Annotated in this window: 50 protein-coding genes and 1 pseudogene (1 of these 51 running past the window's edge); 26 read left to right on the forward strand and 25 right to left on the reverse strand. The window is 56.8% G+C overall.

Features of this window, described 5'->3' with window-relative positions; all coding sequences use genetic code 11:
* Positions 1–244 precede the first annotated feature (244 nt).
* Together ACR0EK_RS09090 and ACR0EK_RS09095 are read right to left on the reverse strand one after the other, a co-directional pair.
* Complete coding sequence (locus tag ACR0EK_RS09090; protein ID WP_480607946.1) at positions 245–1,393, reverse strand: hypothetical protein; 1,149 nt, start codon at positions 1,391–1,393, stop codon at positions 245–247.
* Between the two features lie 74 nt (positions 1,394–1,467).
* Positions 1,468–2,664, reverse strand: coding sequence for an adenylate/guanylate cyclase domain-containing protein (locus tag ACR0EK_RS09095; protein WP_480607943.1), 1,197 nt, complete (start codon positions 2,662–2,664; stop codon positions 1,468–1,470).
* A gap of 378 nt (positions 2,665–3,042) precedes the next feature.
* Between ACR0EK_RS09095 and ACR0EK_RS09100 the strand changes: the two genes are divergently transcribed.
* Together ACR0EK_RS09100 and ACR0EK_RS09105 are read left to right on the forward strand one after the other, a co-directional pair.
* The gene (locus tag ACR0EK_RS09100) at positions 3,043–3,288 is read left to right on the forward strand and encodes a type II toxin-antitoxin system ParD family antitoxin (protein ID WP_209504385.1); all 246 of its coding nucleotides are present in this window, start codon (positions 3,043–3,045) and stop codon (positions 3,286–3,288) included.
* A 56-nt stretch (positions 3,289–3,344) separates the two neighbouring features.
* Positions 3,345–3,578 carry a type II toxin-antitoxin system RelE/ParE family toxin gene (locus ACR0EK_RS09105; protein WP_480773609.1) on the forward strand — a complete coding sequence of 78 codons (234 nt, stop codon included), beginning with the start codon at positions 3,345–3,347 and terminating at the stop codon, positions 3,576–3,578.
* A gap of 257 nt (positions 3,579–3,835) precedes the next feature.
* Here the strand turns inward: ACR0EK_RS09105 and ACR0EK_RS09110 are convergent, their stop codons facing one another.
* Positions 3,836–4,678 carry an SDR family NAD(P)-dependent oxidoreductase gene (locus ACR0EK_RS09110; RefSeq protein WP_480899523.1) on the reverse strand — a complete coding sequence of 281 codons (843 nt, stop codon included), beginning with the start codon at positions 4,676–4,678 and terminating at the stop codon, positions 3,836–3,838.
* Positions 4,679–4,714: 36 nt separating this feature from the next.
* Entirely contained in the window at positions 4,715–5,527 is an 813-nt protein-coding gene (locus tag ACR0EK_RS09115) for an SDR family oxidoreductase (protein ID WP_480505776.1), read from the reverse strand.
* A 200-nt stretch (positions 5,528–5,727) separates the two neighbouring features.
* Here ACR0EK_RS09115 and ACR0EK_RS09120 point away from each other — a divergent pair.
* From ACR0EK_RS09120 to ACR0EK_RS09150, 7 genes and pseudogenes are all read left to right on the forward strand, one after another.
* Positions 5,728–6,435, forward strand: a pseudogene (locus tag ACR0EK_RS09120) (IS6 family transposase).
* 296 nt (positions 6,436–6,731) lie between these two features.
* Positions 6,732–7,202, forward strand: a complete 471-nt coding sequence (locus ACR0EK_RS09125; RefSeq protein ID WP_480476276.1) for an Rrf2 family transcriptional regulator — start codon at positions 6,732–6,734, stop codon at positions 7,200–7,202.
* A complete protein-coding gene (locus ACR0EK_RS09130; protein ID WP_480899525.1) occupies positions 7,199–7,864 on the forward strand; it encodes a Crp/Fnr family transcriptional regulator in 666 nt (221 codons plus the stop codon). Before ACR0EK_RS09125 ends, ACR0EK_RS09130 begins: the two co-directional genes overlap by 4 nt.
* Before the next feature lie 150 nt (positions 7,865–8,014).
* The gene (locus tag ACR0EK_RS09135; protein WP_480899527.1) at positions 8,015–8,635 is read left to right on the forward strand and encodes a hypothetical protein; all 621 of its coding nucleotides are present in this window, start codon (positions 8,015–8,017) and stop codon (positions 8,633–8,635) included.
* A gap of 92 nt (positions 8,636–8,727) precedes the next feature.
* Complete coding sequence (locus tag ACR0EK_RS09140; RefSeq protein WP_209504912.1) at positions 8,728–9,612, forward strand: MBL fold metallo-hydrolase; 885 nt, start codon at positions 8,728–8,730, stop codon at positions 9,610–9,612.
* Positions 9,613–9,627: 15 nt separating this feature from the next.
* Entirely contained in the window at positions 9,628–11,310 is a 1,683-nt protein-coding gene (locus tag ACR0EK_RS09145) for a bifunctional protein tyrosine phosphatase family protein/NAD(P)/FAD-dependent oxidoreductase (RefSeq protein WP_480537511.1), read from the forward strand.
* A gap of 135 nt (positions 11,311–11,445) precedes the next feature.
* On the forward strand, positions 11,446–13,182 hold the full coding sequence (locus tag ACR0EK_RS09150; RefSeq protein ID WP_480899529.1) for a SulP family inorganic anion transporter: 1,737 nt from the start codon (positions 11,446–11,448) through the stop codon (positions 13,180–13,182).
* 61 nt (positions 13,183–13,243) lie between these two features.
* Here ACR0EK_RS09150 and ACR0EK_RS09155 read toward each other — a convergent pair whose 3' ends face one another.
* From ACR0EK_RS09155 to ACR0EK_RS09175, 5 genes are read right to left on the reverse strand one after another with little or no spacing between them, the layout of a single operon-like run.
* Positions 13,244–14,722 (reverse strand): aldehyde dehydrogenase, encoded by a 1,479-nt coding sequence (locus tag ACR0EK_RS09155; protein WP_480967762.1) that lies wholly within the window; start codon positions 14,720–14,722, stop codon positions 13,244–13,246.
* A gap of 9 nt (positions 14,723–14,731) precedes the next feature.
* The gene (locus ACR0EK_RS09160; RefSeq protein WP_480967763.1) at positions 14,732–15,766 is read right to left on the reverse strand and encodes an LLM class flavin-dependent oxidoreductase; all 1,035 of its coding nucleotides are present in this window, start codon (positions 15,764–15,766) and stop codon (positions 14,732–14,734) included.
* Between the two features lie 3 nt (positions 15,767–15,769).
* Complete coding sequence (locus ACR0EK_RS09165; protein ID WP_480773524.1) at positions 15,770–16,687, reverse strand: flavin reductase family protein; 918 nt, start codon at positions 16,685–16,687, stop codon at positions 15,770–15,772.
* Positions 16,684–17,472: an alpha/beta fold hydrolase gene (locus tag ACR0EK_RS09170; protein WP_480773525.1), complete on the reverse strand. Its 789-nt coding sequence runs from the start codon at positions 17,470–17,472 to the stop codon at positions 16,684–16,686. Before ACR0EK_RS09170 ends, ACR0EK_RS09165 begins: the two co-directional genes overlap by 4 nt.
* Positions 17,444–18,043, reverse strand: a complete 600-nt coding sequence (locus ACR0EK_RS09175; protein ID WP_480967764.1) for an amino acid synthesis family protein — start codon at positions 18,041–18,043, stop codon at positions 17,444–17,446. Before ACR0EK_RS09175 ends, ACR0EK_RS09170 begins: the two co-directional genes overlap by 29 nt.
* Positions 18,044–18,150: 107 nt before the next feature.
* Here ACR0EK_RS09175 and ACR0EK_RS09180 point away from each other — a divergent pair, with 107 nt between their 5' ends.
* The 9 genes from ACR0EK_RS09180 (at position 18,151) to ACR0EK_RS09220 (ending at position 28,362) form a co-directional block, all read left to right on the forward strand.
* On the forward strand, positions 18,151–19,023 hold the full coding sequence (locus tag ACR0EK_RS09180) for a LysR family transcriptional regulator (protein ID WP_480913857.1): 873 nt from the start codon (positions 18,151–18,153) through the stop codon (positions 19,021–19,023).
* A 69-nt stretch (positions 19,024–19,092) separates the two neighbouring features.
* Positions 19,093–20,136, forward strand: a complete 1,044-nt coding sequence (locus ACR0EK_RS09185) for a pyridoxal-phosphate dependent enzyme (protein ID WP_480557413.1) — start codon at positions 19,093–19,095, stop codon at positions 20,134–20,136.
* Complete coding sequence (locus ACR0EK_RS09190; protein WP_480870367.1) at positions 20,133–21,278, forward strand: M24 family metallopeptidase; 1,146 nt, start codon at positions 20,133–20,135, stop codon at positions 21,276–21,278. The genes ACR0EK_RS09185 and ACR0EK_RS09190 overlap by 4 nt, the downstream gene beginning before the upstream one ends.
* Positions 21,275–21,985: a maleate cis-trans isomerase family protein gene (locus ACR0EK_RS09195; protein WP_480545704.1), complete on the forward strand. Its 711-nt coding sequence runs from the start codon at positions 21,275–21,277 to the stop codon at positions 21,983–21,985. Before ACR0EK_RS09190 ends, ACR0EK_RS09195 begins: the two co-directional genes overlap by 4 nt.
* Before the next feature lie 136 nt (positions 21,986–22,121).
* Entirely contained in the window at positions 22,122–23,222 is a 1,101-nt protein-coding gene (locus tag ACR0EK_RS09200; protein WP_480486135.1) for an ABC transporter ATP-binding protein, read from the forward strand.
* A 103-nt stretch (positions 23,223–23,325) separates the two neighbouring features.
* On the forward strand, positions 23,326–24,417 hold the full coding sequence (locus ACR0EK_RS09205) for an extracellular solute-binding protein (protein ID WP_480481704.1): 1,092 nt from the start codon (positions 23,326–23,328) through the stop codon (positions 24,415–24,417).
* 70 nt (positions 24,418–24,487) lie between these two features.
* Entirely contained in the window at positions 24,488–25,762 is a 1,275-nt protein-coding gene (locus ACR0EK_RS09210) for an ABC transporter permease (RefSeq protein WP_209504364.1), read from the forward strand.
* A gap of 5 nt (positions 25,763–25,767) precedes the next feature.
* On the forward strand, positions 25,768–26,979 hold the full coding sequence (locus ACR0EK_RS09215; protein WP_267365892.1) for an ABC transporter permease: 1,212 nt from the start codon (positions 25,768–25,770) through the stop codon (positions 26,977–26,979).
* A gap of 162 nt (positions 26,980–27,141) precedes the next feature.
* Positions 27,142–28,362 (forward strand): aminopeptidase P family protein, encoded by a 1,221-nt coding sequence (locus tag ACR0EK_RS09220; protein WP_267365893.1) that lies wholly within the window; start codon positions 27,142–27,144, stop codon positions 28,360–28,362.
* Positions 28,363–28,392: 30 nt separating this feature from the next.
* On the opposite strand, the gene speB is transcribed toward ACR0EK_RS09220, so the two are convergent.
* The 12 genes from speB to ACR0EK_RS09280 form a co-directional block, all read right to left on the reverse strand.
* Positions 28,393–29,370, reverse strand: coding sequence for an agmatinase (gene speB, locus ACR0EK_RS09225; RefSeq protein ID WP_480831672.1), 978 nt, complete (start codon positions 29,368–29,370; stop codon positions 28,393–28,395).
* 289 nt (positions 29,371–29,659) lie between these two features.
* A complete protein-coding gene (locus ACR0EK_RS09230) occupies positions 29,660–30,949 on the reverse strand; it encodes a flavin-dependent oxidoreductase (protein ID WP_480899535.1) in 1,290 nt (429 codons plus the stop codon).
* 69 nt (positions 30,950–31,018) lie between these two features.
* A complete protein-coding gene (locus tag ACR0EK_RS09235; RefSeq protein WP_480899537.1) occupies positions 31,019–32,548 on the reverse strand; it encodes an acyl-CoA dehydrogenase family protein in 1,530 nt (509 codons plus the stop codon).
* A 118-nt stretch (positions 32,549–32,666) separates the two neighbouring features.
* Complete coding sequence (locus ACR0EK_RS09240; RefSeq protein WP_480899538.1) at positions 32,667–33,542, reverse strand: amidohydrolase family protein; 876 nt, start codon at positions 33,540–33,542, stop codon at positions 32,667–32,669.
* Between the two features lie 15 nt (positions 33,543–33,557).
* Positions 33,558–35,375, reverse strand: coding sequence for a feruloyl-CoA synthase (locus tag ACR0EK_RS09245; protein ID WP_480967765.1), 1,818 nt, complete (start codon positions 35,373–35,375; stop codon positions 33,558–33,560).
* Between the two features lie 2 nt (positions 35,376–35,377).
* Positions 35,378–35,860, reverse strand: a complete 483-nt coding sequence (locus ACR0EK_RS09250; protein WP_480831681.1) for a MarR family winged helix-turn-helix transcriptional regulator — start codon at positions 35,858–35,860, stop codon at positions 35,378–35,380.
* A 4-nt stretch (positions 35,861–35,864) separates the two neighbouring features.
* Positions 35,865–36,632, reverse strand: coding sequence for a crotonase/enoyl-CoA hydratase family protein (locus ACR0EK_RS09255; protein ID WP_480967766.1), 768 nt, complete (start codon positions 36,630–36,632; stop codon positions 35,865–35,867).
* Positions 36,633–36,642: 10 nt separating this feature from the next.
* Entirely contained in the window at positions 36,643–37,407 is a 765-nt protein-coding gene (locus ACR0EK_RS09260; protein ID WP_480899542.1) for an SDR family NAD(P)-dependent oxidoreductase, read from the reverse strand.
* 91 nt (positions 37,408–37,498) lie between these two features.
* On the reverse strand, positions 37,499–38,812 hold the full coding sequence (locus ACR0EK_RS09265; RefSeq protein WP_480899543.1) for a TRAP transporter large permease: 1,314 nt from the start codon (positions 38,810–38,812) through the stop codon (positions 37,499–37,501).
* Positions 38,809–39,393 (reverse strand): TRAP transporter small permease, encoded by a 585-nt coding sequence (locus tag ACR0EK_RS09270; RefSeq protein WP_480481631.1) that lies wholly within the window; start codon positions 39,391–39,393, stop codon positions 38,809–38,811. Before ACR0EK_RS09270 ends, ACR0EK_RS09265 begins: the two co-directional genes overlap by 4 nt.
* Before the next feature lie 58 nt (positions 39,394–39,451).
* Positions 39,452–40,492 (reverse strand): TRAP transporter substrate-binding protein, encoded by a 1,041-nt coding sequence (locus ACR0EK_RS09275; RefSeq protein WP_480773536.1) that lies wholly within the window; start codon positions 40,490–40,492, stop codon positions 39,452–39,454.
* A 338-nt stretch (positions 40,493–40,830) separates the two neighbouring features.
* Positions 40,831–41,274 carry a MarR family winged helix-turn-helix transcriptional regulator gene (locus ACR0EK_RS09280; RefSeq protein ID WP_480831687.1) on the reverse strand — a complete coding sequence of 148 codons (444 nt, stop codon included), beginning with the start codon at positions 41,272–41,274 and terminating at the stop codon, positions 40,831–40,833.
* Between the two features lie 135 nt (positions 41,275–41,409).
* Between ACR0EK_RS09280 and ACR0EK_RS09285 the strand changes: the two genes are divergently transcribed.
* Positions 41,410–43,338 carry an FAD-dependent monooxygenase gene (locus ACR0EK_RS09285; RefSeq protein WP_480899545.1) on the forward strand — a complete coding sequence of 643 codons (1,929 nt, stop codon included), beginning with the start codon at positions 41,410–41,412 and terminating at the stop codon, positions 43,336–43,338.
* Between the two features lie 164 nt (positions 43,339–43,502).
* Here the strand turns inward: ACR0EK_RS09285 and ACR0EK_RS09290 are convergent, their stop codons facing one another.
* On the reverse strand, positions 43,503–44,516 hold the full coding sequence (locus ACR0EK_RS09290) for an Ldh family oxidoreductase (RefSeq protein ID WP_480967767.1): 1,014 nt from the start codon (positions 44,514–44,516) through the stop codon (positions 43,503–43,505).
* Between the two features lie 28 nt (positions 44,517–44,544).
* Positions 44,545–46,974: a GcvT family protein gene (locus ACR0EK_RS09295; protein WP_480899549.1), complete on the reverse strand. Its 2,430-nt coding sequence runs from the start codon at positions 46,972–46,974 to the stop codon at positions 44,545–44,547.
* 343 nt (positions 46,975–47,317) lie between these two features.
* On the opposite strand from ACR0EK_RS09295, the gene xylB reads away from it, so the two are divergent.
* Genes xylB through ACR0EK_RS09310 form a run of 3 tightly spaced genes read left to right on the forward strand, consistent with a single transcriptional unit; the run spans position 47,318 to position 51,017 of the window.
* Positions 47,318–48,775 carry a xylulokinase gene (gene xylB / locus ACR0EK_RS09300; RefSeq protein ID WP_480899655.1) on the forward strand — a complete coding sequence of 486 codons (1,458 nt, stop codon included), beginning with the start codon at positions 47,318–47,320 and terminating at the stop codon, positions 48,773–48,775.
* The gene (locus ACR0EK_RS09305) at positions 48,772–49,722 is read left to right on the forward strand and encodes an aldose epimerase family protein (protein ID WP_480486103.1); all 951 of its coding nucleotides are present in this window, start codon (positions 48,772–48,774) and stop codon (positions 49,720–49,722) included. The genes xylB and ACR0EK_RS09305 overlap by 4 nt, the downstream gene beginning before the upstream one ends.
* Positions 49,719–51,017 (forward strand): cytochrome-c peroxidase, encoded by a 1,299-nt coding sequence (locus tag ACR0EK_RS09310; protein ID WP_480899551.1) that lies wholly within the window; start codon positions 49,719–49,721, stop codon positions 51,015–51,017. Before ACR0EK_RS09305 ends, ACR0EK_RS09310 begins: the two co-directional genes overlap by 4 nt.
* Here the strand turns inward: ACR0EK_RS09310 and ACR0EK_RS09315 are convergent, their stop codons facing one another.
* Together ACR0EK_RS09315 and ACR0EK_RS09320 are read right to left on the reverse strand one after the other, a co-directional pair.
* Positions 51,018–52,529 (reverse strand): CRTAC1 family protein, encoded by a 1,512-nt coding sequence (locus ACR0EK_RS09315; RefSeq protein WP_480899553.1) that lies wholly within the window; start codon positions 52,527–52,529, stop codon positions 51,018–51,020.
* A complete protein-coding gene (locus ACR0EK_RS09320; protein WP_480537525.1) occupies positions 52,519–53,736 on the reverse strand; it encodes an ROK family transcriptional regulator in 1,218 nt (405 codons plus the stop codon). The genes ACR0EK_RS09315 and ACR0EK_RS09320 overlap by 11 nt, the downstream gene beginning before the upstream one ends.
* A 152-nt stretch (positions 53,737–53,888) precedes the next feature.
* Here ACR0EK_RS09320 and xylF point away from each other — a divergent pair, with 152 nt between their 5' ends.
* The 4 genes from xylF to xylA all read left to right on the forward strand — a co-directional run.
* Positions 53,889–54,908 carry a D-xylose ABC transporter substrate-binding protein gene (xylF, locus tag ACR0EK_RS09325; RefSeq protein WP_267364640.1) on the forward strand — a complete coding sequence of 340 codons (1,020 nt, stop codon included), beginning with the start codon at positions 53,889–53,891 and terminating at the stop codon, positions 54,906–54,908.
* Positions 54,909–54,984: 76 nt separating this feature from the next.
* Positions 54,985–56,283, forward strand: coding sequence for a sugar ABC transporter permease (locus ACR0EK_RS09330; RefSeq protein ID WP_267364641.1), 1,299 nt, complete (start codon positions 54,985–54,987; stop codon positions 56,281–56,283).
* On the forward strand, positions 56,283–57,080 hold the full coding sequence (locus ACR0EK_RS09335; RefSeq protein WP_209504341.1) for an ATP-binding cassette domain-containing protein: 798 nt from the start codon (positions 56,283–56,285) through the stop codon (positions 57,078–57,080). Before ACR0EK_RS09330 ends, ACR0EK_RS09335 begins: the two co-directional genes overlap by 1 nt.
* 10 nt (positions 57,081–57,090) lie before the next feature.
* Positions 57,091–57,671, forward strand: partial view of a xylose isomerase gene (xylA, locus tag ACR0EK_RS09340; protein WP_480870350.1) — the 5' portion only. Its footprint extends 727 nt past the window's final position; only the first 581 of its 1,308 coding nucleotides appear in the window; it begins with the start codon at positions 57,091–57,093; its stop codon lies beyond the right edge, outside the window.

A 57,671-nucleotide genomic window follows, 5' to 3' on the forward strand; every position in this document is an offset into this window, starting at 1 on the left:
CACAACCTAGACTGACGGGATGAAGGGAAGGCGGAAGCCTATTGAGGCCGCATCCTGAACGCGCCCAAACGGCGACTTCTTCAACACTATCTCCGCTCACCGCCAATTCACGCGCGACCAGGTGAACGGCCCCTATCTCGAAGGGCGGCCATTCAAGCCTGGCGCAGCGAAGGTTCCGAGAGAGCCCTAAGCAGAACGTTAGATTTTCTCAGTGTGCCACGCTGCAACAGATACGCTGCCGAATTCAGCGTAAACTGGAGTAGTAACAATCAGCGTTGAAACCTGTTATTTTGCTGATCGTTTCGAGACGGCCCTTTGATCTGTAAGCTGACGTTGTTGTTATCCCGTAGCCATATTCCCGTTTTAAGATGATCGGTAAGCCAACGGCGAACTGATGCATGTGGGGGATTTCTGCGTTTGGGTCCTTGATTGCATTTTTCGGAGATTTTTGCAGGGCGCGCTCGCGAAAATCAGAGTAACTCTGCCCACCAATCACCGTTTGATTGGCAAGGTTCTGAAGCCTTGGACCAAGTTTGGCGTCCTTGAAAAAGTCGGTACCGAAACTTCTGGCAACTAGCGCGTAACCAAAGGCGCTTTCTGCTCCCAGAGTGTGATACCAATAGCCGCGGTAGCCGCGAAATGAGTTTTCTTTCAGCATGCCTTGGGCATCTATCTTTTTGATGAAAGAGGAGCGGCGCTTGCGTATTTCGCTTTTGGCGAGCCATGCATCACGTTTCCACCTAGCGTAGGCAAGCACGCCCAAACCATAGTCTCCAAATTCATACAATCCGTCACTTTGCGCGCCGTTTGACGCCAGTGGGGAAAGGAATTTCTTGTAGATCTTGTCAAAGTACGTATCCAGTATTCGTTTCTGGTCTGGTGTCGCGTATTCCTCAAGCACAATGGCCGAATACAACATTGCAACGCCAGTATAGCCAGTGTGTTGCACAACATGCAGTGGACATGGTTGGTCGCTTCGGCCACCTTTCCAGCACTCCACTTTCTTTGCGCTATTATATGATGGGGCATTCAGCAGGGCGTTCGCTTTCCCAAGATGGACCAGAGTGCCCAAGATTTTTTTGCTGGCCGCGGCGTCACCTTTTGCCGCCGCGCCATATGAAACTTCTAAGAGCTTTGTCCACCTTTTGGAGAAGGCATCGTGGTTGACGTTCAGAGAATTGGTGCTCGTCATGCTCGCTGAACTTAGTGCTGAAATCATCTTAAGGTCACTGTTCAGGCGAGATGAAGAAAAAAACTTCGAGCATGCAGAGCCTTGCAGGCGTTCAGCAAAGAAGTCCGTTGGGAACGTCACGTTTTGCGCACTTGCCGACGTCGCAATGATCGACGACACTAAAAAAACGGATAAGATCCAATGTCTAAAGAATATTTGCATTTTGCTTCTTCAGGTTCCCCGTATTCAGAGAATTGGAATGTACTGATATTTACAACGTCAAAGGCCCGCTTTTATCAGTTAGTACTATCCACGCGCTCAACTTCTAGAATATACCCTCGTGATGATCCGGTGCCGTTTGCATCGTCCCAATACGGTGAAGGCTGATGAACGTAATTGTGGAACCGAACGACGTCCGAGTTCCCGCCATGATTGTTTGGCTGGCCTTCTGACCAGTTCGAAAACGTAACCGGTTCGCCGCTGACCAGCGCCCACCCACCGTCTGGCTCAATAGCACCTTCCTCCTGATATGTGCCGATCCAAGGTCCGAAAGCTTGCCCATCCTGATGCATATCCCACAAGCGCTCATCGTTCTTAATGAGTTCGAAAACAAAACTGTTCTCAGCTTCGGATGTAATGGAAGCTAAATAGCCACCCCTCTCTTTGGCATCTGCAACAGCTGACTGCCAGGAACTGCCCCATGTCAAAATTGCATAATAGGAATGTTCATTCCATTCGCCTGATGCAACTACGTCAGACATCTTAGGCAGTGGAGGTGCATCCAGGTTGCTTTCAGACGTCCACGGCGGCGATCCACCAGAAAGCGTTGTAGTGCTGTCACGAGCAGTAAGAACATACACAAGACCCAAGCAGGCGGCAGCGAAAAAGGCACCTCCCGCGGCCAGAATGCGCAGCTTATTTTCTTTACGCACACTGACATCTTGGACGCCTTCAACGTTGTAAGCGCGCACCGGACGATCAATGTTCCTTAATCGCTTGGTTCCCATGGCACGGAATCCAAGGGATAGCTTGCCTTGTATCTGGTCGTGTACCTCGCCAGACAAGCAGATTCCACCAGGTTCAGCGAGGCTTTCTAGTCGAGCGGCCACATTTACGCTGTCACCTAAAAGATCACCATCTTGAAGGATCACGTCTCCGACATTTATCCCGATGCGAAACTGAACTTGAGAAGACGACGGAACCGAGAGGTTGCGTGTCCGTATTGCTTCCTGAATTTCAACGGCACATCGCACCGCTTCGACAGAGCTCGCAAATTCAGCAATAATGCTGTCACCTGCGGTGTTGGCAATCCGACCACCAAAATTCTCAATAAGCGCATCAGTCACTGATCGATGCTCTAAGAGCATTTTAGCAGTGCCTTCTTCATCGATGCTGGTAAGACGACTATATCCGGCAACGTCGGCAGCCAGTATCGCTGCAAGACGTCTTGCAATCTTGTTAGAACTCGCTTGCGTTTCGTTATCTTGCGGCAAAATTCATCATCTTCTGATGCAATGGTAAGAGTGTTACGTTCGCGACTAACGCTTACCAAAAAATACCGAGACCAAATCGAAAATCTAGCGCTTTCTCATTTCCAACTCCCGCGGTTTTCCAATGATCAGGCGTTCGTGTAGCTTATTTGCTTCGAGGTGAGTGCCAGCTACATCCGCAGACCACCAGCTCGCCGTACGCTCAATTTTGCCACCGCAGCGAAAGTCTGGTCTGGTGAAGCTATGCCGCAGCGCTTGACCGATCCTCCGATCCGCCGCATGCCACCCCATCGTCAGTTCGATGACGTGCCACTGTACCACGTATCCGGGGATATTAAAAAAATACCGAATATTGGTATATGTGATATCTAGGAGGCAAACATGGCAAAGAACACTTCGATGTCCCTTGGGGACCATTTTGCCGGTTTCATCGACACTCAGGTCAGCAACGGACGCTACGGCTCGGCAAGCGATGTCGTACGGGCAGGCCTAAGGCTTCTCGAGGAGCATGAAGCCAGAATCCAGGCGCTGAAGGACGCATTGATCGTTGGTGAAAACTCGGGTGAACCACGTGCCTTTGACCGCGAGGCGTTTCAGGAACGCATGCGCCAGAAGAACAGCACCTGATATCTCAAAAATATGTGCTTTCACCGATGGCGGAAGCTGATCTCGAAGGGATTTGAATTTACACGGCGCAAGAATGGTCACGCGAACGAGCCGAGGTGTATTCCAACGACATCATCGACGCGTTTGAAGATATCGCGGCGGGGAAGAAGGCGGGCAGACCATCTTTAGTCCGCGAGGGATATCTCAAGACATTGATCGGTAGGCATGCGATTTACTATCAAATTCGAGGCGAGTTGATCGCGATCATCAGAATACTGCATCAAAGTATGGATATGGAACAGCACTTGTAGTCTCGGCGAATGGCAGAAATGCGGGCTGCACACACAGCATTTGATCGCATTGTCCAAGGTATCCTTCGAGCCGGAGCGAAGGCCGGATTTGACTATGGCCAATTTAATGCTGCGAAGCCGAGAACGACGACATTGAGCCCAAAGTCTCAGATGCCGCGCTTCGTACGAATGTTTGCTAGGTATTTCGACGAGGTGTAAGCCCTGTGATTTGGATAGCAGTTTCGTTGGCTCCATTTACGGCCGCACTTTTGGAGCGGCTATTCCGAGACCTCGTGGGTGGCAAAGGCATCCGCATAGTCAGGATGCCAGCGCGACAGCGCGGGCCGGTTATGGACAATATCACCTAGGGCCCATTCGACGCGTTTCCTGTCGCGGGCTTCTGAGACATCGTTGTCGGGGCAGAGAATATAGAAATCTCCGTTCGACATGCGCTTCAGCAGATAGTCGATGGCCTCGACGCTTGACCATGCCGCCGCGGGCTTTTCGGGCATGAACTTCTGGATGATGCCCGTATAGGTAAAGCCGGGCACAAACAAATGGACGCTGATTTCGGCACCCGCCTCGCGCAGCTCGTGGGCCAGCATCTCGGTCATGACCTTCACAGCGGCCTTGCTGGTGTTATAGGCGGCGTTACCGGGTGGCGTGGTGATCCCCTGTTTCGAGCCTGTGTTGATAACCACGGCAGGGCGTGCTGCGGCGATCATCCGCGGCAGGAAGGCGTGCACTCCGCTCATGACGCCAAACAGATTGACCTCTATCAGTTTCCGCCAGTTCTCACTGTTTTCCCAACTGCCGGTCGGCAGCGCAATCCCGGCATTGTTCATCAAAACAGCCACCTCTCCGAGTTCAAAGACCTGATCGGCGAGATCCGTCATGGCTGCGGCGTTGGTCACGTCCGCGGGGATCGCCCGAACCGTCTGGGACGTATCCGCCAGTTCGATCAAATCCGCCTCGGCCTTGTCCAGCGCCTCTCCCGGAAGATCGACCAGCACAACACCCAGACCCGCCTGCAGGAACCGTTTGGCCGCAGCGAGACCCACGCCGCTTGCCGCCCCGGTGACAACGGCCAGGCCGCCTTTTTCGACTGCTTTTTGGTACATGTTTTTTCCTCTCATGATGACGGGTCACGTCGTGTTTCAGGGCGCCATCTTTTGTTTAATGCCCCCGATGAACGCCGCATCGTCCTGTTGTTTGCGGGCATCCAGCAAAGCCTCGGCATCAGGTCCTGCGCGATACCGTAAACGGTCGCTGCTATCGTTGGCCGCGTCCCAAATCACCTCAGCAACCGTCTCTGGCGCAGAAGGGTTCGATGCGAGTCTGCCGAACAGGCGCCCCATGGCTTCGGCCATCGGCGTGTAGCCTGACAGATTTTCATCCATCGCAAAATCGAACGAGCTGCCGCCGAAATTCGTCTGGATCATGCCAGGCTGAACAATACGCACCCGTATGCCCAACGGTTCCAACTCGTAGTGCAGGGCTTCGGACAGACCTTCCACCGCAAACTTGGTGCCGTGATAAAGCGCACCCAGTGGGAAGGTGATCTGCCCACCGATGGACGAGATATTGATCACCGTGCCGGAACGGTTTTGACGAAAGTGCGGAAGCACCGCTTTGGTCACCTCTATCAAGCCGATAACGTTGGTGTCGAACTGGCGTCGGATGCGGTCCATCGTAAAGGCTTCGAGCGCGCCATAGGCCCCATAGCCTGCATTGTTCAGCAAAACGTCGATCTGTCCAAAGCGATCGATGCCCTCTGCCACGGCCGTCGCGATTGATTTGGCATCCGTCACGTCCAGCCGCGCCAGGTGGACGTTCTCCAAATTGGCAAGATCCAAGCCGCTGGCAGGGGTCCGCATCGTGGCAACGACGTTCCATCCCCTGGCCTGAAAATACCCGGCCGTTGCCGCGCCGATACCAGACGACGCGCCGGTAATTAGAATGGTCTTCATATCATCGATCCCCTGGTGCCTATAAGCACAATACTCAAGAAATCTGCGTGACTCTTTTTCTATACTCCAAAATTTTTGCACAATTCTCTGGAAACGGAATTTTTTTAAGAAGTAAGTCTGCGTCCATGCAAAAGGAGGGCAAAGGCCTTATCAGAAGAACTTTGCTTGAGCGGGGCAGGGCGGTTGCGCAGCTTTTGCCCATGACCAATCCTGCCTCTTTCAAGTATTTCAAATCCAGTCCCGAGATCATCCGCCTCGCAGTGATGCTGTACATCCGTTTCCCGCTCTCGCTTCGGAATGTCGAAGACATGTTGCACGAGCGAGGCATCGACGTGAGCCACGAAACTGTCCGGTATTGGTGGAACAGGTTTGGCCCAGTGTTTGCTGCTGAAATTCGAAGAATGCGTGTTAAGCAATTGAGAGCATACTGCAAATGGAAGTGGCGCGTAGACGAAGTTTTCGTGAAGGTGAATGGCAAGCGGCATTACCTTTGGCGGGCTGTGGATCATGACGGCGAGGTGCCGGAGGCCGTTGTTGCCAAACGCAGAAACAAAGCTGCAGCGCTGAAATTCCTCAAGAAATTGATGAAGCGACATGGTAAGGCGGAAACCGTCGCCACGGGTCGCTTCGCATCGTACCGGGCCGCTCTCAGAAAGCTTGGCTCTACCGAAAAACAAAGGACGGGTAGGTGGCTCAACAACCGCGTCGAGAACTCGCACCTGCCTTTCCGACGAAGAGAACGCGCGATGCAGCGTTTCAGGCACATGCAAAGTTTGCAGAAGTTCGCCGCCGTCCACGCGTCCGTCTACAACCACTTCAACTAGGAAAGATCGCTAGCCAGCCGAGACAACTTCAAGTTGACACGCACCGCCGCTCTCGCCGAGTGGCGTCAGCTTTGTTCTGGATAGGTTCGTGGTTTCTGCGGCAAACTGAGACTGGTTCGAATTCGTCTGACAGCACCGCCACCCATACCGTCTTTGTTCAGCGTTTTTTGCAGAGAATTGAACTGCCGTTCCGGTCGGGTGTCGACAGCTTCCTTATCAGAAAAGTCGTGATGTCCGTTGCGGCCCAGTCAGCGACCCAGTCGCTGCGCAGGTCAGGTAAGTTGGCCTGACTTCACCCTCAGCAAAACACATGGTCAGTGAAAACACACAGAAATTGCAAATAAGTTATATTGCGCCTAGAGCTTTTGCCGGAGGCACGCATGAAACTGACATCCTATTCCAACTATGCGCTGCGATCTTTGCAACTGGCTGCGCTCAAGGCCCCAGATCGCATTCGCGTTGACGATGTCGTGCGGGTGCACGGCCTTGCCCGGCCGCATATTGTAAAAATCGTGCACGAGTTGGGTCGGGCCGGGTATCTGGAAACAGCACGCGGCAGAGGCGGTGGTTTCCGGTTGGCTAAACCCGCGGAACAGATAAAGATCGGCGATGTAATTCGCCTGACCGAAGGGCCCCTGGATGTGGTCGAATGCTTTAACCCTGAAAAAAACACCTGCCCTCTGATCGGTATATGTAAATTGTCCCAAGCGATCCAAAAAGCGACCGGGGCATTCATGGCTGTGCTTGATGATCTGACGCTGGCTGACATTGCCTCAAACAGAAACGAGTTGTTAAACCGTATCGCGCCGATTGAGGAGGGCATCGTGGCACCTATGCGCAACGCAAGATGACAATCCTAGATTGGACTGAGCGATTTCACGGGACTAGTCGCCTTCCGAAAGCTGTGCGTGAAAGGTTGCGTACAGCGGCCCGTATCGTGCGGTGCCCAAAAGGCGCTCAGGTATTCGGCCCTGACAACGTTCCCGACAGCCTATTGTTCTTGTGCGACGGACGGATTCGCGTTTCTCAAAGTTCGGATTCGGGCCGCGAGATCGTGCTCTATCGGGTCGAGGCGGGGGAAAGCTGTGTACTGACGACGGCCTGTATGCTGGCAGAAGAAGCATATAACGCTGAAGGTATTGCCGAAACCGACGTAACGGCGGTGACGTTGCCGAAACATGCCTTTGACCGTTTGATCTCGGAAGAAGACGCATTTCGCGAGTTTGTATTCGAGGCCTACTCGCGCCGACTGATTGATCTGTTGCGGGTGGTCGATGACGTGGCATTCGGGCACCTGGATATTCGCCTGGCTGAACGTCTTCTGGTTCTGGCCGGGGGGCGGGAAGACATTCAGGCAACGCATCAGCAACTTGCCAGCGAACTGGGCACCGCGCGTGAAGTTGTCTCGCGGATTTTGCAGGACTTTCAAAAGCGCGAGATGATTACCCAATCGCGGGGGCGCATTACGATAACCGACAAGGCGGCATTGGAACGCTTGGCGCAAAGCACTTGACCATTTCGGGAAATTTTCCGGTTTCGTGACTTTGTCACTGAAGTCAGGATTTCAAAGTTATATTTACTCCTCAACTTTTCAAGCCGCCAAGGTGATTGCAGGTCTGACGTGAAGGCCGGATATGGGCTGGCAGAAACGGAGGAGACGAAGATGAATGAGCGCAAACCCGCCCGGACGTTCGGCGGCATCGCCATTGCGTTGCTTGTTGCTGCTTTGGTCGGCGCGGCTGGCAGTTACATCTTTCTGACGTTCGGGCACGGGCATCGCCAGGGCATGGCCGGTGATCGGGCAGAGCATCGTCATGGTGCAGACGGGCAAGGCCACGACGAGGTCAACATGCCGGGGCTGCGGGGCGAGAACGCAACGCCCGAGGAAAGCGCCGAGCTGGCTGTGATGTTCCGCAATTTCGATACGATCACGCGCGAGGTTGAAAACCTTCCCAATGGTATTCGCACTGTCACGAGATCTTCCGACCCGGATGTCATGGATGCTCTGATCTCCCATGTTGCCGGGATGATCGATCGGGTGGGCCGCAAGGATGATCCGATGATCATCATTCAGAGCCCGACCCTCGACATATTTTTTGAACATGGCGACAAGATCACCTCGGATATCGAAGTGACCTCTGAAGGGATCGTAGTGGTGCAAACATCCGACGATCCGGAAATAGCCAAAGCCATGCATATCCATGCGGCCGAAGTGAGCGCGATGGCGGATCGCGGCATGGACGCCGTCCACGAAATGATGATGACACGCGGCGGAAACGGGTAACGGATCCGCGCCAGTTAGGAGGCAAGATCATGAATGATCAGAAGTCTATCGAGATACACAACCAAAAGATGGCCGACGCGATAGCGACGCCGATTGGAAGCTACCCAGTGGATCTGAGCGTGAAACCCGATGTTCAGGGTTTTTACGACGAGGCAACGGCGACAATCAGTTATATCGTTGCGGACCCGACCTCGAATTCCTGTGCGATTATCGACAGTGTCATGGACATCGATTATGCCGCTGGCCGCATTACGTTTGGCCATGCCGACATGCTGATTGCCGAGGTTGAGAAGAGGGGCCTCAAGCTGGAATGGATCATTGAGACCCACGCCCATGCCGACCACCTGTCAGCCGCGCCTTACATCCAGCAAAAGCTGGGCGGCAAGATCGGCATCGGTGAAAACATCAAGATCGTGCAAGACGTGTTTGGCAAGATCTTCAATGAAGGCACCGAATTTCAGCGGGACGGCAGCCAGTTTGACGCCCTGTTCGTCGATGGCATGACCTACAAGATCGGCAACATGACCGCCTTTACCATGCATACACCGGGCCACACACCTGCCTGCATGGTGCATGTTGTCGGGGATGCAGCCTTTGTGGGCGACACGTTGTTCATGCCTGACGGTGGCTCGGCGCGGGCCGATTTCCCCGGTGGTGACGCGGGGACATTATTTGACTCGATCCACAAAGTGCTCAGCCTGCCGGACGAAACCCGGCTGTTCATGTGTCACGATTATGGTCCCAACGGGCGTGACATCCAGTGGGAAACCACGGTAGCCGAGGAGAAGGCCCACAACATTCACGTGGGCGGTGGCAAGACTAGGGACGAGTTCATCAAAATGCGGTCCGAGCGCGACGCGACGCTGGCAATGCCGACACTGATCGTACCCTCGATTCAGGTCAACATCCGGGCGGGTGGCATTCCAACGGACCAGGATGGGAACCAGATGCTCAAAGTTCCAGTCAACAAGCTCTGAACGCAAGAGGCACCCATGGACATCAGGAAGATATCAGGCGCAGTTTCGGTTTCACCGCAGATTACGCCAGGTGACATAGAGGCCATAAAAGGCGCGGGCTTTCGTGCCATCATTTGCAACCGCCCCGATGGCGAAGGTGCCGATCAGCCGACGTTCGAGGAAATCGAGGCAGCAGCGAAAAAACTGGGTCTCGAGGTGCGCTATGTTCCAGTGCAAACCGGTATCGTCAGGGATGCCGACGCCGAGGCCTTTGGCAATGCACTGACCGAGTTGCCGGGTCCGGTTCTGGCATATTGCCGGACCGGCACGCGCTCGGCCACTTTGTGGTCGCTGAACGAGGCGGCGCACAAGCGTCCGGTATCCGAGATTCTGTCAGCCACAAAGGTAGCCGGTTATGACATGAGCGGCGTTGCCCGCCGCATTGCCAATGGTGGGAAAACGCCGACCGACACGGGCGACGCATCCTTCGACGTGGTTATCGTGGGCGGTGGGGCAGGCGGTATCGCCACTGCGGCCAGCCTGCACGCGCGCAAATCCGACCTGTCCATTGCCATAATTGATCCGTCTGACGTACATTATTATCAGCCCGGCTGGACTTTGGTGGGCGGGGGTGTCTTCTCAGCAGAACAGACCGCCAAGACGATGGGGTCGCTGATCCCGCGCGGGGTGAAGTGGATCAAGGCGGCAGTTGCGGCCTTCGAGCCGCAGAACAATGCCGTAATTCTGGATGGCTGTCGCGTGGTGAAATACGACCGTCTTGTCGTATCTCCGGGGCTCAAGCTGGACTGGGGCGCGGTCGAAGGGCTGGAAGAAACCTTGGGCCGCAACGGGGTGACTTCGAACTACCGTTATGATCTGGCGCCCTACACATGGCAGCTTGTCGAAGGGCTTAAGGAAGGCCGGGCGCTGTTCACACAGCCGCCAATGCCGATCAAATGCGCGGGTGCGCCACAAAAAGCGTTGTACCTGTCGGGCGATGCGTGGTTCCGGCGAGGCGTTCTGAAGGATATCGACATCCAGTTCATGAACGCGGGCGGCGTGCTGTTCGGGGTCAAGGACTATGTCCCGGCGCTAATGGAATATGTCACAAAATACGACGCCTCGTTGAATTTCTTTCACAATCTGGTGTCGGTAGATGGGACGGCAAAAAAAGCGACCTTTAAGGTCGCAGTGCCCGACACCGAGCCCGAGTTGGTCACAGTCGAGTTTGACATGATGCATGTCTGCCCACCACAGGTCGCGCCGGACTTTATTCGCGTGTCGCCGCTGGCGGATGCTGCGGGCTGGGTCGATGTTGATCAGGCGACACTGCGCCACAAGAGTTTCGACAATATCTGGTCGCTGGGTGACGTGATGAACGCGCCCAACGCCAAAACCGCTGCGGCGGCGCGTAAACAGGCACCGACCGTGGCCGATAATATCGTGGCAGACATTCAGGGCCGCGGCCCAGTTGCCGCCTATGACGGCTACGGTTCGTGCCCGTTGACGGTCGAGCGCGGCAAGATCGTTCTGGCCGAGTTTGCCTATGGTGGGGTGATGACACCCAGCTTCCCGAAACTCCTGATCGACGGAACCCAACCCAGCCGGTTGGCGTGGCTGTTGAAAGAGAAGCTGCTGCCACCGATTTACTGGTCCGCGATGCTGAAGGGCAAAGAGTGGTTGGCCAAGCCCGAACCACTGAAGGTGGCGACCGATTAATTCCTTTCGAAACTGACACCGGAAGAACCGGTGTCAGTTCTGGCCTGTCCCGCCTTCACCAAAAGTGCGACCGGCCAAGGTATGGCGGTCAGAGCCTCCCACGCTCTGGCCGCCGCTTTCTCAGGACGTGAACCCATGCAGAGCCTTTTACGTTTCCTTCCTATTCTTGACTGGGGTCGCCGGTATAGCCGTGCGTCGCTGTCGAATGATCTGATCGCGGCTGTAATCGTCACGATCATGCTGATCCCACAGTCCTTGGCCTATGCCTTGCTGGCAGGGCTGCCGCCCGAGGCCGGGATCTATGCTTCGATATTGCCGATCGTCCTTTATGCGGTTTTTGGCACCAGTCGGGCGTTGGCGGTGGGGCCTGTCGCGGTAGTGTCACTGCTGACAGCCAGCGCTGTGGGGCAGGTGGCCGAGCAGGGCACGGACGGATACATGGTGGCGGCACTGACGCTGGCTTTCCTGTCGGGTGGGTTTCTGGTGCTGTTGGGCGTTTTCCGACTGGGCTTTCTGGCCAATTTCCTTAGCCATCCTGTCATCGCAGGTTTCATTACCGCATCGGGCATCCTGATCGCGACCAGCCAGTTAAAGCACATTCTGGGTGTCAGCGCCCATGGGCATACTCTGCCAGGGATGCTGAGCTCAATCTTCGAAAACCTCGGGCAAATCAGTTGGCTGACGATAATCATCGGCGTACTGGCCACTGCGTTCCTGTTCTGGGTGCGCAAGAACCTCAAGCCCGCGTTGCGGCGCATGGGGGTGCCGCCCCTGTTGGCTGACGTGCTGACCAAGGCCGGACCAGTTGCCGCCGTGGTGGTGACCACGGTTGTCGTCTGGGGCTTCGGGCTGGATGCGCAGGGCATCAAGATCGTCGGCGAAGTGCCTCAGAACCTGCCGCCGCTGACTTTGCCGGGGCTGTCCCCGGACCTCATCGGTGCATTGCTGGTGCCAGCGATCCTGATCTCAATCATCGGTTTCGTCGAAAGCATCTCGGTTGCGCAGACGCTGGCTGCCAAGAAACGCCAGCGCGTGGACCCCGATCAGGAGTTGATCGGTCTGGGCGCAGCCAACCTGGGCGCGGCATTTACCGGCGGCTTTCCAGTCACCGGTGGGTTCTCACGCTCGGTCGTGAACTTCGATGCGGGGGCGGAAACCCCGGCGGCAGGCATCTATACCGCTGGTGGTCTGGCGATTGCCGCACTGTTCCTGACACCGCTGGTGTACTTTTTGCCCAAGGCCACGCTGGCCGCGACGATCATTGTTGCGGTGCTGAGCCTTGTGGACCTGTCGATCCTGAAAAAGACCTGGGGATATTCGCGCGCCGATTTTACAGCCGTGGCCGCCACCATCGTCCTGACTTTGTTGGCCGGGGTCGAAACCGGCGTGGCCAGCGGCGTGGCAATTTCGATCCTTTTGCATCTCTACAAAACCTCGCGCCCACATGTGGCCGAGGTCGGGCTTGTGCCGGGTACGCAACACTTCCGCAACATCAATCGCCACAAGGTCGACACCGAGCCGTCACTGGTGACGCTGCGGGTGGATGAAAGCCTGTATTTCGTGAACGCCCGTTTCCTCGAAGACCTGATTCAGGCGCGTGTGACCGAGGGCTGCGAAATCCGCAACGTGGTTTTGATGTTCTCGGCGGTGAACGAGGTCGACTTTTCGGCCCTCGAAAGCCTTGAGGCCATCAACCACCGCCTGCGTGACATGGGCGTTGGTCTGCACCTGTCCGAGGTCAAAGGCCCCGTCATGGACCGCTTGAAACAATCGCATTTCCTCGACGACCTCAACGGGCAAATCTTTCTGGCCCAGTACGACGCTTGGCAGCGGTTGACCGCGCCGGAGAGGGTGAGAACGGCGGCAGAGTAACAGGAGCCGCCGCATTCAGATAAGCGCCCCTTGGGTTATGCTGATCGTGTTGCAGATCACCTCAGCGCATAACAAAGGGGTTCGACATCGGTTTGTCCGATGTATTCAGCCAAACGGTCTTGGTCCGCGTGTAGTCGTGAATGGCCTCTAATCCCGCTTCCCTGCCATAACCGGATTGGTTGAAGCCGCCAAAGGGCGCGATGGGTGAGACGGCGCGGTAGGTGTTGATCCAGCAGATGCCCGATTTCAGGCGGGATGAAACACGGTGAGCACGGGCGACATTTTCGGTGAAGATACCCGAGCCAAGCCCGAATGGCGTGTCATTGGCCAGGTTGATTGCCTCTTCTTCAGTGTCGAAGGGCAGCAAGGACATGACGGGACCGAACATTTCGACCTTCAGGGTCTCTGTCTCGGCACTGGTGCATTCCACCAGTGTTGGGGCCATGAAATGACCAGACCGATCCAGTGGCGCGCCCCCGAAACGAATACGGGCACCCTGTTCCCTGGCCTTGGCCAGTGTCGCCTGAATTCTGACAATCTGGGAATTGGTGCACAGCGGGCCAATATGGGTTTCAGGTTCCAATGGATCGCCGATGACTATGCCCGACATCTTTTCTTCGATCTTGGCGATAAGAGATTCCATAAGGGGACGATGGATCAACCCGCGCGATCCTGCGACGCAGCTTTGACCCGAAGCGCCGAAATTGCCCGCGATCAGTCCGTTGGCCGCACCATCCAGATTGGCATCATCGAATACTATGATTGGGGATTTTCCACCCAATTCCAACGTGGTTACGGCAAAGTTCTCAGCCGAGTTGCGCACCACTTGACGCGCCGTTTCCGGGCCGCCAGTGAATGCGATCCGGTCTACGTCAGGATGTCGGGTGAGAGGGATCGCACAGTTTTCTGCGTCCCCGGTAATGACGGAAACGACGCCGGGTGGGAATCCCGCTTTGTCGATCAAGCGGGCGAACTCCAGCATTGGGGCGGGCGCAATCTCTGATGCCTTCAGCACAACCGAGCACCCCGCGGCCAGAGCTGGCCCAAGCTTGGTAGCCGTGAGAAACATCTGCGCGTTCCAGGGGACAATTGCGACCACCACGCCAATGGGCTCGCGCCGCGTAAAGACATGCATGTCCGGTTTGTCGATCGGCAGGACCGCGCCTTCGATTTTGTCCGCCAACCCCGCATAGTAGCGGTAGTAATCGCCGACATATGCCGTTTGGGTCGCGGTTTCCGCTAGCAGCTTGCCGCTGTCCTTCGTCTCGATCTCGCCAAGGCGTCCTGCGTTCTGTTCGATCAGTTCTGCAAGCCGGAACAACAGTTTGCCACGTGCAGTTTGTGTCATGTCCCGCCACGCCGGATCATCAAGTGACCGGCGCGCCGCGGAAACGGCGCGCTCTACGTCTTCGGCTGCGGCACAGGCGAAACTGGCCCATTCCTCGCCCGTTGCCGGGTTCAACGAGGCCATCACTTGCCCACGTGCGCCTTCGGTCCAAGTGCCGTCGATAAATAGCTGGTAATGTGGCTTCTGGTGCATTGCGGCCCCTCACTGAAACTTTGGCATTACATCGTCGATGAAACGGGCAAGCGATGCGCGTTTGCGTTCGAAGCTCATGCCGCTGTCAATCCAAAACGAGTATTCATCATATCCAAGGTCTTCATAGCGTTTCAGACGTTCTGTTACCCCGTCCGCCGTGCCGATTGTCAGATCGCGCGCCAGATTTTCGGGTGCCATCATTGCGTTGGCTGCCATTTCTTCTTCGGTTAGCGCCTGAATCAATCCCTGTCGGACTGGTCGCTTGTTTTGGAACCACGCGCCGAAATAGTTGTAAAACCGGGACAAATCCCGCGCAGCCTGATCCAGTTCAGTGTCATCGCGCCCGACATAGGTGTGGTGAAGCAGCATGATCTTGGGGCGCGCTCCGCCGTGATTGGCGCAGGCGGTCTCAAAACGGGTCATCAGTGTCTCAATTTCTTCGATACCTTGCCACAGCGGGGTGACCTGAATGTTGAACCCGTTCTGAACGCCGAACTCGTGGCTGTTCGGATCCCGCGCGGCAATCCAGATGGGCGGGCCGCCGGGTTGCACCGGCTTTGGGGCCGAACTGGTGGCGGGAAACTGAAAGAACTCTCCGTCATGCGCGCAGTCGCCTTCCCACAATTTGGGCAGCAGAGGAGCTATCTCTCGCATTCGCTGACCGGCGGTCCATGCGTCCAGACCGGGCATAAGCCGCTCGTATTCGTAAGAGTAGGCACCGCGCGCTATGCCCAGCTCGATCCGGCCACCGGTCATGATATCTGCTGCGGCTGCTTCGCCCGCCAGTTTGATCGGATGCCAGAACGGCGCGATCACAGTGCCGGTGCCAAGGCGCACGTTTTTGGTATGATGCGCGATATCCACCAGCGACATCAGCGGGTTGGGTGCGATGGTGAAATCCATCCCGTGATGTTCGCCAGTCCAGACCGCACGCATCCCTGCCTGATCAGCCATCTTGCACAGCTCGATGAACTCTTCATGCAGTTTCTCATGCGACTGTTCGGGGCCCAGCCGTTCCATATGGGCAAAAAGGGAAAACTCCATTCTTCAGGTCCTTTCCGACAGGCTGTGCACATCGCCCCGCTGGGCGTCACCCAGATAAAGCGAGAAATTGCGGGTTCGGCTTTCCAGCGCAAAACGAGCCATCATGGTCGCGATGGGTGCTGACGCGTATGGCAGGGTCGCCAGGTCTTTGATTGCGATTGCCTGAAAAGTGCCATGCCGGGGCAGGGACGGCGCAGACGCAAGAATGTAAACATGATGCGTGTTGGCATCGTCATAGACGGAATACGCAACCCCAAGGCGTGCATCGACACCTTTAGCCGTCAGGTCTTGCACAAGGCTGTTTCGCAAATCTTGCCGATCTGACAGCGTGACTTGCGGCGGACGGAAACCGGCTTCTGTTTTCTCCAGCAAGACGTGCCCGTCCTGTTCGATGATTGCGCCGCAGACCACGTTTCGCCCGGATGGTTCCAGCGCGCCACGTTCCAGCCCGAGGCTGAAATACTGCCCGTTCGCATAGCCAAGCCCGGGGGCATCGTCCTGAGAATACGTTTCGACCTGACCGATCAAAACGCAATGGTCCCCGGCTTCGACAACCTGATGAGTGCGGCAGGAAAACGTTGCGACTGCCCCTCTGATCAAAGGGACGTCGTGCGTATCAAAGCAGTGATCGACTTTGGCAAATCGATCACCTTTGAACCCGGCAAACGTATTGGATACATCTTCCTGCCCCTCGGCCAGAATGTTCACCGCGAAACGGGCGCAGGTTGCGAATTCGTGATAAGAAGACAGGTTTTTTCCCGGACAAACCAAAAGCAGCGGCGGGTCGAGAGAAACCGAAGTGAAGGAATTGGCCGTAAAGCCGAGTGGATTGCCTGTGTCATCGCGCGTCGTCACAACCGCTACACCGGTCATGAACCGTCCAAAAGCACGACGAAGGTCACGAGGATCAAGCGCGGTCATTGGCGCAGCTCACTCAGAAAGCTGGAAATGGCGGCGTTGACCTGAGGTGCGTGCGTCATTGGCATCATATGTGCAGCGCCTTCAATGACTTGCGCGCGTCCGTTCATCGCGGTGTCCGCCATGGCGCGTGACATCTCCGGGGTCGAATTGGGTTCAAGACTGCCGGTTAGAAAAAGCGCCGGGCAGCTTAGTTTCTCCAACGCATCGCGTCGGGGGCTCTGACTGTGGGCGAAGACGGAATAGGCCGTTTTATACGCAGCCGGGTCTATCGCCGTCAGCCATCTACGGCAGGCATCGCGCTCGGCCGAGGCGATGTCTCCGAACCATCGATGCAATGTGCTGGTGGGATCAGCGATCGTTTTGCCATCCAGCTGCGCCGCACGGTCGCGCACGGCCTGTGCCGCATTCGCGTCTCTCTCAAAAACCGCGTTCAATGCGACGACCCCACAAACCCGGTCTGACGCTTTGGCGGCAAGATCAAGCGCGATCATGGCCCCCATCGAGTGGCCCACCAAAACGACCGGACCAGTCAGGCAATCCAGAACACCCCGTGCCGGTTCGGTGTACGCCGACAGCCCCATGCTCAGGTCAGCCGATGGGCTGTCTCCGTGACCGGGCATGTCCGGAGCGGTCATGCAACCTTCAGAAGCCAGCCCGTCCAATTGTGCGCCCCAGGCTTCAGCCCGCAAGCCAACACCATGCAACAGAAGGATATTCTGACCCGAACCGGTCTGGATGGCCGCCAGCCCGCCGATCTCAGACCGCGGCCGGGTTGTCCAGGTCATGGCCCAAATCCTTAAGATCCTGATATCGGTCACCGATACGGTGGTGCGGTCTGCCCGAGGTTGCTGCGCCCAACACGACCACAACTTCGTCATCGCGCGGTGCGTCAGAAATCGAGAACTGGATTGTCAGGTAGTGGGACCTCCGCCCAGCGTCGTTTTTATCCATCAACGGCACCATGATCGGCGCATTTGCCGGACCACGTGTATTGGTGAACGCCAGATAGGATTTCGCGCCGACGGCCTCTCGGTAGTGATTACCAAATCGCAAGGTGTGAATAAGGCCCGAAGCGTGCTCGACCTCACCATTCAGCCCGACCACAGCGGCTTTGCCATAGGCTTCGATTGCCTCTCCACTCCCGGCCAGTTTGATCATGCGTTTCGTCATCATCTCACCCAGAACAGGGCCATAGGCTTGTATCTCGGGTTTAAGGTCTTCCACAAACCGTCCTGCCCAGGGGTTGTGAACCACTGCGGCCACGGCAAACATGCGCCATGGGGTTTTGGTGGCTCGGAAGCCCTCGACAAGGACCTCCTCATCGTAGGTGACAATCTTACGTATTTCCGGTTGCATCAAAGCTCTCCTGTCGCGCTCGCAAACGTTAAAAACGGACAGGGTTTTTGACAAATGATTGAATTATGTGCTTTGCCATTAAAAAGACTAATGGACAGCTTGATCTAATGGGTAAATCTCTTCCACCACTGACCTGGTTCCGATCCTTCGAGGCAGCTGCACGAACGCTTAGCTTTACGGCGGCTGCCGAAGAGATTGGGTTGACGCAATCGGCGGTCAGTCAGCAGGTGAAATCGCTCGAAATGCGTTTGGGGACAGCTCTTTTTGTGAGGCACCCCAGAAGCTTGGCGCTGACGGATGCGGGGCGTAAACTATTGCCCGAGGTTGGCAGCGCGCTTGAAGCGCTTGCCGCGGCTGCCGGGCGCGTGGACGCCAGTGCCTCCGGAGACATCTTGACTGTCGCCACGTCTGTTAGCATCGCTCATTGGGTTATTGCCCCATACCTGTCAGATTTTACCAGACGCCATCCTGAAGTACGCGTTCGGCTTCTCAGTGCGATCTGGCCCGATGATTTCCACGCGTCTCACGCTGATGTTCAGGTTCGGTTCGGGTCAAAGAAACAGGTAGGGCATGGCGCTGTCCGACTGATACCTGACCGGCTGGTTGCTGTGAAATCCCCGGCAGTCGCAGGAGACGTGTTTGACCTGCCGCTGATCGAGGCTGTCGGGACATCAAGTGGGTGGGGCACATGGTTTGAAAAACAGGGCTTGCGCCGCCAACCCGGTGTTTTTGTCGATACATTTGGGATGGCCCTGCAACTGGCCGTTCATGGTAGCGGTGTCGCCTTGGTCAGCGAATTACTGACGACCCATGCGATTGCCGCGGGTCTGGTCGTACGCGTGCATGAATGTTCGGTGGACAGCAACGAAGGGTACTACCTTTCGTCCAACGCTGCCAATCCGGCTGCCCGGCTGTTTCACGACTGGCTGTTGGCGTTGGTTGCAGAACAGGCCTCGAATGCCGTCAACGTCCCTGATTGACGTCAGACGTTGGTTGACAGTGTTCCACCGATGGGATCACGTCAACGGGCCTAAACTCAGGGGAGAAGTATGCAGGTCATCACCAATCCACATCGGGCGGGCCAAAAGCTTGCACCGTCTGCGCCGTATCCTTCTACAAATGCTGCCCGTGTTGAAGATTTGCTTTCTCAGTGCCCTGTCGCGAAAGAAACGCCATTGGTGGATGTTGGGAAACTGGCCCCTGTAGCCCAGCTTTGGGTGAAGGATGAGCGGGCGCGGATGAACCTTGGTTCGTTCAAAGCTTTAGGGGCGGCCTATGTAATTGCGCGTCATGCGGCCGAGAGGACAGGTGAGCCGGGTGAACAAACTCTGGCAGGCGCAACCTATGTGACCGCCAGCGCCGGGAACCACGGCATGAGTGTTGCGGCGGGTGCCAGAATTTTCGGTGCGAAAGCCGTTGTTTACATTGCTGAAACTGTGCCCGAAACCTTTGCGGAACGTCTCAAAGGCCAAAAAGCCGAAGTTGTTCGAAGTGGTGCTGACTATGCCGCCAGCATGGAGGCCGCGAGAATGGCTGCCGACGAAAACGGTTGGATATTGCTGTCGGACAGTTCGTGGGAAGGATATTATGACCTGCCATGGACGCTTATGGAAGGCTATCTGCAAATGGCGGCAGAGGCTGTCAGGCAGTGTCCCGAGGTTCCGACGCATATTCTGTTGCAGGCAGGCGTGGGCGGGCTGGCCGGTGCCGTTGCTGCCTATGCACGAAACATCTGGGGCGACGCACCGAAGATCGTTGTGGTTGAACCCGAAGCGGCACCCGCGTTGCAGGCCAGCTTAGCCGCCGGAAAATGTGTTTTCGCGGATGGCCCTGACAGCATTATGGGGCGTCTGGACTGCAAGGAACCATCGTTGATCGCGTTAAACGGATTGGCTCGCGACGCAGACCTGTTCCTGACCCTGTCAGACGACGATGTGGCGGCAAAGCTTGACGCAATGGCAAAGGCCGGGCTGGCCACCACGGCGTCCGGCGGGGCAGGCCTTGCGGCAGTGATGAACGAAACCGCGCGGAAAGCCATAGGGATCGACGAACACTCACGCGTTTTGTGCTTTCTGTCGGAGATCGCGGAATGAGGGGGTTCGATCAGGCAGAATTCGAGGCGCGCACCAAACGCGCGCAGGAGCTGATGCGAGCCGCGGATATATCGGCGCTGCTGCTGACGACAGAAACTGATGTGCGCTACTTTACCGGCTATCTGACCCGATTTTGGGAAAGCCCAACCCGGCCATGGTTTCTGGTGGTACCGGCCACGGGCAAACCGGTGGCCGTGATCCCTTCGATCGGGGCCGCGCTCATGGGGCAGACCTGGATCGATGACATCCGAACCTGGAGTGCGCCCGACTTGCAAGACGACGGTATCTCGCTTCTGGCCGACGTCCTGGCCGAACTGACGCCCGTTTCGGGCAATATCGGGGTGCCGGATGGTCATGAGACACACGTGCGGATGCCCATGGCGGACATTGAACGCTTGCGCGGCGCTCTCGGTTCGCGTCGCATTACCGGTGATCAGAGTATCCTGCGCCGGTTGCGCATGATCAAATCCGAGGCTGAAATTACGAAGATCCAAACCGCCTGCGATATCGCTGGACGCGCGTTCGCCCGCGTGCCCGAGGTTGCCCGCGCAGGAGTGCCTTTGGACATGGTTTTTCGCCGGTTCCAGATGCTCTGCCTTGAGGAAGAGGCCGATTGGGTGCCGTATCTTGCAGGCGGGGCAGAGCAGGGCGGTTACAGTGATGTAATATCACCTGCAACTTCGGCGCCGTTGGAACCTGGCGACGTGCTTATGCTGGATACAGGTCTGGTTTGGGATGGCTACTTCTGTGATTTTGATCGCAATTGGTCCGTCGGCCCAGCCCGGTCCGAGGTGAGATCAGCGCACGCCAGACTGGTAGAAGCCTCGGATGCCGCGCTCGAGATCGCACGGCCCGGTGCTACTGCCTCGGATTTGTTTCATGCCATGAACACGGTTCTGACCAAAGAGGCGGAAGGCACAGATGCGGGGCGGTTGGGTCATGGGTTGGGGATGTCACTGACAGAGTGGCCGTCCCTTATCCCGGCAGACCAGACCATGCTGGAACCCGGCATGGTTTTGACGTTGGAGCCGGGCATCGCCGTTGGTACAAAAATACTTGTCCATGAAGAAAACATTGTCATCACCGAAGGCACCCCACGTTTTCTAAGCCCACGCATAGGGCCAGAGGTGATCGAGATATGACCCGGATCCATTACGCTCTTGATGAAGACGATCCCAAGGCCACCCCGCTTGGTCTGATCGTGTTGCAGACAGATGAAACGTTGGAGCCCGAATTCAGCTCGTATTTTTCGGACCGCAAGTATCCAATTTACGTGACGCGAATTCCCAGCGGGATCGAGGTGACGACGGAAAGCCTTGCGGAAATGGAGAAGGCGCTGCCGGCCGCCGCCGGATTGCTGCCCAGCGCGCGACCTTATCGCGTTGTCGGGTACGGGTGCACGTCTGCAAGCTCGGTTATCGGGTCCGACCGCGTGGCAGAACTTGTCAAACAGACATGCCAGACCGCCGAGGTTACAAACCCTTTGCGTGCGGCAACGGCCTGTGCGCGACACTTGGGCGTTTCGAAATTCGCGCTGCTGTCGCCCTATATTGAAGAGGTAAACCTTCCCCTGCGCCGGGCCTTTGCCCAAGGCGGAGTGGAGATGGATGTTTTTGGGACATTCGGGGAATCAGAAGAGGCCAAAGTTGTTCGGATTTCGGTGCAATCCGTCATTGACGCTGCCACAAAACTGGGCTCGGACCCGTCGGTTGATGCGGTTTTTCTAAGTTGCACAAACCTTCGCACGCAACAGGCTATTCCCGAGATTCGCGCGCGTATCGGCAAGCCGGTTCTGTCCAGTAATCAAAGTCTTGCGTGGCATATGCGTGCTCTGAACGAAGCCGGGTGAGCTGTTAAATCCCGATATTGTGTAACAAAATCAGGATTCACTGTTGCAATGTGAACATCGCTTGGTCTTAACTAACGGCTACAGATCAATGAAATCCGCAGAAGACGGATAATCATTTGACGTAACAGGGGGTCTTGTGGCCGATACAATGAACGACGCCGCGTTTGTCGAATTCCAACGCGTACAGAAGTCTTATGACGGCGAGAACCTCGTCGTAAAAGACTTAAACCTTGCAATGCCCAAAGGTGAGTTTCTGACAATGCTTGGGCCGTCAGGCTCGGGCAAGACGACTTGTCTTATGATGCTCGCCGGATTTGAAACCGCCACGCACGGTGAAATCCTCTTGGGCGGCAAGCCCATCAACAATATCCCGCCGCACAAGCGCGGTATTGGCATGGTTTTTCAGAATTACGCTTTGTTCCCGCATATGACGGTGGCCGAAAACCTGTCGTTTCCACTGGAAGTCCGTAAACTGGGCAAGTCGGAGCGGGATGAAAAGGTCAAGCGCGCACTGGATATGGTTCAGATGGGCGCCTTTGGTGGCCGACGTCCTGCTCAGCTGTCGGGCGGGCAACAACAGCGGATTGCTCTGGCTCGTGCCTTGGTATTCGAACCCGAACTGGTCTTGATGGACGAGCCATTGGGGGCATTGGACAAGCAGCTGCGTGAACATATGCAGTTCGAAATCACGCGTCTGGCCCATGAGCTTGGGATCACAACAGTCTACGTGACCCACGACCAGACCGAAGCGCTGACCATGTCAGATCGGGTGGCTGTATTTGATGACGGCCGCATTCAACAGCTGGCGCCGCCTGATCAGCTTTACGAAGAGCCGGAAAACAGTTTTGTCGCGCAATTCATTGGTGAAAACAACACGTTGGAAGGTGTTGTTAAATCAATTGACGGCGACACTTGCGTCGTACGTCTGGATGATGGCTCGGAAATCGACGCGGTTCCGATCAACGTCCACAGCGCAGGCGACCGGACCAAAGTTTCGATCCGCCCTGAACGTGTGGAATTCAACAAAGACCGACTGCATGCTGACGCGCATACTTTGAAAGCAAGGGTCGAAGAGTTCATTTACATGGGCGACGTATTCCGGTTCCGCATGTCCGTTGCCGGAAACAACGAATTCATCGCCAAAACTCGAAATGCGCCTGACGCCGTACGCCTGACCCCAGGTCAAGAGATCGAGATCGGCTGGCTGGCACAGGATTGTCGTGCGCTCGACGCATAGACCAAACCGCGCGGGACAAGCGCGGTTAAGCTGAGGGACCGGCCGGTGAAAACCCGTGCATCGGCTGACCACCACATAAAACGGGATGAACTGGGAGTAACACATGAAACCAACCAAGATCATGCTCACTGCGGCTGCGATTGCGACGGCTGCGGGCACTGTTTCAGCCGAGGAGATGACCATCGTTTCCTGGGGCGGTGCCTATTCAAAGTCGCAGTTGAAGGCGTATCACGAGCCCTATTCGGAAAAGACCGGCATCACCATTCTGAACGATGACAGCTCGGCCGAAGCCGTTGCCAAACTGCGCGCAATGAACGAAGCGGGCAACATCACATGGGATGTGGTAGATGTTGTGGCCGCTGACGCGATCCGTCTTTGCGACGAAGGTCTGGCCCTCGAGATCGATTTCGACAGCCAGTTGGCCGCAGCTCCGGATGGCACGCCCGCCTCTGAGGATTTCGGCGACCTGCTGGTCAGCGACTGCTTTATCCCGCAGATCGTCTATTCGACCACATTCGGCTACCGCACTGATCTGGTCGGTGACACCCCGCCGACCGACATCTGTGCAGTGTTCGATCTGGAAACCTATCCGGGCAAACGTTCGCTGGAGAAGCGTCCGATCAACAACATGGAATGGGCGCTGCTATGTGATGGTGTCGCCAAGGATGATGTCTATGACGTTCTGGCGACTTCGGAAGGTCAGGATCAGGCCTTGGCCAAGCTGGGCACCATCAAAGACAGCGTTGTCTGGTGGTCTGCTGGTGCGGACACGCCACAACTGCTGGCTGACGGCGAAGTCATCATGGGTTCGACCTATAACGGCCGTCTGTTCAGCGTGATTGAAGAGCAGAAACAGCCGGTTGCAATGCTGTGGGACGCGCAGGTGTTCGATCTGGATGGCTGGATCATTCCTGCCGGTCTGAGTGATGAGCGCAAGCAGCGCGCGCTGGACTATATCATGTTCGCAACCGACACTCAGCGTCTGGCGGATCAGGCCAAGTACATCTCGTACGGTCCGGCCCGCGCCTCGTCGGCTCCGCTGGTTGGTCAGCACGCCGATCTGGGGATCGACATGGCCCCGCATATGCCGACCGATCCGGAAAACGCCAAGAACACGTTCTTGTATAACTACGAGTTCTGGGCGGATTACCGTGATGACATCGACGCCAAATTCCAGGCGTGGCTGGCGCAATGAGCGTCTGATTTCATGACACAGTCGGGGGCGGTGCGCCGCCCCTGAACCAAGACAGATCCAAGGGGCTCCAATGACTGACGCAAGCCAAAACGCCGGACCCATGCTGGCAGCGGATGGAACACCGCTCAAGCTATCGCTGGCACGCTCGTTGCGGCGGCAAAAGCTGCGTGCCTTGCTGTTGATCGCTCCTTTGCTTCTGTTCGTTCTGTTTTCCTTTATTGTTCCAATAGCTGCGATGCTATTCCGTTCAGTAGAAAACAACATCGTCTCTGACACTCTGCCTCTTACCGTCGAGGCGCTTCAAAACTGGGATGAACAGTCTGGAGAATTGCCGGGCGAGGGCGTGTATGATGCCTTTGTGCGGGACATGATTGTTGCGATTGACAATAAAGAGCACACACGGCTTGGTTCGCGTTTGAACTACGAAGAAACCGGTATGTCTTCGATGTTCCGCAAGTCAGGTCGTCAGATCAAGAAACTGGATCCTGAAACGGATGGTCCGTTTAAAGAGCAACTAATAGATATTCACGACGGATGGGGCGATACACAAACGTGGCGCGTGATCAAAACCCATTCGCCGAAGATCACCAACGGGTATTTTCTGAACGCGGTAGATATGCGCAGAACCCCCGACGGCGCGCAGGCACAACCCGAAGACAAGCAAATCCTTGTTAAGCTGTTCGGTCGAACGCTGTTTATGTCTCTGGTAATAACGGGTGCCTGTATCCTGCTGGCTTATCCGGTCAGCTATTTGCTGGCGACGTTGCCGATGCGTGTCTCAAATCTGCTGATGATCCTTGTGCTTCTGCCGTTCTGGACGTCACTGTTGGTGCGGACGTCGGCGTGGAAGGTGATGCTGCAACAGCAAGGCGTGATCAACGAAACGCTGGTCTGGCTGGGGTTGGTGGCTGACGATGCACGACTGGTGATCATCAATAACCAGATCGGTACGATCACCGCAATGACGCATATCCTGCTGCCATTCATGATCCTGCCCATGTATTCGGTGATGCAGACCATTCCGGAATCCTACACGCGTGCCGCGAAATCCATGGGTGCGACCAACTGGACGACGTTCTGGCGCATCTACTTCCCGCAATCTATTCCGGGTATCGGCGCGGGTTCAATCCTCGTGTTCATTTTGGCGATTGGCTACTACATCACGCCTGAAATCGTGGGCGGTACCAAAGGTGTCTTCATCTCGAATCGGATCGCCTATCACATCTCGTCCTCACTGAACTGGGGACTGGCGGCGGCGCTGGGAACGATACTTCTGGCGGTCGTTCTGCTGCTCTACTGGGTCTACGACAAGATCGTGGGCATTGATAACGTGAAGCTGGGATAATCGACATGGCCGCACTTACTCCGATATCCCGTAAACCTATGTCGATGGTTCTGCCCAGCGTTGCATTGGCCGGAGCATTCGCTGGTATCTTTGTCGGCGCCGGAAACGGCTCGGTCCTGCTAGGGATCGTGGGCGGTGCCATCGTGATTGCCGGACTGGCATGGATTTACATCAACATTCTAAAGAATGAGCAGTTGGCCCGCTGGATCAATATCCTCGGCTTTGGCATCGCGGGCTTTTTGATGTCCGGCCCAATGGGGGGAGTACTTGGCCTGTTGGGGGGCTGGTTCTTCGCCTGGTTTACTTATTGGTTGTACGAAGGGCGATACCGGCGCAAGCTGTTGCCGTACCTGACCGCGCAGCAGGTGTTTTACCACTACCTGTTCCGGGTGATCTGCGGTGCGATCTTCGTCTTCCTGATCACACCGATCCTTGTGGTCTTGCCGCTGTCGTTCAACGCACAGGACTTTTTTACCTTCACGCCCGAGATGTTGCGGCTTGACCCTGAAGGGTATTCGCTGAAGCACTACCGCGATTTCTTTACCAACAATGAATGGCAACGCAGCTTCAAGAACTCGCTGATCATTGCCCCGATTGCCACAATCATCTCGGTCTCGCTTGGCACCTTGGCGGCCATTGGTCTCAGCCAGAGCCACGTCCCCGGCCGCCGTGCTATCATGGGTATCCTGATTTCGCCGATGATCGTTCCGCTGATCATCTCGGCCACTGGCATGTTCTTTTTCTACAGCGATATCGGTCGGTTCCTTGAAGGCACGCTGGGCATGAACAAGAACTTTGTGGGCTATCTGAAAGTCATCCTGGCGCACGCCGTTCTGGGTATCCCGTTCGTGATCATCACTGTGACCGCCACGCTTGTGAGCTTTGATCGTTCACTGACGCGTGCGGCTGCCAACATGGGGGCAGGGCCGGTGCGGACCTTCTTCAAGATCCAGATGCCGCTGATCCTGCCGGGTGTGATTTCGGGTGGTCTGTTCGCCTTCATCACCTCGTTCGACGAAGTTGTGGTGGTTCTGTTCGTGGGCTCGGCCAGTCAGAAGACTCTGCCGTGGCAGATGTTCACGGGCCTGCGGGAACAGATTAGCCCGACCATTCTGGCGGTTGCGACGATCCTTGTGGTTCTGTCGATTGCGTTACTGACCACGGTTGAGTTGCTGCGTCGTCGGTCCGAACGTTTGCGGGGGCTTTCACCCGCTTGACGGAGCATTCTGTCTGATCTAACGATTCTCGTGTTCATCTCCGCTGCGATGGCGTCGCGGCGTTTAAGGGGATGATCGGCTCTCGGACCCCGAGACCGCCTGTCCTGAACGCCGGGACATGTGGCCGGGATTTGTCGCCCGGCAAAGATGAGAGACCAAGTGATGACCGACACAACAAAACGCCCCGAATTCTTTACCTGTCACAATGGTGACAAAGCGCCTTTGCCGTTCAGCAAGGGTGAGTATGATCGCCGTCTCAGCAGGCTTCGCAGCATTATGGCCGCACGTGATATTCCTGCGGTTCTGCTGACATCAATGCAAAATATCGCCTACTACTCGGGCTTTCTGTATTGTTCCTTTGGCCGTCCGTATGGCTGCGTGGTCACCCAAGAGGCCTGCACCACCGTTTCGGCCAACATCGACGCCGGGCAACCGTGGCGCCGGTCAGTCGAAGACAACGTGATTTATACTGACTGGAAGCGCGACAACTATTGGCGTGCGGTTGCAAGTCTGATCGGCAACGCCAAGCGGATCGGCATTGAAGGCGACCACATGACGCTGGCCGCCCGCGACACCGCCCTGCGGATGCTGGGTACCCCCGAGCTGGTTGACATCGCGCCGGATACAATGACCGCGCGCATGGTCAAATCCGCTGAAGAGATTGAGTTGATCAAGGGTGGGGCTCGCACCGCGGATGTTGGCGGGGCGGCGATCCATGCCGCCATCCGTGAAGGCGCAACTGAGATCGAGATTGCCATGGCGGGCCGTGACGCAATGGAAGAGGAAATCGCGCGCGCTTATCCAGACGCCGAATATCGCGACACCTGGGTTTGGTTCCAGTCCGGGCTGAACACCGATGGCGCACATAACCCGGTTACAAAACGCGCTCTGCAAAAAGGCGATATCCTGTCGCTGAACACTTTCCCGATGATCTCAGGCTATTACACCGCGCTGGAACGTACCCTGTTTCTGGGCGAGCCGGACGCTGACAGCCTGCGCCTTTGGAAGGCCAATGTGGCGGCCCATGAACTGGGCCTGAGCCTGATCAAACCCGGTGCGACCTGTTCAGGCATCACCGCCGAGATCAACCGTTTCTTTGCCGATGAGGGGCTGCTGCAATACCGCTCGTTCGGGTATGGCCACTCGTTCGGCATTCTCAGCCACTATTACGGGCGCGAGGCCGGTCTGGAACTGCGCGAGGATATCGACACCGTGCTGGAACCTGGCATGGTCGTTTCAATCGAGCCCATGCTGTGGATCCCCGAAGGGCAACCCGGTGCAGGGGGCTACCGCGAGCATGATATTCTGGTGGTTGGCGAAGATGGGGCCGAAAACATTACCGGCTTCCCATATGGGCCCGGCCACAACATCATCGGTGCCTGATACAAAGAAGGGGGAACATACGTTCCCCCTTCATTTTTCGCGACCGGCGCGTTCGTGAAAGATGAAACCCAGGAAATTCAACAATAGCTGCGCAGCCAGAATCTGCGTGCTTTCGCTGGGGTCATAGGCTGGTGCCACTTCGACAAGGTCAATGCCGACGACATTGCCGCGTTTAGCGAGGCCTTGAAGGATTTCCAGTACGTCATAATACAGAAATCCGCCATGGCTGGGTGTCCCGGTCCCCGCCGCGATAGAGGGGCAAAAGGCGTCGATATCTATTGTCACATAGTACCGAGCACCTTCGGGGATGCGTTCAAGAACGCCCCCGGTTCCCAGCTTTCTCACCTGACGCACGGACAAGATGTCTGATCCGCGTGCGCGTGCGTCCTCGTATCCTTCCTTGGCGGTTGACGAGACGTTCCGAATGCCCAACTGGGTCATCCCCGAGACATAGTCTTTCTCGATTGCCCGCCGCATGGGGTTGCCGTGGCCATTGGTGACACCGTGACGCTCGTCCACGAAATCCAGATGCGCATCAATTTGAACCACGTGGATCGGGCCGTTTTGTGCACAATCATCTTCAAACGCGGAAATGCAGGGAATGTTGACAGAGTGATCGCCACCGATCACAAGCGGCAGCGCTCCGGCGGACAGAATTTTGCGAACACCATAGGCGATGTTTTCGTGGCTGACCTCGGTCTTTGTGTGGACGATATCCGCATCCCCCAAATCCACGATGCGCACGGAACTGTCCAGATAGGTTGCGTCGTCTTCGTGGTCATATGCTCCAGCATGTCCAAAACTGAACAGGGTCGAAGCCTCGCGCACGGCCCGAGGGCCGAACCTTGCCCCGGCGCGCCATTGGGTGCCGAAATCAAAGGGGGCACCTAGGACACAAACATCCGCATCAATTTTGTCCCAATCCTCGACATACGGAGATTTTCCAAAGGTCGATATTCCAACGAAAGGTAGGTTCAGTCGTCCTGACGCATATCCATGATCCTGCATATTCAATCCTTTCAATGGCCCTGTCGCCTTGCGTGCAATTGAACATGAGAAGGCGGTGCAATGATATTAATTTTCTTCGATCAAACCATGTCTGGCGTTCAGACAGGTTTGATCCGGTGCATTCTTTCCGATTAGCTGTTGGTCCTTTCGCCACAAACGAAAATTCAGAGGGGCAAGCTGTGGTACCGCAAAATCGTTCACGGCAGCGCGTGATTTTGCGGGCGATACACGGGTCCGGAGAAGCGGTGTTTTCATGGGTGCAGATGTTCAATCCCCGAAGGCTTTTACATCATGCCTGCCGCACAAGTTGCGAGCCGGGCGCAATCGTTGGCGGTGCACTGTTCAGGGCGTCACGCGCGAAACCGGCGGCAGCTTTGTATTTGGCCATGAAACTGGCCCTTTCAGCCAAGGGAATGACCGTTTCAATATCGTCGAACACACCGGCACAGCGGTCGTTGACCAAATTCAACAGGCCAAAAGGCCCGGAACCCCGATTGCGAAGGACAAGGTCTGACACCGGACCGCACAGCGTGTCATCATAAGCCGCCAGCGCGGTTGGACCCACGCCATGCTTGAGCAAGCTGGCCCCCAAAACGCGGGCGTCCATGATCGCCTGGCTGGCCCCATTCGAACCGGTGGGGTACATCGGATGGGCGGCGTCTCCGATCAAGGCAACCGGCCCGTCAACCCACGTTTCAACCGGATCGCGGTCGATCATCGGGTTTTCATATGTCACATCCGCACCGCGGATCAGAGCTGGAACATCCAACCAATCATAGGTCCATCCGTCAAAATGGTGCGCAAAATCCTTGGCCTCAACCTGCCGGAACCATCCGGTTGCCGCATGCGCGGCCGGGTCATCGTGGGTGACTTCGGCAATCCAGTTTATCAGCGCCAAGCCGGTTTCGGGGTCGGGGTGCGAGATCGGGTAGATCACCATTCGTTTCTTATGCGTACCCAGTCCGACAAAGGAGGAACCCGTGCGCACGGGCTTTGCCAGTGTTGTGCCGCGCCACATGACGGAACCTCCCCAATGGATCGGAGGTTGGCTTGGATGCATTTGGGCGCGGATGGCTGAATGGATACCGTCGGCACCGATCAGAATGGCACCGGTTTCGTGGATGGCCCCGTTATCAGTTTGCAGCCGCACTGTAACCGTCCCGTCCGCATTGGTCTGGTGCCCCGTGGCCCGAGACCCGAGGCGCACGGCATCCGGGCCTGCGCGTTCGACAAACCGCTTGTAAAGCGCCATGTGAAACGCGCCGCGATGCACCGCGTATTGCGGCCAGTTGTAACCGGCAAAAGTTCCGCGCGGTTCCGAATAAATCTCATGCCCATTCAAACCAACAAGCGCCCATTCCCGCGCTGGGACGCCGAACCCGTCCAAGTCCCGAGCCGTGAAACCCAGATCGTACAACTCACGCACTGCGTTGGGTTGCAGATTTATCCCGACACCCAGCGGGCGCGGGTGCCGAACGCTTTCAAAGACGGTGCAGTCGATGCCAATCTGATGCAGTGTCAGCGCCAGCGACAACCCGGCAATACCACCGCCCGCGATCAGCACTTTTGGATCTGTCATGTTGCCTGCCTTTCTGTCCGACTGGCGGTGGGTATTGGTTGTCGATAATCGGTGCGTGTGGATCAATCCTCAACCACAAATGCGTTTGATCCGTTCCGGGGATGGGTGGAGGCTCGCGGCGTTGCGCAGCCGCGCCCGCAAGCAGATCAGAGCGGTATCAATCGTCGTTTGCATGAACCCATGCGCCATCGCCGCGCTGTCACCCTGATTCAGCTTTCTGCGAGCGGATTGCCAAGTGTCCAGTGCGTCCGAAATCGCATCGCATGTCCAATGCTCGGCTTCTTGTGAAACAAATTCGGCAAAGGCGTCACCCGCAGGCCCTGCGGCCAGACGTGTTGCCAGCATACGCGCGTGTATGCCGTTGGCCCCTTCGTAAATCGAGGTAATACGGGCATCACGATAGGTCTGCTCCAGCCGGTATTCGCGCAAATAGCCATAGCCGCCCAGAACCTGCATACCCAATTCGGCGGCCTTGATACCGGCGTCGGAGCAATAGACCTTGGCAACCGGGGTCAGAAAATCGACCAGGTCAGGCGATGTGCCCCGTTCCATTGTGACAAATGCAAGATGTGCAAGACTGCGGCTACTGACTGCCAGCCAGTCGATTTGATCCAGCATGCGGCGGATGTCGGCATGTTGATCCAGTGTTGCCGGTTGACCGTCGGCATTGCGTCCCTGCACCCTTTCACTGGCATAAGTACTGGCAATGTCATAGGCCCGCGCGGCGTGCGCGACGCCCTGTAGGGCGACATCAAGCCGGGCGTGGTTCATCATGGTGAACATGGCCATCAGACCTTCACCCTCGGCCCCGATCAATTCGGCTTTGGCCCCATCAAATGCCAGCTGGCACGAGGGTGAGGCATGCAGGCCCATCTTTTCCTCGATGCGCGTTACGGTAGCGTGGTTGCGGCTGCCGTCAGTGCAGGAACTGGGGCATAGAAACAGCGATAAACCTCTGACGCCGTCATCGGACGTGCGCGCAAGCACAAGATGCAGGATGTGATCGCTCATGTCCTGGTCACCGCCAGAGATAAAGATTTTTTCGCCCGTGATCCTCCAGCCATCCTCGGCAGGTTCCGCCCGGCAGCGCACGCGTGAAAGGTCAGATCCGGCCCCGGGTTCGGTCAGGCACATGGTGGCCAGAGTTTCACCCGAGGCCAGAGACGGAATGTACCGGTATTGCTGATCCTCTGTGCCAAAGCGCAACAAGGTACGCACCGCGCCCGGAACCAACCCCGTAACCATCTGAAGGCTGTGGTTTGCGCCCGAAAAAACCTCGGACGTGATGGCCAGCATCAAGGCTCCAAGCCCTTGACCGCCATATTCCTCAGGCACGGTGAGAGAGGGCCAGCCCTGTTCCGAATACGTGGCATAAACTTGGGCAAAGCCAGCCGGCATGGATACGCGACCGTTTTCCAGCGAGCATCCCTGCCTGTCTCCCGGCTCGTCCAGCGGGGCAATTTCACCTTGCGCGAAGGCCGCAAAATGTTCGCCGATCTCACCAGCCAGGTCAGCGTCCCAATCTGGAAGCTCGGTTGCCCGGGCAACGTGGTTCAACGTGAATAAGATATCCGCAAGCGGGGCTTCGAATGGCTTCATGATCAAATCATCCGACAGCTGGTGATTTCGGCGGCCACGACGCGGCCCGGTTCTGGCGGTTCGGCACAGTCGAAGTTCAAAGTGACTGGGTAGGGGCGCGATGGGGCAGGGGGCAGCATCACGCAGTCAGTCCCAGCAGGCGCGCGGCATTGCCTTTGATGATGTCAGGGCGCAGTTCGTCCTTGATATTGATCTTCTCGAAATCCGACAGCCAGCGTTCAGGAGTGATCATTGGCCAGTCGGACCCAAACAGGACCTTTTTCCTGAGGATCGAGTTGCAGTATTTCACCAGAATCTCGGGGAAGTACTTTGGTGACCAGCCGGACAGGTCGATATAGACGTTGGGCTTGTGCTGCGCCACGGACAGAGCTTCTTCCTGCCAGGGAAATGACGGATGGGCGAGGATAATCTTCATATCCGGAAAATCGACGGCGACGTCATCCATGAACATCGGGTTCGAGTATTTAAGCCGCATTCCGTTACCGCCGCGCATGCCCGAACCGACACCGGTTTGGCCTGTGTGAAACAGGGCGATGCAGCCTTCCTCCGCGATTGCCTCGTAAAGGTCATAAGCCATACGGTCATTGGGGTAGAACCCCTGCATCGTCGGATGAAACTTGAACCCTTTGATACCAAATTCTCGGATCAGGCGGCGCGCCTCGCGTGCACCCATCTTGCCCTTGTGCGGATCGATTGACGCAAACGGGATGAGCACATCGTCATTTTCCGCCGCCAAAGCGGCAACTTCTTCGTTTTTGTAGCGCCGATAGCCGGTCTCCCGCTCGGCATCGACCGGGAAGATCACCGCGGCTATGTTTTGCTCGCGATAGTGCTGTGCAGTCTCGGGAACCGTAGGCGGGTGGCTCCACGGAGCGCCAAAGTAATTGGCCATGGTTGCCTGCAGGTCGTCATAGCCATCGTCCGAGTGGCACCCGCAGGGTTCTTCAGCGTGGGTGTGAATGTCGATTGCGCGAACCTTGGAGATATCGACCATCTGTTCGTTCCTTTCTCAGATCTTTACGATTGCCGGGTCGGCGTCGTCATAAAGACGCTCAAGTAAATTTTGCCGTCGTGTCAGTATTTTGCGGAAATTGAGGTTCCCCTTGGCGGTCATTTCGCCCTCGGGCATTGAGGCGGGCTCGCTAAGAACAATGGCACGCCCGACCCGTGTGGAACTGCCCGATACCTCGCGTGCGCGCTCTGCCAGACGGCGGTGGATTTCACCTTGCAGCAGTTTGCAGCGGTAGGCGCCACTGTCGTCGCTCAGGTCAAATCCTTCCCGCTTCAGCTCGGCGACATCGGGAAAGACCATGACGCCGATCTCATTTCTGTCGGCACCTGTAATGACCAGATCTGAGGCAAGAGGCGCAAGGCAGGTCAACAAGTCCATCCGCAATTGCGCGGCACGCACCCATGTTCCGGTCAGCAACTTGAAATCTTCAGAAATCCGGCCGTCGAATTTCATACCTTTATTCACATCCTGCGGGTCGATGAACCGCATGGCGTCGCCGGTAATGAAAAACCCTTCTTCATCGAAAACACTGGCCGTCTTTTCGGGTTCGTTGAAATAGCCAGGCATCACGTTTGGCCCTTTGATGCGCGTTTCGCACCTCATGTCTTCATCCGGTATCAGCTTGAGTGTCACGCCGTTCATCGGAACGCCAACAACCCCGGAACGATCAATGGGCTCGGACTGCATCATTGTAGCGGGCGCTGTTTCGGTCAGTCCCCAGGACGAGGTCATCAGCGGTATCTCACCTTTGACATCCAGCGCCATCTGTTCAAATCCAGACCAGATATCCTGTGGCAGTGACGCTCCCGCATAAAAGATCAGATCAAGTTCTTCGAAGAACCGCCGACGCAGATCGCCATCCCGCTGCAATGCGCCCAGCAGCATGCCGTAACCTACGGGAACATTGAAGCTGAGCGTGCCGGTGACCATAGACAGATTTTCCAGCGTCCGCTCAAACAAACCAGCTACCGGTTTGCCGTCGTCGATGTAGAAGCTTCCGCCGTTGGCGAGCATCATGTTGAAATTATGTGATCCGCCAAAGACGTGGTTCCATGGCAGCCAATCGACCACACGGGGCGGACGCGTGCGCAGAAATGGCAACGCGTCGGCCAGCATGGTCTGGTTCACACACATCATGCGTTGGGTCGTGATGACCCCCTTCGGGGCCGAGGTTGAACCGCTGGTCATCAGGATCTTGGCGACGGAATCGGGGCCAACCAGTTCATAGGCGGCCGCAAGATCGACACTGACATCCCCTTTGAGAAGTTCGTCGAACGCTGTGACCTGACTGTTCCTGCCTTGTCGGCTGGCTACGATTTCGACCCCTTGAAGCGCATCCAGTTCCAGCGCCTCTCGGTATTGATCCCCATCGACGACATAGGCCATCTTCGGGCGCACCAGTTCGATGGCATGGCGCAGGCGGCCGTGCGCGCCATGGATCAACGCGTACTGCTCAGCCACGGGGGCTGTTGGTATGCCGATATACTGAGCAGCAAGGCTTAGCAGACCGTGATCGACACCGTTACCGCTCATGATCAGGATCGGTGTGTCAGGCCCCATCCCACGCCCCAATAGCGAGCTTGCGATGGCTCGCACCTTTTCAAGCGTGGTCGCATAGCTTTCCTTGCGCCATCCCGCGCCGCTGCGTTCAGCAATGAACGTTCGGTCAGGCGCGTCCGAGGCCCAGGCGTGCAGCCAGACACCGGTTTTGTCGACGACAGGACCAAGAGTGTGGTTCGATTTTAGCAGGATGGAGCCGTCGGCCCGATCTTCGCGCGAAACAGAATGCACTAGGTATTCCGATGTGCGTTGCATGATCAGCCCCTTTTCCTCGCTTTTTCGATCGTCCTGAGGGCATCGAAAACGGTGGTGATGGTTGCGTCATCCAAACCGGCCAGCAGCTTGCCTTCGTGGGCGGTAACCGCGGCGACGGCCTTTTCATATAATTGCCTTCCCGCCAATGTCGTCCTGAGGGCATAGGCGCGCCGGTCGGTGGGTACCCGGTCGCGGACGATCAGTTCCCTGCGCTCCAGTTCATCAATGATAACGACAAGGTTCGGGCGCTCGATATCCATTGCGTCAGCCAGTTGGGACTGCCGCAAACCGGGGTTATCGACGATGAGAACCAGTGCCGTATACGTCAGCATTCGCAGATCAAAGGGGCGCAGAGTTGTCGTCAGATCTTCCTGCACCACATTGAAGGCCCGTTTCATGCGATACCCGACAAACCCCCGCAGCGTAGCATCGCTAATCGTGTTTGGCGCGCCGTCTTCTGGCGTGTGTTCATGTTTCCTTTTCATGTGTTCACCTGAAGTTCGGGGCGCGCTTTTCAAGAAAGGCCCGCAGCCCCTCCTGCGCATCCGGTGTTGTTTGCGACAGGGCCGCAGCCAGAGATTCAGTAAACAGCCCGTCGTTTTGCGACATTTCATTGATCCTCGCGACCGCCTGAATCATCAGATAGTTTGACAGTGGCGCGTTTCGGGAAATCTTACCTGCCAGCGTTTGGGCCAGCGCCAAAGCCTCGCCTTCACCAACGCTATAATGTGCCAGCCCCAGCGATACCCCTTCATCGGCACCATATTTGCGGCCGGTCAGCATCATCTCGGTCATCCGATCGGCCCCCAGCAGGCGACCGACCCGCGCGGTCGCACCGCCGCCGACAAATATTCCGCGGCGGCCTTCGGGAAGCTGAAAGATCGTCGAAGGTTCAGCGATGCGAACATGTGTTGCCGCTGCAAGCTCCAGCCCGCCGCCGATCACGGCACCAAACATGGCCGAGACAACCGCAAGCCCACCAAACTGGATCTTGTCCATGACGCTGTGCCAGTGACGGGAATGATGCAGGTTTTCCTCGGCTGTACGATGAACATGCTCGGACAGGTCCAACCCGGAACAATAGTGCCCTTCAGTTCCGGTCAGGATCACCACACGCACATTTTTTTGTGGTGCAGAAAAGAAATCATCCAGCGCGCCCAACAGTTCCTCGCACATCGCGTTTCGCTTGTCTGGGCGGTTCATGGTCAGGGTCGCGATGGATCCGTTGACCTCAATGTTCAGGATTTGGCTGTCCATGGGGAACTCCTTACCGGGGCGGCAGACGAACGGCGCCGTCAAGTCGAATAGTGGTGCCATTCAAAAACGGGTTTTCAACGATCTGTTCGGCGAGCATTGCGAACTCGCGCGCTTCGCCAAGGCGGGCAGGGAAAGGAATGTTCGCAGTGATCTTGGCAGTGACCTCTTCCGGCAAGCCTTCCATCATTGGCGTGTGGAACAGGCCGGGTGCGATGGCCATCACCCGAATACCCGACTGTGCGAGTTCCCGCGCGGCAGGCAGGCACATCGAAGCGATTGCCCCTTTGGACGCGGCATAAGCGGCTTGACCCAATTGACCGTCCTGCCACGCAACCGACGCCGTGTTGATGATCACACCGCGTTCACCGTCAGCCAACGGGTCGAGACCGGCCATGTGTCTCGCCGCGTGGCTCATCACGTTGTAGGTGCCAAAAAGGTTCACGCGCAGAGTTTTCTCGAACACGTCGAATGACAGCTTGCCTTCGCGCCCAACGATCCTGGCCGCCATGCCGACGCCTGCACAACTGACGGCGATTCTGGGCGCCGACCCGAAATGGGATACTGCCGTCTCAAACGCGGCACTGACGGCGGCCTCGTCACTGACATCGGCTTGCAGGGCAAGACCACCAATTTCGTCAGCGACTGCCTTCGCACCTGCAGCATTGAAATCCAAAACGGCAACCTTTGCTCCGCTGGCGGCGAAATGCCTTGCCGTTGCAGCGCCCAGTCCGCTTCCGCCGCCGGTGACCAGGGCGATACATCCACTTAACTGCATGGTGCTCTCTCCAATTTAGTATGCTCAATCATTGTTGTATCTCATACCTATTTTCGGATGGGCCTGCTCCGGACCGCTGTTGGTGTCTAAGCTAGGGGATCAGGAACAGGGTAATGGCTGGAAACAGCACCAGGATCATGACCCGAATGATGTCAGAGGTGACGAACCACATCACTGCTTTGTAAGTTTGGGTCATCGGGGTTGAACGATCCATAGCGTTGATAATGAACAGATTCATTCCGACCGGAGGGGTGATCAGCCCGACCTCGACAACGATCAGAACCAGAATACCGAACCAGATGGCCACATGTTCGGGGCTCATGCCGAAATCCAGTGCGCTGATGACCGGAAAGAAGATCGGGATTGTCAGCAGGATCATTGACAGGCTGTCCATCAGACATCCAAAGATCAGATAGAACACCAGGATCAGGCACAACACCATCCACGGGCTGAGCCCAAGTCCAACGACCCAGCCAGACAGTTCCTGCGGTACCTGAGTGAGCGCTAGGAAACTGTTATACAGCCCTGCGCCCAACACGATGAAGAAGATCATCGCCGTGCTTGAGGCCGTGGCAATGATGCTTTCGACGAAGACCTGCCAGCTCAGATTGCCCGAGATCAGAGCGATCAACCCGGTTCCCGCCGCCCCCACGGCTGCGCCTTCGGTTGGGGTGAACCAGCCAAGATAGATGCCACCAACAACAAGGCCAAAAACCAGCAGGACAGGCCAGACATCCAGCAGTGCCCGTACGCGTTCAGGATAAGGGATCGCTTCGCGGGTGCCGGCGGCGTCAGGATACATGCGCACATAGATCGAAATCGTGATGATATAGCCGAGCGCTGCCAGAATGCCGGGGACAAAGGCCGCGAGAAACAGCTTGGCGATATTCTGTTCCGTCAGGATCGCATAGATCACAAGGATCACCGAAGGCGGGATCAGAATGCCCAATGTGCCGCCAGCAGCAAGCGTTGCGGTCGAAAACCCGCCGGAATAGCCGTAGCGGCGCAGTTCGGGCAGCGCGACACGGCTCATCGTCGCGGCGGTGGCCAGGGAGGACCCGCAGATTGCGCCAAATCCGGCACAAGCGCCAACTGCCGCCATGGCGACGCCCCCTTTACGGTGGCCCAACCAGCTTTCGGCCGCTTTGAACAAGGCCGAAGACATGCCCGACAATGTCGCGAACTGCCCCATCAGCAGGAACATCGGAATGATCGTCAGCGAATAGCTGGAGAAGGTAGAGTAGGTTTCGGTTTTGAGCTTGGCCATGAACATGCTGGTGCCACCCATGGCAAAATACAGCCCGCCAATCCCGCACAGCAACATGGCAAGGCCAATCGGCGCGCGCAGGAAAATCATGATAAGAAGTACGGGAAAGGACACGTAGCCCAGTTCGAGCATGGTCAATGTGCGGCCTCCCCGCGATAGGGCAGGATATGACGCCCGGTGACAAGCTCGATGACCTGCGCGACGGCGCAATAGACAGCAACAAGTGATGCGACAAGGGCGGCAACAAAGCTTAGCCCATAGGCCCACCAAACAGGAAATTGCAGCAGAAAGGTCGTTTCACCATAGTCCAGCTTGTTTTGCATGCCGACAAACAGGCGCCATGTAATCAAAAGGATGACAAGCGACAGGATGATTTCCCAGAACGTGATGATCACCTTGTTCACCTTAGCCGGAAGGGCGTTTGTGAATACATCGACCGTGGCGTGAGAGCCGTAGAGCTGGCAGATCGGCAGGAACGAGAAAATGGCGAATGCAACGCCGGCTTCGACCAGTTCAAAATCGCCATTCACCGGCCCGACGCCCGATGCAATCAGCGCATTTGCTGCTGCTTCCGACAGTGACGTCAGAATGTCCGAGTGACCCAGCGTGTTCAAGCCGCGCCCCAGCACGCTGACACAGGTCAGCAGGACCAGCGCAGTCAGAACCACACCGCCGAGAACGGCCATGAAGCGCGCGATGCGCTCAACCAGTTTCTGCATGATCAACTCCAAAGGGATTGCTCTCCCAGCGGGAAATAGCGCCGGAAGAGCGACCGGATCAGTTGCCGGAGTATTGCGAAATCAGTTCGAGCGCGCGGGCGCGCAAGCCGGTTCCGTCCAGACCTTTTTCATCCATCTCGGCGATCCAGGCGTCAGTGGTCGGCTGTGATGCTGCCTTCCATTCCGCAACCTGTTCCGGGCTCAGCGTGATGATGTTGTTGCCGCGTTCCATCGCCTGCTTGTGTGGCCCGTCATCATCGGCCTGCATCTGCTTGCCTGCGAAGGCCGAGAATTCAGCGCCCGAGTTGGCGTCGATGATGGCCTTCAGATCATCCGGCAATGCATCCCAGCGGTCCTTGTTCATCGCGAAGATGAAGGTGGTGGTATATAGCGTGTCGTCGCCAAAGGTCGTGTGGTTCCCGACCAGCTCGTTGACCTTCAGGGCGCCTGTCACTTCCCAGGGAATCACAGTTGCGTCGATCACGCCTTTAGACAGCGCTTCAGGTACCGCGGGAACAGGCATGCCAACGGGGGTTGCCCCAAGCGAGCTGAAAAGGCCGTTCGTTACGCGTGTCGGTGCGCGCAGCTTTACACCGTTCAGATCTTCGATGCTTTCGATCGGCTCCTTTGAATGGATTAGACCGGGCCCGTGCACCCAGAGCCCGAGAACTTTGAACTGCTTGAAGTCATCGTCCATCATGGTTTCTTCGGCCAGATCCCAATAGGCGCGTGAGACGGCTTCTGCATTCGTCATGGTGAACGGCAGTTCGAACACTTCGGTCCGGGGAAAGCGGCCCGGCGTATATCCGGACACCGTCCAGACAATGTCGGCCACACCATCAATGGCCTGGTCGATCAGTTCGGGGGGTTTGCCCCCAAGCTGCATGGACGGAAACCTTTGAATTTCGATCCGGCCATCCGAATCCGCTTCGACCTTGTCGGCCCAGACATCCAGAACGTTCTTGGGTACGTTGGCTTGTGCTGGCAGGAATTGGTGCATCCGCAGTGTCACTTCGGCCGCAATGGCAGTGGTTGACATGGCGCCAAAAGCAATCGCCGCCACTGCAGATTTGAGTATGGTTCTGCGCAAGTTGGTCATGGTCTCCTCCCTAGATGACCTATGAGTATCATCCCCTGTTCATGATTGCTCATATTAGTTATATTTTATAACGATTTTGATCCACTTTTTTAGTGTTTGGTTTCAGGTCCTTTTCGGAAAACAGAATGCTCACACATGTGAACCTTTTCGTCGAAACGCTACGCAACAGACAGGTTATGCGCGGACGCCAAGTTATCCTCTCAGGATTACATTGCCCTCGGTTGGCTCAAAGGTAAATTGAGATTTCTTAGATTTTAGTTTCTGTTTTCGGTAACTAAAGCGCGAAAACGGTGGATTTGCTTTCCCTGTTTCAATTGGACCAGCGCCCGCGGTGGAATTCAAGACCGTGTGTTATCGTCGGTGACAGCTTCAACTGCCTTGCCTGCGAGCTTCAGGAAAGTTTCGCGTTCATTCGGAGTTAGCCCTTCGAGTATCTCGTTTTGCAGGTCAATTACGACTGGCGCAGCTGCCGCTAGGATGTCTTTTCCTTTTTCGGATAAGGTGACCTCTCGCGCGCGTCTGTCACGTTGACTGACCGAGCGTTTGACGTAGTTTTTCTGCTCCAGCCGGTCGATAACCCCGCCGATTGTTGCGCGGTCATAGGCGATTTTCGCTGCGACTGTCGCCTGATCAATGCCGGGTTCGGCGCGAATTGTTTCAAGTGCTGCGTACTGAACGGATGTAAGGTCGATCCCGGCCTCCTGCATCCGGGCCGAGAACACGTGGGTTGAAATCTGATTGAGCCTGCGGATGAGGTGGCCCGCCATTCCGTAAATACTCATTCAAAACCTCCGAAATCACTTTACGCCGTCACTTTTCCAGAATTACCGCGGCAATTAGTGAGTGTACATATCTTTGTTGACAAGAAATAGTAAGTATAGTTATTAAAATTACATGAACCTGCGGAGGAGGGGGCAATGCAATATTACGTTGATGGATTTCGTCCGGGTGATCCGGATATCAAACCGGCTGCGTTCGGTCACCACAACCACCCCACAACCCTCCCCGAAAAGGTTGATGTTCTGATCGCGGGTTGTGGACCGGCCGGGCTTTGCCTTGCGGCGCAACTGGCCGGGTTCGCCGAAGTTTCGACAATGATCGTGGATCAAAAGCCGGGTCCGATGGAGAAAGGCCAGGCGGACGGTGTCAACGTCCGTTCGATGGAGATGTTTCAGGCGTTTGGTTTCGCTGAGAGAGTGAAGCGCGAAGCGTATTGGGTCAACCAAACGGCATTCTGGACGCCCAATCCCGCATACCCGGACCACATCCGCCGGGCGGGCACGGTGCAGGACGTGGCCGACGATCAATCCGAGATGCCACATACCTTGATGAATCAGGCCCGGATTCATGAGCTGTTTCTGGACGTGATGAGAAACGCTCCAACGCGGTTGCAACCCCATTACGGGCTTCGTGTCAGCGATTTGACGATTGATACCGGTTCCACGGATCACCCTGTCACGGCCGAGCTTGAACGCCTGGGCGATGATGGTGACGTGGTAAAACGGCTTACAGTACGTGCGAACTATGTCGTAGGCTGTGACGGTGCACGCAGCAATGTGCGCAGGGCTATCGGGGGTAAGCTGCAAGGCGACGCCGCACACCAGGCGTGGGGCGTTATGGACATATTGGCGAATTCCGATTTCCCCGACTTGCGGCGGAAATGTCTTGTTCAATCGGCATCGGAAGGAAACGTTCTGATCCTTCCGCGCGAAGGCGGATACCTGTTCCGAATGTATGTCGAGCTTGACAAACTGAACCCGGATGAGCGGGTCGCCAACCGCAATCTGACGGCTGACCATATCATCGCTGCCGCGAACCGGATCATGCGTCCTTATTCCATCGACGTAAAAGAAGTCGTTTGGTGGTCGGTCTACGAGATTGGCCACAGGCTGACCGACAAGTTCGACGATGTTCCGCAGCGTGAAATTGCAACACGCACCCCGCGCGTGTTCACGGCGGGCGACGCCTGCCACACCCATAGCCCCAAGGCGGGTCAGGGGATGAACGTGTCGATGGGCGATACATTCAACCTGGGCTGGAAACTGGTGCATGTGCTGACAGGAAGATCAAAGCCTGATCTTCTTCACAGTTACTCGGCCGAGCGTTTGCAAGAGGCCAAAAGACTGGTCGAAACCGACCATAATTGGGCCCGGATCATGAGTGCGCCACCGGGCGAGTCAGAGCTTGACGGCACCGACATGCCCCGATTTCAAAAACAGTTTATCGAAAATCTGGAATTTACCGGCGGGCTTTCGGTTCATTATGGGCCTTCGGACTTGGTCGCCGAACCGGTTCACCAGCATCTGGCGCGTGGGCTGGTCATAGGCAAGCGATTTCATTCCGCACCAGTTGTCCGGCTTGCGGATGCCATGCCTATGCAATTGGGGCATGTCGCCGAAGCGGATGCGCGCTGGAGGCTCTATGCCTTCGCAGAACAGGGAGACGCAGGTAGGCAAGACGGATCGATCCATCACCTTTGCGAGGCTTTGCAAAGCGATCCGAACTCTCCTCTGCGACGGTTTACGCGCCCTGACGAAGACATCGACGGTTTGATAGATCTACGGGCCATCTTCCCACAGGATTTCAAATCGCTGGCCTATGAGGATATGCCGTCTCTTTTGAAACCCGAGAAAGGCAGGTATGGTCTGCGCGACTTCGAGAAGGTTTTTTGCGTTGATCACAAGAGGCGCGAAGACATCTACGAAATGCGCGGAATTGACCGGACAAAGGGCTGTATGGTCGTCGTCAGACCGGACCAATATGTGGCGCATGTTTTGCCTCTGGAGTGTCACGCTGACCTGTTTGATTTCTTCTCCAGACTATTTGTTTCGGGCGGCGGTCGATAAGTACGACGTCTCAGGTCACAACGGACCGCCGTTCCGAGGGGAGAATGGTTTGTCGCATCCGTGCTTGGTTCTGCAGGATTGCCGCCTGGGCAAATCTGGATTGGCGCCTGAAGCCGCCCATGTCGCAGGAAGGCTCTCTAGCCAGGAAGCTAAGCGCGGGTATTTCAGGACGCGTTTAACGCGGCCAGAACCTCGGTGCTGACCACAACACCGTCAGCTTCGGCTGCCGCCCGTTTGGCCAGACGCCCGTCACCCGGGACACGGGCTTCCCCATTGCCGACAATTTCTGCGCAAATGCGCGTGATATATTGATTGAAGGCCGCGTTGCCGAACCTCGTCGGATCAATCGCAATCAGTGTTGCGCCGCCCTTGATGTTCAGGGCCCCGAACGCCTCGCGTTCCTGATTGTCTACGGAAAGGGTTCCACCAGCCAGAGCTGCACCCAACACTTCAACCATGAAAGCGATTGCGGCGCCCTTGTGCTCGCCAAAAGGTAACAGGCTGCGGGTTTCCAGAATGGCGTTCGGGTCCGTGCTGGGTGCGCCGTCAGGGTCCAGCCCGGCAGGGCGGGGCAGGTCGTGCCCTTCGGCTGCGGCCATGCGGATATCCATCAAAGCAACCATTGAAGACGCCTGATCCCAGACTATCGGCGCACCGTCCTCGCGTGGGCAGGCAAAAGACATCGGGTTGGTGCCAAATACCGGGCGCACCCCACCTTGCGGCACCACCATGGACAATGAGTTGACCACTGCAAACGCCACCAGACCCGCTTCGGCCAGCGGTTCGGTGTCAAACCGCAACGCGCCCAGATGGTGGCAATTTGCGCAGGTGAAAGCGGCAATGCCGTTTTCCCGCGCCATTTCGATCAACGCGTCGCGGGCTTCTGCTGCGGCGACCTGATAGTACCCGTTATCTGCGTCACAGCGCAGAACGCCCGGGGCAGCCTTTTCTATCTTGGGTTTCGCATTGCCGTTTGCATAGCCCGAGGTGAAGCTTTGGACATAGACCGGTAGCATACGCAATCCGTGGCTGCGCGGTCCGTCCCGCTCGGACCGGGTAACAATGTCGGCCAAAATATCGCTGCCCTGTGCATTAACTCCGGCAGAAACAAGTACGGATTTCGCCAGCGCCCGAACCTCGGCAAGAGTAAGCGTTTTGGTCGATTGTTCGGTCATCATTTCAAATCCAGTCTTTTTACTTCAGGGGTTAGGCACGCGCACGCGCGTTGGTGGGATCAACGGCGCAAGTATCGATCACCTCGGCATCGCGCATTTCGTAATGGACCAACACCTGCATCCTTGTACCCGGCGCGGTCATATCGTTTGGTACAAGTGCCATCGCTATGTCGTGGTTGCAATAATAAGAGAACCCACCCGACGTAACGCGCCCGATCAGTTCACCGTTTGCATAAACACCCTCATCGAACATCACCGATGTTTCGCCAAAGGGAAGCTTCAACGTGACCAACCGTTTGTGATTGCCCTCGCTTCTCTGCTTCTCCAGCGCCGCTTTTCCGATGAACTCGCGCCCCTCGGTGACGACAAACCGATCAAGGCTGGCCTCATACGGTGTCATGTCCTTGCAAATCTCGCGGTTGATGGCGCGATAGGACTTTTCAAGGCGCATGGACTCCAACGCCTCAAGCCCGAAGGGTTTTACACCGGCTTTCAAAAGCAGGTCGACAAGGTGTCGGTTATACCCGACAGGATGGTGCAGTTCCCAACCCAGCTCGCCTGTGTAAGATACCCGAAGCAGGTTTACGTCTTTGGCATAGCCCGCTTCACCCTTTTGCGCAGAGAGCCAGGGAAAAGCAGCATTCGACAAATCGTTGTCGGTCAGCGGTTGCAAAATCTCGCGCGCCTTGGGACCGGCCAGAGCGATCACACCCAACTGTTCCGAAACGTCTTCAAGGATAACCGATTGATCTTGTGGTAACAGACGTTGCAGCTGATCCCAGTTATAGGCGCGCCAATTCGGGGTAGAGACCAGGTAAAAATCATTCTCGGCATAGCGGACAACTGTGTATTCCGCATCCATGCCACCTTTTGGATTCAACAAGAGCGACAGGTTCATCCGGCCCACTTTGGGCAATTTGTTTGCCATCAGACCATCCAGCCACCGCGCAGCGCCGGGACCGCGTATAGTAAACTTGGTCATCGGCGACATCTCGATGAACCCGGCCTCTTCGCGGGTGGTACGTACTTCCTCCTGAACGCGTTCCATGTGATTGGCGCGGCGGAAAGAATGTTCGGGGATCGCCTCTTGCGGCGATTTGGCGAACCAGCGCGGGAATTCATAGCCGTTGAAGCTGGTCCAGACTGCGCCATGCGCCGTCAGCAGATCGTAAGACCCCACGGTTTTCATTGGGCGCGCATCCGGGAAATCTTCGCCGGGGATGTGCGCGTTCATATGTGTGCCCCAGGTTTCGCGAACCTTGTCCATGGTCCAGCGTTTGGAGGCGTAGTCAGAGAAACGACGCGGGTCCAGTTCCGACATGTCCATGCCCGGATCACCATCGACGATCCAGCGGGCCAGCCGTTCGCCCACGGTGCCGCCCCACAGAATGCCACCGGGCATCCCTTCGGCCAGCCACAGGTTTTTGTGCCCCGGCGCTGGCCCGGCAAGTGGCAATTCGTCCGGCGTCATTTGGAAGGGGCCGCGCGTGTTGGCCTTGATGCCCACCTCGCCTAGAACTGGCACCCGTTCGATTGCCCGCTCCCATTGGGTTTCAACGGCATCGAAATCCTCGGGCAAGAGGTCTGCGCCAAAGTCAGGTGGCACGTGGTCTTCGGCAAACAGTTTTAGGTCCTTAGTGAATTCATAGGGCCCGAACTGAATGCCGCCCACATCTTCACGCAGGTATGCGCCGTAATCCTCATCCCGCAAGATCGGGAACTCGGGAAGACCCTGCGCGCGACGTTCCTTGAGCAGCGGAACGGTTTCCGTGGTCCAGTATTGGTGAATGATGGGAATGCAGGGCAGGTCCAGCCCAACGCGCCGGGCATTTTCACGGGCATAGTTGCCGGTGGCAAAAACCAGATGCTCGCACGTGATCTCACCCTGATTGGTGGTCACTTTCCAATGACCGCTTTCCAGCCTTTCATACGCCTGTGCTTCGGTGTTCTGACAGATTGTGGCGCCTGCATCCCGCGCCAGTTTTGCCATTGCCATGGTGATGTCGGCCGGGTTCACATAGCCGTCCTCGGTATGCAGGATACCGCCGCGAATATGCTCGGACTGGCTCAAAAGGGGGTGAACATCGGCAATTTCCGCCGGCGTCAACAGTTTGCAGGGCACACCGGCGGCCTCGGCAATCGAGATATATGACTGGAACTCATCCCAACGCTCCTGGGTGTTGGCAACGCGCAGCTGACCCACTTTGCGCAAGCCTACAGATGCACCCATCTTCTGTTCGACTTCGGAATAGATGCGGATGGTTTCCATCGTCATCTTCGACACGTTTCGGGACCGCACGAAGGTGACCAGCAGACCGGCCGCATGCCAGGTCGAGCCTGAGGTCAGCGTGGTCCGTTCCAGCATCACCGCATCGCTACAGCCGTGCTGTGTCAGCCCATACAGAATGGACGCGCCCACACATCCGCCGCCAACGACAACAACTTTGGCATGTGACTTCATTTGCCGATTTCCTTCTTGCGACTGATCATGGTGTCAGACGCTCTGCCTGCCCGACATCAGTAAGATGAGAACGTTCCGAAGTTTTTACGGAAACATGGCGCCAGACAATCGCAAAAAATTTCTCCTGCGGCTTAGTTCAGGTCACCTCTTACCGGGCCCCTTCGTATTGGTCGCTGTCTGGTTCCCGGTCATTCAGTGCCGTCCAGACCGGCATCAATTTTTATGTGCCTTGTCTTGTTTCACCCTGTTATGTTAGCGCAAACTGTGCCAGTGAAACCTGATGCCTTTGCAAAACTGGGTTTCTGTTGCCTACAGTATTGCGGCTTACAAGTGGGAGGAACAGGTGTATCTCGGTCTTGATTTGGGGACGTCAGGTCTTCGGGGAATTGTGGTCAGTGAAGACGGCGACGTCGTTGCCGAGGCCGAAGCGAACGTGAACACATCGACACCGCATCCGGGCTGGTCAGAGCAGGAACCTGCGGATTGGGTTGAAGCGTGTCAAAAGGTCGTTGCCCAGTTGCGCGGGCAAAACGGCGCTGCGTTTTCGGCAGTGCGGGGCATTGGTCTGAGCGGACATATGCATGGCGCAACGCTTCTGGACCGACAGGGTCGCGTCTTGAGGCCCTGTATCCTTTGGAACGACACAAGGTCTGCCCGTGAAGCTGCCGAACTGGATGCGCTTTCCGCGATGCGATCGATCACCGGAAACATCGTTTTTCCCGGCTTCACTGCGCCCAAACTGGAATGGGTGCGCAGGCATGAACCTGACGTTTTTGAAAAGACTGCCAAAGTCTTGCTCCCCAAAGATTATTTGCGCTTCTGGCTGACCGGAGAATACATCAGCGACATGTCCGACAGCGCGGGTACCGCGTGGTTGGACGTCGGATGCCGCGAATGGTCGGAAACAGCGCTTGAACTCAGCCACATGCGTCGGGATCAGATGCCCGAACTGGTCGAAGGCAGCGCCGCCGGGGGCGAGCTGAGGGCGGAGATTTTGCAGCACTGGGGCCTGACCGGACCCGTTGTTGTTGCCGGCGGGGCAGGCGACAACGCGGCGGCGGCCTGTGGTATTGGAAGCATCGCCGAAGGCCGCGGTTTTCTATCGCTGGGAACGTCCGGTGTGCTGCTGGTTGCCAAGGACAGTTACGCGCCCGCACCGGAAACGGCGGTTCACTGCTTCTGCCACGCGGTGCCGGAGCGCTGGATCCAAATGGGCGTCATCCTGTCGGCGACCAACAGCCTGAACTGGCTGTCCCGGAATCTCGGCCAATCCGTTGGTGCACTCGCATCGGCTTTGCCGGATACCGTCACCGGGCCGTCGAAGACCAAGTTCCTGCCATACCTGTCGGGGGAACGTACCCCTCATAATGACAGCGCCATCCGGGGGGCGTTTATGGGGCTGGATATTGCGTCGGATCCAGCGGATCTTGCACAGTCCGTGATGGAGGGTGTCTCATTCGCGCTGCGTGATTGCCTTGAAGCCCTCAGGAGCACGGGAACAAAACCTGAAAGCCTGATGGTTGTCGGCGGGGGCGTACGATCCCGGTTCTGGGTCGAGACGCTGGCAACTGTTCTGAGCGTCCCGCTTGCCTTGCCCAAAGGCAGTGAATTCGGAGCCGCCATCGGCGCGGCGCGCCTTGCTGCCTGTGCAGTAAACGGCGCAGACCCGGTGGAGCTCATGACATCGCCAGAAATCTCTGAAATTGTTCAGCCCCGCGCGGGGTTATTCGATGCCTATGAGGCTGAATATCAAAGGTACCGCCAGTTTTATGCGGCACTATCCCCCTTGTCTGCGCCATGATGAAGGGCGTCACTTCCCTACCCATCGAACAGGTTGTTCTGGAAGATGGTGCGATGTCGGTTTCCCTGCTGAGCTATGGGGCGATCACACAAGGGTGGTGGATCGGTGAAACGCCCTTGATCCTGGGCTATCTAAACCCGCAGGAATACTTGGCGGACCCGTATTACATAGGTGCAATCGTGGGTCGCGTCGCCAATCGGATCGGTGGCGCAAAGTTTAATATGCAGGATGCCGCTTATCGCTTGACGGCGAATGAGGGGGAAAACACGCTGCATGGCGGTGTGGTCGGGCTGTCACGCAGCCACTGGATTATCAGGAAGACCAAGTCGAACCGTGCGGTTCTGTCCTTGACGTCACCTGACGGCGCTGACGGTTTTCCCGGAGAAATCAGGTTCGAGATTCATGTCGAGCTGGCTTTTCCACGGCTGACTTACACGATCACCGCATGGCCGGACCGGCCTACGCCGATCAGCATTGCGCAGCACAATTACTATACTCTTGGGCGCCAAAGCGGTATTCTTGACAGCCGATTGACACTGAATTCCAAGCGGGTACTGGAGTTGGACGACAGCTCCATTCCGACAGGCGTCGTGAATGAGATCGAAAACCAAGGGCTGGATTTCTCATCCGTGCGCGTTATCGGTAATGAGGGGCGTGGCCTTGACCACTACTTCGTGTTTGAAGAGGCGGGCAAATTAAATCGACCGGTTGCAACGGTTGAAACACCGTCAGGTTTGCGCATGAATGTTTACTCTGATCAGCCCGGCGCGCAGGTCTATTCCGCGTCGTACCTGTCTGATCCTTTCACACCATGCGCAGGGCTTTGCATTGAGCCTTCCGGTTACACGGACGCTGTGAACCACCCCTTGTTTCCGTCCGTCATCTATTCTCCGGACCGTCCGTATAAACAAGTTCTGACGTTGGAAATCCCAGAGGATCAGGTATGAAAGTTGCGATATCGGTATACGCTCTAGCCCTTTGCGTGACACTACAGGCGGCGCAGGCGCAAGACCTCGGGCCGCTTCCTCAATTTGTAGAACCGGATCTTGCCAAGGTCGAACTGGGGCAGTTGCTGTTTTACGACCCGATCCTGTCGGGGAACAAAAACATCAGCTGCGCCACTTGCCATCATCCTAAACTGGGAACGTCAGATGCGCTGTCTCTGGGTATCGGCGAGGGCGGTGTGGGGCTGGGGGCCGCGCGCAGGCTTGATCAGGAAAACAGGCCCGAGCAGCGCATTCCCCGAAATGCACCAGGGCTGTGGAACCTTGGGGCGCTGGAATTCACCACCTTCTTTCATGACGGGCGTCTTGAGGCAGACCCGTCCCAGCCTGACGGGTTCCGAACGCCCTTGGGCACAGATATGAGGCCGGGCTTCCAATCTGCACTGGCCGCGCAAGCAATGTTCCCGGTCTTGTCGGCTGACGAAATGGCCGGCCACTATTCGGAAAACGAAGTGAGCAAAGCCGTACGTCTTGGTTTGCTGACCCAAAAGGACGGCGCATGGGACCTTATCGCGGCGCGTGTTGCCGCAATCCCGGAATACAGGGCGCGCTTTGACCAGCTCGCGCCCGGAGAAGAGATTACTTTTACCGCAATCGCCAATATCATTGCCGATTTCATCGCCTTTGAATGGCGCGCTGACAACAGCCTGTTTGATCGCGCGATGCAGGGGAAAGAAGCGCTGCCCGAGCAGGCACAGATGGGGCTCGACCTTTTTTACGGCAAAGCCGGGTGCAGCACCTGCCATTCCGGCTGGTTCCAGACGGATCATGGATTTCATTCTATCGCCATGCCGCAAATCGGGCCGGGAAAAGCCGCCCGGTTCGAGAACCATGTTCGCGATGACGGGCGATTGCGTGTGACGGGCAATGCGGATGACGCCTTCACATTTCGCACGCCATCCTTGCGCAATGTGACCCTTACGGCACCCTATGGTCACAACGGAGCCTACGCGCGGCTTGAAGATGTTGTCCGTCATCATCTGGATCCGGTCGCAGCTTTGCGCAGCTACTCGGTCGAAAAAGCAGCGTTGCCAGAGTTTCCGGGCGCGGAAGATCAAAAAGCCTTGCTCGACCCCACGCTGACCGAGGCGATTGCAGCGTCGAATGATCTGGCCCCAATCAGCCTGAGTGATGATGAAGTAAACGCCATTTTGAGCTTTCTCAGCACATTGGAAGACCCGGCAGTACGGCTGGGTGTGCCAGCGCATGTTCCCAGCGGTTTGCCTGTTGATCAATGATCAGCGGTCGATGCGAAGCACTTGGTTGCTTCTGAAGGTCTGCCAATCACCAACCGTGCCGTCTGGCCAGATAACCCGCAGCTCCAGTTCGTCCGCGTGGCCCAAGCCAAAGTGGTGAAGCCCGGAGATGCCGCTTGCATGACCGCCGCCAATGGTCACTTCCCGCGTTTGATTTCCGTCGGTGGTTTTAACCTCGATGAAGCTTCCGACAGCTGCGCGATTGGGTCGATCTTGGCCAAGATCAACCTGAATCCAGTTTTCAAGCTGTTGTTCGTTCTGAAATACCTCAAGCGCTGACCCGCGATTGACCACCACCAGATCAAGTGATCCATCCCCATTCAGGTCGGCCAAGGCCCCACCGCGGGACTTGCCCATGGAGGCGACACCCGCCGCTGAGGCAGCTTCGAAAAACTGGCCATTTGCGGATTGCAGCAACAGGTTGTTGGGGTCGGTTTGCGCCGCATCGGGCATCTGTTCGACATTGCCCTTGGCGACAAATATGTCGTCGCGCCCGTCGTTATTGACGTCGCCGAACTGCGCATGCCAGCCGGTTGAGGGGCGACCATCGCCACCAACATGCGGCCTGTGCGCCGTTGTCCCCCGGTCATAAGTCGCGTCGCGCCATGTCGGTCCCTCGGCCGTGGGATCAAAGATCTGAAACTTCTGGTCCCCCATCGAGGTCAGGTAAACATCAGGAAAGCCGTCCCCTGATACATCCCTTGATGCAATCCCCATGCCCCAGATCGAATAGGGCAGCCACCCATCTTCCGGCGCGTAAAGGCGTGGCGTGTCTTCCATAGCCCAAAGCTGCTCTTGCCCGCCGCGCACATAGTAATGGCGGTCGTTACTGACACGCAGGTCCGCGCGCCCGGTGCGCGCCCAGTCGGAAAACAGAATGGACAAGGAACAATGGCCCGGCACCAGGTGGAGAGGCGGGCCATAGGCCGTCCCTTCGGGGCGATACAAAAGCGTCGGCCCGCAGGCTTCAAACGGGCCATCGGGATTGGTTCGGTCGACATATGTTCCAAAAGCCAGTGTCGGCAGGGATTGACCGCTTTCCCAAGTGGCGGAAAAACCGGTGGTCCAGTGATCCTGAGACTGGAAATTCAACGAGGTGAACGGTTCGAATGCGCAATTCGCCTTGCCACGCAACAAAACGTCTTCGCCAACGCGTAAAACCGCCAAGTCCACAAATCCGTCCCCGTCGATATCCACTGGGTAGGCGCCAGTCACGCCGGTCAGGGACAGTGCGCTTGGCGTTTCTGACCGAAAACTGACATCGGGTCCTGATGTGTTGACAAACAATTGCGCCGGGTTGGTTCCCCCTGCGGCAAACAGCTCGGGCCGATCATCGCCGTTGCAATCGAAAACGGCGACGCCTCCGCCGACGAAGTGCTCCCATCCTCCGTCGTAAACATGGCTGGGGACGTCGATACTGTGAAACTGCGGCAGGCTGATGTCAGCCATGGCGGCAGACGCTGTCGCTAGCAGGATCGTCAGTTCAACTCGCATTTTCCGCCAGTTCCCTGACTTTCAGGATCGAGACTTGTTCGATCCCATAGGCTGCTGCCCCTTTTGCCCACATTGAATCCCCCCAATGGTTTACGTTGATTTCAGGCAGTGGCGCGTCAACGCTGACGACACCGTTTTTGATACGGGTCATCACTGCCTCAGAATGCAGGTATTCAAAGCTCCCTCGGGTGCCGGACAGGATGATACATTCCGGATCGAACAGATTGATCAAGTTGGAAAGCCCCATTCCAAACATCTGTCCAGCGCGGGACAGAACTGAAATGGACCGGGCATCACCGGATTGGGCGGCGGCGTGAATATCAGCAAGAGTGTGCGGGTCAGTAGCCTGGCTGGCAATGGTTGCCTCGCGGATCAGGGCATATTCCCCAACATAAGCTTCAAGGCATCCGCGTTGCCCGCACTGACATAACGCGCCATCCAGTTGAACTTTGACATGCCCGAATTCCGCGCCGCAACCGCGCTCGCCGCGATATAGCTTGCCATCCAACACAATGCCCAGACCAATGCCGTGTTCTATCGTGACAACCAGAAAGTTCTTCAGCCCTTTGCCAAGCCCGAAAAGCTGTTCGGCCTTTGCAACCAGATTGGCGTCATTCTCGATAAACGCAGGGCAGGGGAGCACTTGGGACAGAAGCGGGCTCAGATCCACATTGCGCACTGTCAGCGAAGATGACCAATGTACAAAATTCCGCTCTGCGTCGACCAGTCCGGCAATTCCGATGCAGACGCCGGAAACCTCTGTCAGGGACCTGCTTGCAGAGGTGCAGGCCTGTTCCAGCGCCGCGTATATCTTTTTTGCAAAAGACTCCGGGGCCATCCGGGCCTCTTCCAGCGGATGAGTGTAAGAGGTGATCTCAGTGCCTTCAAAATCGACCAGGATGACTGAAATCTGGTGCCGGGCCACTTTCACACCGGCAATCAGGTGACTTCCGCCATGCAGTTTCAGCAACACACGTGGTCTGCCGCGGCGCGCGGATTTTGACGGTGTTTCGCTTTCGATTTCCTGAATCAAACCAGCTGAAAGCAGGTCTGACGTTGCCGCTGTCACTGTCGCCGGGCTGGTCTCAAGAGCGCTTGCAATGTCGATCCGCGATATCGATCCGGTCGATCGGATTTGTTCCAGCACGCGCAAACGGGTGATGTTTCGTTGATCCGTAGCGTTTGAAGAAACCTTGCTTTTCAGCATCCTGCCCTCGCGAATCTGATGATTTCCCAAGCGTAAGCGGTTTTTCTTCTTTCGGGTAGCATAAATATTTTACTGACTGAAATAAATATGCTACTCAGAATTGTGAGAGCCACGAATCATGAAGCGATGGCTCGATAAACCGGGAGGAAATCATGAAACGAATTCTCAGCGCTTCTGCTGTGGCCGTCCTGATGGGGACGGTTGCGTTTGCAGAAACCACGGTCGGTGTCAGCTGGTCGAACTTCCAGGAAGAGCGCTGGAAAACCGACGAAGCGGCAATCAAAGCCGCGCTTGAGGCGGGCGGTGCCGAATATATTTCGGCAGATGCGCAATCGTCGTCGGCCAAGCAGTTGTCGGATATTGAAAGTCTGATCGCCCAGGGCGTTGATGCGCTGATCATTCTGGCGCAGGATTCCCAGGCCATCGGTCCAGCTGTTCAGGCAGCGGCCGACGAGGGTATCCCAGTCATCGCGTATGACCGTCTGATCGAAGATGATCGGGCCTTCTACCTGACCTTTGACAATGTCGAAGTCGGTCGTATGCAGGCGCGCGCGGTGTTCGACGCCATGCCCAAGGGCAACTATGTGATGATCAAGGGCTCGCCCACCGACCCGAACGCGGATTTCCTGCGCGGTGGTCAGCAGGAGATCATTCAGGGCGCTGTTGACAGTGGTGACATTGTGATCGTGGGCGAAGCCTATACCGACGGCTGGCTGCCTGCGAACGCGCAGCGCAACATGGAACAGATCCTGACCGCCAACGAAAACAAAGTTGATGCTGTGGTCGCGTCAAATGACGGAACCGCAGGCGGTGTAGTTGCTGCACTGACCGCACAAGGTATGGACGGCATTCCGGTGTCGGGTCAGGATGGCGACCATGCGGCGCTGAACCGGGTGGCCAAAGGCACGCAAACCGTTTCGGTCTGGAAAGACGCACGTGAGCTGGGCAAGGCCGCAGGTGAAATCGCGGTCGCGCTGAGCGGTGGAACGGCTGCGGCGGACGTCGAAGGCGCGGTCAGTTGGACTTCGCCCGGTGGGACTGAGATGACGTCTGTCTTCCTGGCGCCTGTGCCGATCACAAAAGACAACCTTTCCGTTGTGGTCGATGCTGGCTGGATTCCGCTGGAAGACCTGTGCCAGGGCGTCGAAAACGGCCCTGCACCCTGCAACTAAGTCAAGTCTCCAAACCATAACGTCTCTGGCCCGCAAGGCCGGGCCAGAGACCATAGCTGAACATGAAAGATCGGATATGACCGAAACTTCGTCTCAGCCGGTACCCCAAAAAGCAAAGGCCAACCTGTTCCAGCAACTGGAACTGGACATGCGGCTATTGGGCATGATCGGCGCCTTCATCATCCTGTGCATCGGCTTCAACATCGTAACGGATGGCCGTTTTCTGACGCCCAGAAACCTGTTCAACCTGTCGATCCAGACCGTCTCGGTCGCGATAATGGCCTGCGGCATGGTGTTCATTATCGTGATGCGCCACATTGATCTTTCGGTCGGCGCGCTGCTGGCGACCACATCCGCCGTCATGGCGATGACACAGACCGAACTTCTGCCGAACGTGCTGGGGTTAGGTTTAAATCACCCGGCGACTTGGGCAATCACCCTTGTTGTCGGCCTCGCAGTCGGAACCTTGATCGGCGCATTCCACGGTTGGATGGTAGGCTATCTGACCATACCGGCCTTTATCGTGACGCTTGGCGGTTTTCTGGTCTGGCGCAACGTCGCCTGGTACATGACAGACGGCCAGACAATCGGCCCGCTGGACAGCACGTTCCTGATATTTGGCGGAACCAACGGGACGTTGGGAACAACGGTCAGCCTTCTGTTCGGCCTTGCCGCCACCGCTATTGCGGTCTGGGCGTTGTGGAGCGGACGCCGCTCCAAGGCTGCCCATGGGTTCCCTGTGAAACCGGTTTGGGCCGAAACAACTTTGGCAGGGATCATTGGCATCGCCATTATGGGCTATGTCTTGATCGTCAACAGTTACTCGATCCCCACACGCAGGCTGGAACGTATGTTCGAAGCGCGGGGCGAGACCATGCCTGAAGGGCTTGTTGTGGGTTATGGTATCCCGATCTCGGTTCTGATCCTGATCCTTGTTGCAGTAACCTTGACTGTTGTGGCCCGCAAAACCCGATTTGGCCGCTATATCTTTGCCACGGGGGGCAACCCGGATGCGGCGGAACTGTCGGGCATCAACACCCGCATGATGACCGTCAAGATCTTTGCCCTGATGGGGTTTCTGTGTGCGCTGTCCGCGGTCGTGGCCTCGGCCCGTCTGGCCAACCACTCGAACGATATCGGCACATTGGATGAGCTGCGCGTGATTGCTGCGGCCGTGATCGGCGGCACCGCCTTGTCGGGCGGTATCGGTACGATCTACGGCGCGATCCTAGGCGCGCTGATCATGCAGGCGCTTCAATCGGGCATGGCTATGGTTGGCGTTGACGCACCGTTTCAGAACATCGTCGTGGGCACCGTTCTGGTTTTGGCCGTCTATATCGACATCGTCTATCGCAAACGTCTGGGAGCGAAATGATGCAAGCACAAGAAACACAGAACCAAACTTCGGGCCGAGGGTCCGGCCAGCCTCCTCTTGTCGAAATGCGCGATATCTCGATTTCGTTCGGCGGCATCAAGGCGGTGGACCGTGTCTCGGTCGACTTGTACCCGGGCGAGGTTGTGGGCCTTCTGGGCCACAACGGGGCCGGTAAATCTACGCTGATCAAGGTGCTTTCGGGTGCCTATCAGAAGGACCACGGAGAGATCCTGATCGACGGCAAGAAGGTTGAGATCAACAACCCCCGCGATGCGCGTGCCAACAATATCGAGACGATCTACCAGACGCTGGCCTTGGCGGACAATCTGGATGCAAGTTCGAACCTTTTCCTGGGGCGGGAGATGGTCACGCCCTTCGGGTTGGTCAACGATGCCGCGATGGAGGCCGAATGCCGCAAAATCATGGCACAGTTGAACCCGAACTTTCAGAAGTTCAATGACCCGGTCTCGGCGCTATCCGGCGGTCAGCGGCAGTCGGTGGCCATCGCGCGTGCGGTGTACTTCAACGCGCGTATCCTGATCATGGACGAGCCCACAGCCGCGCTTGGCCCACACGAAACACAGATGGTGGCGGACCTGATCCAACAGCTCAAGGCGCAGGGGATCGGGATATTCCTGATCGACCACGACGTGCATGCAGTGATGGAGTTGTGCGACCGGGCTTCGGTCATGAAAAACGGGCAACTGGTTGGCACTGTCGACATCGCCGATGTCACGGACGACGATCTGCTGTCGATGATCATTCTGGGCAAAAAGCCTGGCGAAAAGACGGAATGAGGTAAACGAGATGACGAGCGGTTTCTTTCAGGGGATCGAGCAGGTCCAATTCGAGGGCGAGAACAGTAAGAACCCACTCGCATTCCGTCACTACAACCCGGACGAGATCGTGATGGGTAAGCGCATGGAGGATCACCTGCGTTTTGCCGTGGCGTGGTGGCACTCGTTCGCCTGGGAAGGCGGGGATCCGTTTGGTGGCTCGACTTTTGAACGTCCATGGCATCCGCAAGATGACATGGGCCGCGCCAAAATGAAGGCCGATGTTGCCTTTGAGATGTTCGAGATCATTGGCCAGCCCTATTTCTGCTGGCATGACGCGGATGTCCGTCCCGAACAGGGCAGTTTTGCAGAAAACCTGCGAACGCTGAATGAGATCACTGACTATATCGGTGAAAAGATGCAGGTGTCTGGCACCAAGCTGTTGTGGGGCACAGCCAATATGTTCAGCCACCGTCGCTGGATGGGGGGTGCCAGCACCAACCCCGACCCTGATGTCTTTGCATTTGCCGCCGCCACGGTGAAATCCTGTTTGGACGCGACCCACAAGCTTGGCGGCGAGAATTATGTGCTTTGGGGCGGGCGCGAGGGCTA

This window comes from Ruegeria sp. AE4 (genome assembly GCF_056542185.1).

Coding starts and splice junctions, on each gene's coding strand:
- ACR0EK_RS09320 (WP_480537525.1), bottom strand. CDS start 53,736: ATGCTGAAAAGCAAGGTTTCTTCAAACGCTACGGATCAACGAAACATC.
- ACR0EK_RS09185 (WP_480557413.1), top strand. CDS start 19,093: ATGCAGGTCATCACCAATCCACATCGGGCGGGCCAAAAGCTTGCACCG.
- ACR0EK_RS09310 (WP_480899551.1), top strand. CDS start 49,719: ATGAAAGTTGCGATATCGGTATACGCTCTAGCCCTTTGCGTGACACTA.
- ACR0EK_RS09240 (WP_480899538.1), bottom strand. CDS start 33,542: ATGGTCGATATCTCCAAGGTTCGCGCAATCGACATTCACACCCACGCT.
- speB (WP_480831672.1), bottom strand. CDS start 29,370: ATGCAGGATCATGGATATGCGTCAGGACGACTGAACCTACCTTTCGTT.
- ACR0EK_RS09205 (WP_480481704.1), top strand. CDS start 23,326: ATGAAACCAACCAAGATCATGCTCACTGCGGCTGCGATTGCGACGGCT.
- ACR0EK_RS09165 (WP_480773524.1), bottom strand. CDS start 16,687: ATGACCGCGCTTGATCCTCGTGACCTTCGTCGTGCTTTTGGACGGTTC.
- ACR0EK_RS09150 (WP_480899529.1), top strand. CDS start 11,446: ATGCAGAGCCTTTTACGTTTCCTTCCTATTCTTGACTGGGGTCGCCGG.
- ACR0EK_RS09125 (WP_480476276.1), top strand. CDS start 6,732: ATGAAACTGACATCCTATTCCAACTATGCGCTGCGATCTTTGCAACTG.
- ACR0EK_RS09195 (WP_480545704.1), top strand. CDS start 21,275: ATGACCCGGATCCATTACGCTCTTGATGAAGACGATCCCAAGGCCACC.
- ACR0EK_RS09155 (WP_480967762.1), bottom strand. CDS start 14,722: ATGCACCAGAAGCCACATTACCAGCTATTTATCGACGGCACTTGGACC.
- ACR0EK_RS09220 (WP_267365893.1), top strand. CDS start 27,142: ATGACCGACACAACAAAACGCCCCGAATTCTTTACCTGTCACAATGGT.
- ACR0EK_RS09115 (WP_480505776.1), bottom strand. CDS start 5,527: ATGAAGACCATTCTAATTACCGGCGCGTCGTCTGGTATCGGCGCGGCA.
- ACR0EK_RS09235 (WP_480899537.1), bottom strand. CDS start 32,548: ATGAAGCCATTCGAAGCCCCGCTTGCGGATATCTTATTCACGTTGAAC.
- ACR0EK_RS09335 (WP_209504341.1), top strand. CDS start 56,283: ATGCAAGCACAAGAAACACAGAACCAAACTTCGGGCCGAGGGTCCGGC.
- ACR0EK_RS09270 (WP_480481631.1), bottom strand. CDS start 39,393: ATGCAGAAACTGGTTGAGCGCATCGCGCGCTTCATGGCCGTTCTCGGC.
- ACR0EK_RS09305 (WP_480486103.1), top strand. CDS start 48,772: ATGATGAAGGGCGTCACTTCCCTACCCATCGAACAGGTTGTTCTGGAA.
- ACR0EK_RS09160 (WP_480967763.1), bottom strand. CDS start 15,766: ATGGAGTTTTCCCTTTTTGCCCATATGGAACGGCTGGGCCCCGAACAG.
- ACR0EK_RS09255 (WP_480967766.1), bottom strand. CDS start 36,632: ATGGACAGCCAAATCCTGAACATTGAGGTCAACGGATCCATCGCGACC.
- ACR0EK_RS09285 (WP_480899545.1), top strand. CDS start 41,410: ATGCAATATTACGTTGATGGATTTCGTCCGGGTGATCCGGATATCAAA.
- ACR0EK_RS09250 (WP_480831681.1), bottom strand. CDS start 35,860: ATGAAAAGGAAACATGAACACACGCCAGAAGACGGCGCGCCAAACACG.
- ACR0EK_RS09175 (WP_480967764.1), bottom strand. CDS start 18,043: ATGCAACCGGAAATACGTAAGATTGTCACCTACGATGAGGAGGTCCTT.
- ACR0EK_RS09215 (WP_267365892.1), top strand. CDS start 25,768: ATGGCCGCACTTACTCCGATATCCCGTAAACCTATGTCGATGGTTCTG.
- ACR0EK_RS09275 (WP_480773536.1), bottom strand. CDS start 40,492: ATGACCAACTTGCGCAGAACCATACTCAAATCTGCAGTGGCGGCGATT.
- ACR0EK_RS09315 (WP_480899553.1), bottom strand. CDS start 52,529: ATGCGAGTTGAACTGACGATCCTGCTAGCGACAGCGTCTGCCGCCATG.
- ACR0EK_RS09170 (WP_480773525.1), bottom strand. CDS start 17,472: ATGACCTGGACAACCCGGCCGCGGTCTGAGATCGGCGGGCTGGCGGCC.
- ACR0EK_RS09090 (WP_480607946.1), bottom strand. CDS start 1,393: ATGCAAATATTCTTTAGACATTGGATCTTATCCGTTTTTTTAGTGTCG.
- ACR0EK_RS09135 (WP_480899527.1), top strand. CDS start 8,015: ATGAATGAGCGCAAACCCGCCCGGACGTTCGGCGGCATCGCCATTGCG.
- ACR0EK_RS09230 (WP_480899535.1), bottom strand. CDS start 30,949: ATGACAGATCCAAAAGTGCTGATCGCGGGCGGTGGTATTGCCGGGTTG.
- ACR0EK_RS09180 (WP_480913857.1), top strand. CDS start 18,151: ATGGGTAAATCTCTTCCACCACTGACCTGGTTCCGATCCTTCGAGGCA.
- ACR0EK_RS09100 (WP_209504385.1), top strand. CDS start 3,043: ATGGCAAAGAACACTTCGATGTCCCTTGGGGACCATTTTGCCGGTTTC.
- ACR0EK_RS09260 (WP_480899542.1), bottom strand. CDS start 37,407: ATGCAGTTAAGTGGATGTATCGCCCTGGTCACCGGCGGCGGAAGCGGA.
- xylF (WP_267364640.1), top strand. CDS start 53,889: ATGAAACGAATTCTCAGCGCTTCTGCTGTGGCCGTCCTGATGGGGACG.
- ACR0EK_RS09110 (WP_480899523.1), bottom strand. CDS start 4,678: ATGTACCAAAAAGCAGTCGAAAAAGGCGGCCTGGCCGTTGTCACCGGG.
- ACR0EK_RS09295 (WP_480899549.1), bottom strand. CDS start 46,974: ATGAAGTCACATGCCAAAGTTGTTGTCGTTGGCGGCGGATGTGTGGGC.
- ACR0EK_RS09210 (WP_209504364.1), top strand. CDS start 24,488: ATGACTGACGCAAGCCAAAACGCCGGACCCATGCTGGCAGCGGATGGA.
- ACR0EK_RS09330 (WP_267364641.1), top strand. CDS start 54,985: ATGACCGAAACTTCGTCTCAGCCGGTACCCCAAAAAGCAAAGGCCAAC.
- ACR0EK_RS09245 (WP_480967765.1), bottom strand. CDS start 35,375: ATGCAACGCACATCGGAATACCTAGTGCATTCTGTTTCGCGCGAAGAT.
- ACR0EK_RS09130 (WP_480899525.1), top strand. CDS start 7,199: ATGACAATCCTAGATTGGACTGAGCGATTTCACGGGACTAGTCGCCTT.
- ACR0EK_RS09190 (WP_480870367.1), top strand. CDS start 20,133: ATGAGGGGGTTCGATCAGGCAGAATTCGAGGCGCGCACCAAACGCGCG.
- ACR0EK_RS09145 (WP_480537511.1), top strand. CDS start 9,628: ATGGACATCAGGAAGATATCAGGCGCAGTTTCGGTTTCACCGCAGATT.
- ACR0EK_RS09280 (WP_480831687.1), bottom strand. CDS start 41,274: ATGAGTATTTACGGAATGGCGGGCCACCTCATCCGCAGGCTCAATCAG.
- ACR0EK_RS09290 (WP_480967767.1), bottom strand. CDS start 44,516: ATGATGACCGAACAATCGACCAAAACGCTTACTCTTGCCGAGGTTCGG.